The 57671-nt window shown below is 42.2% G+C and carries 52 protein-coding genes (2 of these 52 cut by a window edge); 8 read left to right on the forward strand and 44 right to left on the reverse strand.

The genetic code is table 11. The features are described 5' to 3' along the window. The 3 genes from tgt to scfA all read right to left on the reverse strand — a co-directional run. A protein-coding gene (gene tgt / locus FYJ39_RS09365; protein ID WP_154472203.1) for a tRNA guanosine(34) transglycosylase Tgt crosses the window boundary here: on the reverse strand, window positions 1-434 show its 5' end (the start). It extends 706 nt beyond the left edge of the window; only the first 434 of its 1140 coding nucleotides appear in the window; it begins with the start codon at window positions 432-434; its stop codon lies off the left edge, out of view. Between the two features lie 9 nt (window positions 435-443). Beyond that, entirely contained in the window at window positions 444-1844 is a 1401-nt protein-coding gene (scfB, locus tag FYJ39_RS09370; RefSeq protein ID WP_287848405.1) for a thioether cross-link-forming SCIFF peptide maturase, read from the reverse strand. 129 nt (window positions 1845-1973) lie between these two features. Continuing rightward, a complete protein-coding gene (scfA, locus tag FYJ39_RS09375; protein WP_154472204.1) occupies window positions 1974-2120 on the reverse strand; it encodes a six-cysteine ranthipeptide SCIFF in 147 nt (48 codons plus the stop codon). A gap of 174 nt (window positions 2121-2294) precedes the next feature. Here scfA and FYJ39_RS09380 point away from each other — a divergent pair, with 174 nt between their 5' ends. Next, window positions 2295-2654 carry a TIGR04086 family membrane protein gene (locus tag FYJ39_RS09380; RefSeq protein WP_154472205.1) on the forward strand — a complete coding sequence of 120 codons (360 nt, stop codon included), beginning with the start codon at window positions 2295-2297 and terminating at the stop codon, window positions 2652-2654. A 231-nt stretch (window positions 2655-2885) separates the two neighbouring features. On the opposite strand, the gene FYJ39_RS09385 is transcribed toward FYJ39_RS09380, so the two are convergent. Next, on the reverse strand, window positions 2886-3368 hold the full coding sequence (locus tag FYJ39_RS09385) for a signal peptidase II (protein WP_154472206.1): 483 nt from the start codon (window positions 3366-3368) through the stop codon (window positions 2886-2888). A 121-nt stretch (window positions 3369-3489) separates the two neighbouring features. Between FYJ39_RS09385 and FYJ39_RS09390 the strand changes: the two genes are divergently transcribed. Then, the gene (locus FYJ39_RS09390; protein ID WP_154472207.1) at window positions 3490-5241 is read left to right on the forward strand and encodes a S8 family peptidase; all 1752 of its coding nucleotides are present in this window, start codon (window positions 3490-3492) and stop codon (window positions 5239-5241) included. 8 nt (window positions 5242-5249) lie between these two features. Here the strand turns inward: FYJ39_RS09390 and clpX are convergent, their stop codons facing one another. The 11 genes from clpX to FYJ39_RS09445 form a co-directional block, all read right to left on the reverse strand. Next, window positions 5250-6677 (reverse strand): ATP-dependent Clp protease ATP-binding subunit ClpX, encoded by a 1428-nt coding sequence (gene clpX, locus FYJ39_RS09395; RefSeq protein ID WP_154472208.1) that lies wholly within the window; start codon window positions 6675-6677, stop codon window positions 5250-5252. Between the two features lie 127 nt (window positions 6678-6804). After that, complete coding sequence (locus FYJ39_RS09400; protein WP_154472209.1) at window positions 6805-8208, reverse strand: S1C family serine protease; 1404 nt, start codon at window positions 8206-8208, stop codon at window positions 6805-6807. A gap of 74 nt (window positions 8209-8282) precedes the next feature. Further along, complete coding sequence (locus FYJ39_RS09405; protein WP_154472210.1) at window positions 8283-10361, reverse strand: LCP family protein; 2079 nt, start codon at window positions 10359-10361, stop codon at window positions 8283-8285. A 39-nt stretch (window positions 10362-10400) separates the two neighbouring features. Beyond that, on the reverse strand, window positions 10401-11819 hold the full coding sequence (locus tag FYJ39_RS09410) for an undecaprenyl-phosphate glucose phosphotransferase (protein ID WP_154472211.1): 1419 nt from the start codon (window positions 11817-11819) through the stop codon (window positions 10401-10403). A gap of 109 nt (window positions 11820-11928) precedes the next feature. Continuing rightward, a complete protein-coding gene (locus FYJ39_RS09415) occupies window positions 11929-12915 on the reverse strand; it encodes a glycosyltransferase family 2 protein (RefSeq protein WP_235919787.1) in 987 nt (328 codons plus the stop codon). After that, window positions 12902-15136 (reverse strand): glycosyltransferase family 2 protein, encoded by a 2235-nt coding sequence (locus FYJ39_RS09420; RefSeq protein WP_154472213.1) that lies wholly within the window; start codon window positions 15134-15136, stop codon window positions 12902-12904. Before FYJ39_RS09420 ends, FYJ39_RS09415 begins: the two co-directional genes overlap by 14 nt. Beyond that, a complete protein-coding gene (locus FYJ39_RS09425; protein ID WP_154472214.1) occupies window positions 15133-16095 on the reverse strand; it encodes a glycosyltransferase family 2 protein in 963 nt (320 codons plus the stop codon). Before FYJ39_RS09425 ends, FYJ39_RS09420 begins: the two co-directional genes overlap by 4 nt. Then, on the reverse strand, window positions 16092-17030 hold the full coding sequence (locus tag FYJ39_RS09430) for an NAD-dependent epimerase/dehydratase family protein (protein WP_154472215.1): 939 nt from the start codon (window positions 17028-17030) through the stop codon (window positions 16092-16094). Before FYJ39_RS09430 ends, FYJ39_RS09425 begins: the two co-directional genes overlap by 4 nt. Before the next feature lie 31 nt (window positions 17031-17061). Next, window positions 17062-18195, reverse strand: coding sequence for a class I SAM-dependent methyltransferase (locus FYJ39_RS09435; protein WP_154472216.1), 1134 nt, complete (start codon window positions 18193-18195; stop codon window positions 17062-17064). Next, window positions 18192-19127, reverse strand: coding sequence for an NAD-dependent epimerase/dehydratase family protein (locus FYJ39_RS09440; protein WP_154472217.1), 936 nt, complete (start codon window positions 19125-19127; stop codon window positions 18192-18194). Before FYJ39_RS09440 ends, FYJ39_RS09435 begins: the two co-directional genes overlap by 4 nt. A 78-nt stretch (window positions 19128-19205) precedes the next feature. Next, window positions 19206-21212 (reverse strand): thiamine pyrophosphate-binding protein, encoded by a 2007-nt coding sequence (locus FYJ39_RS09445; RefSeq protein WP_154472218.1) that lies wholly within the window; start codon window positions 21210-21212, stop codon window positions 19206-19208. Between the two features lie 298 nt (window positions 21213-21510). Between FYJ39_RS09445 and FYJ39_RS09450 the strand changes: the two genes are divergently transcribed. The 3 genes from FYJ39_RS09450 to FYJ39_RS09460 all read left to right on the forward strand — a co-directional run bounded on the left by FYJ39_RS09450 (window position 21511) and on the right by FYJ39_RS09460 (window position 24221). Further along, window positions 21511-22857 (forward strand): cell wall-binding protein, encoded by a 1347-nt coding sequence (locus FYJ39_RS09450; RefSeq protein WP_154472219.1) that lies wholly within the window; start codon window positions 21511-21513, stop codon window positions 22855-22857. A gap of 219 nt (window positions 22858-23076) precedes the next feature. Continuing rightward, window positions 23077-23505, forward strand: a complete 429-nt coding sequence (locus tag FYJ39_RS09455; RefSeq protein WP_154472220.1) for a hypothetical protein — start codon at window positions 23077-23079, stop codon at window positions 23503-23505. 110 nt (window positions 23506-23615) lie between these two features. Beyond that, entirely contained in the window at window positions 23616-24221 is a 606-nt protein-coding gene (locus FYJ39_RS09460; RefSeq protein WP_154472221.1) for a cytidylate kinase-like family protein, read from the forward strand. A gap of 158 nt (window positions 24222-24379) precedes the next feature. On the opposite strand, the gene FYJ39_RS09465 is transcribed toward FYJ39_RS09460, so the two are convergent. From FYJ39_RS09465 to FYJ39_RS09475, 4 genes are all read right to left on the reverse strand, one after another. Further along, window positions 24380-24625 carry a spore coat protein gene (locus tag FYJ39_RS09465; protein ID WP_154472222.1) on the reverse strand — a complete coding sequence of 82 codons (246 nt, stop codon included), beginning with the start codon at window positions 24623-24625 and terminating at the stop codon, window positions 24380-24382. Window positions 24626-24639: 14 nt separating this feature from the next. After that, entirely contained in the window at window positions 24640-24813 is a 174-nt protein-coding gene (locus FYJ39_RS20480; protein WP_178257716.1) for a hypothetical protein, read from the reverse strand. Between the two features lie 129 nt (window positions 24814-24942). After that, window positions 24943-25566 carry an undecaprenyl diphosphate synthase family protein gene (locus FYJ39_RS09470; RefSeq protein ID WP_154472223.1) on the reverse strand — a complete coding sequence of 208 codons (624 nt, stop codon included), beginning with the start codon at window positions 25564-25566 and terminating at the stop codon, window positions 24943-24945. Between the two features lie 376 nt (window positions 25567-25942). Beyond that, window positions 25943-27316, reverse strand: a complete 1374-nt coding sequence (locus FYJ39_RS09475; protein ID WP_154472224.1) for a hypothetical protein — start codon at window positions 27314-27316, stop codon at window positions 25943-25945. Window positions 27317-27446: 130 nt separating this feature from the next. Between FYJ39_RS09475 and FYJ39_RS09480 the strand changes: the two genes are divergently transcribed. Next, window positions 27447-28250, forward strand: a complete 804-nt coding sequence (locus FYJ39_RS09480; protein WP_154472225.1) for a tyrosine-type recombinase/integrase — start codon at window positions 27447-27449, stop codon at window positions 28248-28250. Window positions 28251-28408: 158 nt separating this feature from the next. On the opposite strand, the gene FYJ39_RS09485 is transcribed toward FYJ39_RS09480, so the two are convergent. From FYJ39_RS09485 to FYJ39_RS09605, 25 genes are all read right to left on the reverse strand, one after another. Then, window positions 28409-29209 carry a glycosyltransferase family 2 protein gene (locus tag FYJ39_RS09485; protein ID WP_154472226.1) on the reverse strand — a complete coding sequence of 267 codons (801 nt, stop codon included), beginning with the start codon at window positions 29207-29209 and terminating at the stop codon, window positions 28409-28411. Further along, a complete protein-coding gene (locus FYJ39_RS09490; RefSeq protein WP_328597537.1) occupies window positions 29199-29993 on the reverse strand; it encodes a sugar phosphate isomerase/epimerase family protein in 795 nt (264 codons plus the stop codon). The genes FYJ39_RS09485 and FYJ39_RS09490 overlap by 11 nt, the downstream gene beginning before the upstream one ends. After that, the gene (locus FYJ39_RS09495) at window positions 29993-30934 is read right to left on the reverse strand and encodes an NAD(P)-dependent oxidoreductase (protein WP_154472227.1); all 942 of its coding nucleotides are present in this window, start codon (window positions 30932-30934) and stop codon (window positions 29993-29995) included. The genes FYJ39_RS09490 and FYJ39_RS09495 overlap by 1 nt, the downstream gene beginning before the upstream one ends. 46 nt (window positions 30935-30980) lie before the next feature. Beyond that, window positions 30981-31916, reverse strand: coding sequence for a glycosyltransferase (locus tag FYJ39_RS09500; protein WP_154472228.1), 936 nt, complete (start codon window positions 31914-31916; stop codon window positions 30981-30983). Next, window positions 31903-33063 (reverse strand): FAD-dependent oxidoreductase, encoded by a 1161-nt coding sequence (locus FYJ39_RS09505; RefSeq protein ID WP_154472229.1) that lies wholly within the window; start codon window positions 33061-33063, stop codon window positions 31903-31905. Before FYJ39_RS09505 ends, FYJ39_RS09500 begins: the two co-directional genes overlap by 14 nt. Before the next feature lie 13 nt (window positions 33064-33076). Continuing rightward, window positions 33077-34435 (reverse strand): hypothetical protein, encoded by a 1359-nt coding sequence (locus FYJ39_RS09510; protein WP_154472230.1) that lies wholly within the window; start codon window positions 34433-34435, stop codon window positions 33077-33079. A 12-nt stretch (window positions 34436-34447) separates the two neighbouring features. Continuing rightward, complete coding sequence (locus FYJ39_RS09515) at window positions 34448-35797, reverse strand: hypothetical protein (protein WP_207708697.1); 1350 nt, start codon at window positions 35795-35797, stop codon at window positions 34448-34450. Between the two features lie 187 nt (window positions 35798-35984). After that, on the reverse strand, window positions 35985-37019 hold the full coding sequence (locus FYJ39_RS09520; protein ID WP_154472232.1) for a GDP-mannose 4,6-dehydratase: 1035 nt from the start codon (window positions 37017-37019) through the stop codon (window positions 35985-35987). Between the two features lie 26 nt (window positions 37020-37045). Then, a complete protein-coding gene (locus FYJ39_RS09525; protein ID WP_195840408.1) occupies window positions 37046-37981 on the reverse strand; it encodes a GDP-L-fucose synthase family protein in 936 nt (311 codons plus the stop codon). After that, window positions 37974-38927 (reverse strand): GDP-L-fucose synthase family protein, encoded by a 954-nt coding sequence (locus FYJ39_RS09530; protein WP_154472234.1) that lies wholly within the window; start codon window positions 38925-38927, stop codon window positions 37974-37976. Before FYJ39_RS09530 ends, FYJ39_RS09525 begins: the two co-directional genes overlap by 8 nt. A 33-nt stretch (window positions 38928-38960) precedes the next feature. Continuing rightward, a complete protein-coding gene (locus FYJ39_RS09535) occupies window positions 38961-39716 on the reverse strand; it encodes a sugar nucleotide-binding protein (protein ID WP_154472235.1) in 756 nt (251 codons plus the stop codon). After that, on the reverse strand, window positions 39713-39862 hold the full coding sequence (locus FYJ39_RS21205; RefSeq protein WP_154472236.1) for a KR domain-containing protein: 150 nt from the start codon (window positions 39860-39862) through the stop codon (window positions 39713-39715). The genes FYJ39_RS09535 and FYJ39_RS21205 overlap by 4 nt, the downstream gene beginning before the upstream one ends. A gap of 19 nt (window positions 39863-39881) precedes the next feature. Continuing rightward, window positions 39882-41048, reverse strand: a complete 1167-nt coding sequence (locus tag FYJ39_RS09545; RefSeq protein WP_154472237.1) for a DegT/DnrJ/EryC1/StrS family aminotransferase — start codon at window positions 41046-41048, stop codon at window positions 39882-39884. Between the two features lie 27 nt (window positions 41049-41075). Further along, window positions 41076-42071 (reverse strand): GHMP family kinase ATP-binding protein, encoded by a 996-nt coding sequence (locus tag FYJ39_RS09550; protein ID WP_154472238.1) that lies wholly within the window; start codon window positions 42069-42071, stop codon window positions 41076-41078. Window positions 42072-42076: 5 nt separating this feature from the next. Then, window positions 42077-43600, reverse strand: a complete 1524-nt coding sequence (locus tag FYJ39_RS09555) for a lipopolysaccharide biosynthesis protein (protein ID WP_154472239.1) — start codon at window positions 43598-43600, stop codon at window positions 42077-42079. A 15-nt stretch (window positions 43601-43615) separates the two neighbouring features. Further along, window positions 43616-44662, reverse strand: coding sequence for a glycosyltransferase family 10 domain-containing protein (locus FYJ39_RS09560; protein WP_154472240.1), 1047 nt, complete (start codon window positions 44660-44662; stop codon window positions 43616-43618). A gap of 60 nt (window positions 44663-44722) precedes the next feature. Further along, window positions 44723-46183 (reverse strand): DUF362 domain-containing protein, encoded by a 1461-nt coding sequence (locus FYJ39_RS09565; protein ID WP_154472241.1) that lies wholly within the window; start codon window positions 46181-46183, stop codon window positions 44723-44725. Window positions 46184-46286: 103 nt separating this feature from the next. Continuing rightward, window positions 46287-47648, reverse strand: coding sequence for a phenylacetate--CoA ligase family protein (locus tag FYJ39_RS09570; RefSeq protein WP_154472242.1), 1362 nt, complete (start codon window positions 47646-47648; stop codon window positions 46287-46289). 112 nt (window positions 47649-47760) lie between these two features. Continuing rightward, window positions 47761-48738 carry an SDR family oxidoreductase gene (locus FYJ39_RS09575; protein WP_154472243.1) on the reverse strand — a complete coding sequence of 326 codons (978 nt, stop codon included), beginning with the start codon at window positions 48736-48738 and terminating at the stop codon, window positions 47761-47763. Window positions 48739-48760: 22 nt separating this feature from the next. Further along, window positions 48761-50077 carry a nucleotide sugar dehydrogenase gene (locus FYJ39_RS09580; RefSeq protein WP_154472244.1) on the reverse strand — a complete coding sequence of 439 codons (1317 nt, stop codon included), beginning with the start codon at window positions 50075-50077 and terminating at the stop codon, window positions 48761-48763. A gap of 2 nt (window positions 50078-50079) precedes the next feature. Beyond that, a complete protein-coding gene (locus FYJ39_RS09585; protein WP_154472245.1) occupies window positions 50080-51180 on the reverse strand; it encodes a glycosyltransferase family 4 protein in 1101 nt (366 codons plus the stop codon). Between the two features lie 30 nt (window positions 51181-51210). Continuing rightward, window positions 51211-52278: an EpsG family protein gene (locus tag FYJ39_RS09590; RefSeq protein WP_154472246.1), complete on the reverse strand. Its 1068-nt coding sequence runs from the start codon at window positions 52276-52278 to the stop codon at window positions 51211-51213. Beyond that, window positions 52272-53399 (reverse strand): glycosyltransferase, encoded by a 1128-nt coding sequence (locus tag FYJ39_RS09595; RefSeq protein ID WP_154472247.1) that lies wholly within the window; start codon window positions 53397-53399, stop codon window positions 52272-52274. The genes FYJ39_RS09590 and FYJ39_RS09595 overlap by 7 nt, the downstream gene beginning before the upstream one ends. 12 nt (window positions 53400-53411) lie before the next feature. Beyond that, complete coding sequence (locus FYJ39_RS09600) at window positions 53412-54251, reverse strand: glycosyltransferase (protein ID WP_154472248.1); 840 nt, start codon at window positions 54249-54251, stop codon at window positions 53412-53414. A gap of 5 nt (window positions 54252-54256) precedes the next feature. Further along, window positions 54257-55759: a sugar transferase gene (locus tag FYJ39_RS09605; protein WP_328597538.1), complete on the reverse strand. Its 1503-nt coding sequence runs from the start codon at window positions 55757-55759 to the stop codon at window positions 54257-54259. Between the two features lie 303 nt (window positions 55760-56062). On the opposite strand from FYJ39_RS09605, the gene FYJ39_RS09610 reads away from it, so the two are divergent. Next, entirely contained in the window at window positions 56063-57442 is a 1380-nt protein-coding gene (locus FYJ39_RS09610) for a sugar transferase (RefSeq protein ID WP_154472249.1), read from the forward strand. 3 nt (window positions 57443-57445) lie between these two features. Then, window positions 57446-57671, forward strand: the 5' end (the start) of a protein-coding gene (locus FYJ39_RS09615; RefSeq protein ID WP_154472250.1) for a glycosyltransferase. It continues 599 nt past the right edge of the window; only the first 226 of its 825 coding nucleotides appear in the window; the start codon lies at window positions 57446-57448; its stop codon lies off the right edge, out of view.

Raw genomic sequence — 57671 nt, forward strand, 5'->3', positions numbered from 1 at the left:
TCATCAAAGGCCATCGCAATCGTGGAGCCCAGATTGGACTGAATCTGCATGCTTTCCTCCGGCCCCATAAATATCTTGTGGCCATCTATATGGGAGTTAAAATGAACGCCTTCCTCTCTGATCCTTCTCAGCTTAGCCAGGGAAAATACCTGAAAGCCGCCGGAATCCGTAAGAATAGGCCTGTCCCAGTTCATAAATTTATGCAGACCGCCAAACTGCTTAATCAGCCTGTCACCTGTACGCACATGAAGATGATAGGTATTGGACAGCTCTACCTGAGTTCCGATTTCCCGCAGATCATCGGTGGATACGGCCCCCTTAATCGCCCCCACGGTTCCCACATTCATAAACACCGGAGTTTCAATGATTCCGTGAACTGTCTCCATCCTGGCGCTCTTAGCCCTTCCATCCTTTGTCAACACCTCATATTTCATATCCCAAACTCAGACCTCGTCATCTGCCAAAGCAGCCTTAATCATGATAGCGCACTCAATCCGTTTTTTTTGCATCTCACAGCCGATTTCATATGCGCCGTTAATAGAACCGCTGAAATTGTAGGAATTGGCGGAACATCCGCCGCTGCAGTAGAATCTGGCAAAGCAGTCCCTGCAGGCTTCCTTCGCATATACATTACAGGTTTTAAACTCATCCCGTATGCCCGTGTTCACAATTCCTGTATCTACATTTCCCAGGAGGAACGCTTCATTGCCAACAAACTGATGGCAGGGATATAAGTCGCCCCAGGGAGTAACAGCCAGATACTCTGTGCCGGAGCCACAGCCTGCCATACGCTTCGCAACACAGGGGCCCGCGTTTAAATCCAGCATAAAATGAAAAAAATTAAAGCCTCTTCCTTCCTTCTTCCGCTTAATAAATTCCAGAGCCAGCTTATCGTATTCCTTCAGAATCGCAGGAATATCCTCCTTGCGGATTGCATATGGTTCATTCGGATCAGCCACTACAGGCTCCATAGACATCTGCTTAAATCCCAAATCCGCATAGTGGATAACATCATCCGCAAAGTCCAGATTATTCCTGGTGAAGGTTCCCCGGACATAGTAATTCGTCTGATTCCGGCTCTCTGCAAATTTTTGGAATTTCGGTACAATCAGGCTGTAGCTTCCGCTGCCATTTCTAAAAGGACGCATCTTGTCGTTGATATCCTTTCGTCCATCCAGGCTCAAGACTACGTTGCTCATCTCCCGGTTACAGAACTCCATAATTTCATCGTTTAGGAGAACTCCGTTGGTCGTCAGGGTAAAGCGGAACCGTTTGTGGAACGCTTCCTCCTTGGAGCGGCCATACTCCACCAGCCCCTTAACTACCTCCCAGTTTAAAAGAGGCTCGCCTCCAAAAAAATCCACCTCCAGATGCTCTCTGCTTCCGGAGTTGGCGATGAGAAAATCCAGAGCTTTCCGTCCCACTTCATAGCTCATCAGAGCACGGCGGCCATGATACTCCCCCTCCTCCGCAAAGCAATAGCGGCATGCCAGATTACAGTCGTGAGCAATGTGAAGGCACAGAGCCTTAACAACCGTCTTTCTCTTTTTAAAGTCCACTACAAAATCACGGTAAATATCCTTTGTAAGAAGCTGTTCTGCATTAATAAGGGTCTGAATATCCTCCAGTCCTTCCTCCAGCTCCTTGTGGCTGTAGCGGTCCTGAAGGGCAGAAAATACCTCCGTCTTAATGTCTTGAGGCAGCTCTTCGGGCTGCTCCATTTCGGGAAGCTTTCTTGAAATAATCTCAGCCTCATCATACACGACCGGAGCCACTACATGGACGGAGCCACTATTCACATCCAGTATAATATGATACCCATTATTGATAAATTGATGAATCACAGATTTACACTCACTTTCTACGAGGCAAAAATCCCCGGCTCTTTTACAGAATGCCACATGACAAAGCCCCTATAATCCCATCGACCATAGGGGCTTTCATTACCATTCCTGCTGTTTTATGCTGTCAGATTAATGCCTTGAATTCTCACAGCTCTGATTACCAACGGTGCAGGACGTCTTACAGGCTGACTGGCAGGAAGTCTGGCACTCGCCGCATCCGCCCTTCTTCATAGTATCTTTTAAGGTATTAATATTCAATGTTTTAACGTGCTTCATATTACGGCACCTCCTGTTAATTTAGTTTTACAGTCCTATATGTAATTCGTAAGAATTATAACACAGGTTCATGCCCCTTGCAACGGGAAATTCGCCTGATTGGTTGTCATATTTTCCGGTATGGAGCGAATATACTGCTACAAAGTTTCTTAAATATAAAAGGAGAACTACCTTATGGAAAATGGAATTGTAAAACCCATGATCCGATCCCTGCTTATCTCCTATGTGTTGTCCGGAATCCTTCTGGCCGCTCTGGCATTTGCCCTCTATAAACTGCGCCTGAAAGAGGGACAGGTGAACCTGATGGTATTTGCCGTCTACTTTATCACCTGTCTGGCAGGAGGCCTTCTTGCCGGAAAACGGATTCGCCAGCGTCGTTTCTTCTGGGGACTGCTGTCCGGCCTCCTTTATTTTCTGGTCCTTTTTGCAGTTTCCTGGGCAATGAACATAGGAACCCCTATGGACATGGAACGCTCCGTCATTGTTATGGGGCTATGTGCCCTTGGAGGTACCATCGGAGGTATGATGAGCTAAAGACATCACCCCCATCTCCTAAGGAGAGAGCCGAACACACACTCAAAAACGGGCTGAACACCGGAGCCAGGAACAAGCTAACAGGCAGAGCTGAAAACAAGTGCGCAAAGACGGCGCTAGAAGCGCTTAAAGTCAAAGCCAGGTCAATGCCTCTAAAGCCAAGAGGGTATCCCAAACGTAGAACTTTGAGTATAAAGTGACGTTTGAGCCACCCTCTTTTCAGACTTCCCGTCAAATGTTTTTCTTCTCCCCCATCACCTTCAGACTTCCCACTGCCTGAGAAATGATAAAGACAGCGCTCCCAAGAAACACAAACATATCCCCCAGATTGAATACAACCTTTTTAAGCCTCTTCCATTCAATCGAAAAATAGTCCACCACATACCCCCGGACCAGACGGTCATAGAGATTGCTTACAGCGCCGCCCAGAGCGATGGATAGACCCAGCTTTTCCAATGTCCGGCCTTTTTCCGTCATAAAAGCTCCCAGCGCCCCTGCCATAGCCGATATGACCATCAGAGGAATCGCCTTTACCAACTCCGGCTTCTCCCTCAGAAAGCCAAAGGGAAAACCATGATTGTGGTTTTTATGAAGCTGAATCATACCCCTGGCGGCAATTAACTCCCTTGGAAATGTATCAGCATCTTGTTTCTCTATTAAGCTTTTTATTCCTAAATCCAGGCCAGCCAGACCGCCTATAATCCATCCATACATTTTACTCGCTCATCCTTTCCTAGCTTTTCTTACATTCTACTATGTTCTCCCACTGAATGTCCAGTGAAAGGTTTCTTAAGTTCTGCATATACTATTACAAATGTCCTTTATGAGGTATGCTATGGCAGCCTGTCCCTTCAACCCAGCCTCTGAAACCATCGCAGACTTTATCTTCCGTAACGGAAGTCAGCAGCAGATTAGGGGGAATCCGGAAAATATTCCATGCTTGGATTATATCAGCTATGACTTCTCAGTCATTTATATACCTCTGGAGACCGTGGAACCCATCTCTTTGAGAAGCTATTCCTATTACAGTATACCCGGTCTCTACACCCTCTTAGACAGCTCCAATATGGAGGCCTCCGGCATTATCTCCACCTTTAACTCCCCCGCCTTAAGCAACAAGGGACGCGGAACTCTGATTGGATTTATTGATACTGGCATTGACTACACGAATCCTCTGTTCCGTTATCCTGACGGTTCCACCAGAATCGCTTCCATCTGGGATCAAAGCCTTCCTGAGGATACGGATATAATGCCTCCGGGCGTTCCCGACTACTACAGAGCCAGCGGAGCCAGCTACGGAACAGAATATACAAGAGAAGATATTGATCAGGCGCTCCGTTCGGATGATCCTCTTTCTTTTGTCCCCTCCACCGATACCAACGGACATGGCACCTTTCTGGCAGGGATTGCGGCAGGGGGCTCACTGCCGGAACAGGACTTTACCGGGGCTGCGCCTGAATGCGAGCTTCTGGTTGTAAAGCTAAAGCCCGCAAAGCAGTATCTCCGGGATTTCTATCTCATACCATCGGAGGCTCCTGCTTTTCAGGAAAATGACATAATGATGGGAATAAAATACTTGCGGACGATAGCTTACCGCCTTGGACGCCCTCTGGTCATTCTCCTTGGTCTGGGCTCTAATCTGGGAAGCCACGAGGGAACTTCTCCATTAAGTATAATGCTCCAAGATATCAGCCGTACCTTAGGCACTGCCACCATCATCGCTGCAGGCAATGAGACTGGAAGAGGCCATCACTATCTGGGAAATATTCCTTCCGGTCAGGAGCGGGATGATGTGGAAATCCGGGTAGGGGAGGAGGAATCCAGAAGAGGCTTCTCGGTAGAGCTCTGGTCCTCCACAGCCGATACCGTCTCTGTAGGCTTCGTATCACCCAGCGGCGAAACCATCAGCCGTATTCCTATTATAGCCAATAATGAAACCTCTATCCCTTTCCTTCTGGAATCCACGGTTATAACCGTGAATTATCAGTTAATTGAAGTCGGCTCCGGAAGACAGCTGATATTTATGCGTTTCAAAACTCCCACTGTAGGCATTTGGACCATCCGGGTGTATAATACCCAGTTTCTTACAGGACAGTTCCACATGTGGCTTCCTGTTGTAAACTTTATCTCTGACGAAACGGTATTTCTCCGGCCCAATCCCTATACCACCATCACTCAACCTGGCAATACCAATTCGCCCATTACAGTGGCAGCCTACAATCACTTGAACAATGGTATTTATATCCACTCTAGCCGCGGCTTCACAATAATCGGCTATGTAAAACCTGATTTGACAGCTCCTGGCGTAGATATTACAGGCCCGGCCGTGGGAAGAAGAAATGGCGCTGCCGTCCCTATGACCACTCGTTCCGGCACCTCCGTGGCTGCCGCCCACGTTGCTGGCGCTGCCGCCAATTTGCTGAGCTGGGGCATTGTGGAAGGTAACGACACCATTATGAGCGAAGCGGCTATCAAGGCCTATTTAATTCGGGGGGCGCAAAGAAATCCAGCACTCAGCTATCCCAACAGAGAATGGGGGTACGGAGTGATGGATTTATATCAGACATTTTTACATCTAAGGGAATAGAGAAGGGCTCAGCCTCTCATCTGTACCAGAGGCCCGCCGTTTTTTTCCAGATAGGGACGTGTCACTACAACGGAGCCGATATTGGAATCCTTTGGTATCTCATACATGATATCCAGCATAAATTCCTCCAGTATAGCTCTCAAAGCCCTGGCTCCAGTTCCACGCTTGATTGCTTCTCGTGCTATCCATCTGAGAGCGTCCTCCTCAAATACCAGCCTTACCTCGTCCATAGCCAGCAGCTTCTCATACTGCTTCGTGATGGCATTTTTCGGCTCTCTTAGAATCCGGATCATCATATCCTCCGTAAGCCCCTGGAGGCTCACTGTCACAGGCAGTCTTCCCAGAAACTCAGGGATCATGCCAAAGGCCCGAAGATCCTCATTGGTCACATAGTTTAGAATATCTGGCTCATTGTCAAAAGCATCTTTGAGGACAGAGCCAAAGCCAATGGAGGCCTTTTTCTTAAGACGCTCCTTGATAATCTCATCCAAATCAGGGAATGCTCCTCCGCAGATAAACAGTATATTATCAGTGTTCACCGTAGCCATAGGCGTCATTGCATTTTTCTGGTTGGAGCCTACCGGCACCTCCACCGTACTTCCCTCCAACAGCTTTAAAAGCTCCTGCTGTACCGACTCACCACTGACGTCCCTGGTGTTGGTTTGCTTTTTCTTGGCAATCTTATCAATTTCATCAATAAAGATAATGCCCCGCTCCGCCCGCTCCACATCATTTCCAGCGGCTGCTAAAAGCTTGGAAACCACGCTTTCAATATCATCTCCTATGTAGCCTGCCTCTGTAAGAGAGGTAGCGTCGGCAATGGCCAGAGGTACATCCAAAAGCTTAGCTAGTGTTTTTACAAGATAGGTTTTGCCGCAGCCCGTAGGCCCAAGCATCAAAATATTGGACTTCTCGATCACAATATCCTCCTCTCCTGAGCCAGACTGCCGGGTCTCTGAGCTCAGTCCGAGAAACGCCCGTTTGTAGTGGTTATACACAGCGACGGAAACTACCTTCTTAGCCTTCTCCTGTCCCACAATATATTCATCCAGCTTTTCCTTAATCACATGGGGAGCAGGAATATCCTTCATAGTCAAAAACGGCTGCTCCCGGGACTTCTTTTTAAGCTTCTGCTTCTTCGGAATCTCCGCGGCAGGAGGCGTCAGATCCAGATCCCTGATATTCATATTCATATAGGGCATATTGGACAGCTTTGAAAAATCCATGCCTCCCTTTGTAACCGAATCAAAAGCCTTCTGCATACAGTCATGACACAGGTTCATGCCTCCCGGCATAGATATCATAGGGCCTGTCTTTCCCTCCGGCCTGCGGCACATATAGCAGACCTTCTCATAGCTGTCCTCCTCTTTTTCCTCTGTATGGTTATCGGAGGTATCCGGGCTCTTTGTATCTTTTCTATAATCTTTGTCGTCCAAGTTAGTTCTCCTCCCTTTCAACAGGGCTGGGATACAATGACTGCCAGCCCGGATCTAAGTATATAACAAAATGCTTCCCCAAACAAGAGGAAGCATTTTCATTTATTATTCTTTTGAAAAATTTAAGCTATCGAGCCTGGGATTTCCTTCCATTTTGAGCTTTCTCCTGGGGCATCGCCTTTAAGGTTATGGTGACAGTTTGCTCCGCATACTGCCCGCCCTCCTGACGCTGAACTGTAAGCTCTATCTGCTCACCCTTCTCGTAGCCGCTTATAATCTCCTGAAGCTGGGTCATATCCTTTACTGTCTGAGCATCCACCTTTGTAATAATATCCTTTTCTTTCAAGCCGCTTCCTGCCGCAGCCCCGTCCTCAAGTATCTTATATACATAAGCTCCCTTAGGCATTCCAAAGCTTCTGGAGGTATTATCATCCACGCTGATTCCCTGAATCCCCAGATAGCCTCTTTTCTCCTCCGCCACAGACTTCCTGGTTCTGCGGTTCATCAGCTGGTTTAAAATCTCATCTACCTTTGACACAGGAATGGCATATCCCATTCCCTCTACCTCTGTGGAGGAATATTTAGCAACATTGATACCAATTACCTCGCCCCTCATGTTGAGCAGAGCGCCGCCGCTGTTGCCAGGATTAATGGCAGCATCTGTCTGAAGAAGGGTTCTTGTGGCTGTATTGGACACCTGAACCTCTCTATTCAGAGCGCTGACATATCCCACTGTAACAGATTGTCCGTACCCAAGGGCATTGCCGATGGCAACCACGCCCTGCCCCACCTTCAGCTCATCGGAGCTTCCAAGCTTTGCCACCCTAATTCTGCTTCTGGTATCTGCTGTAATTACCTCAAGGGGTATGGCAATCACAGCCAGATCGGATTCAGAGTCCGTCCCTTTGATGGCTGCGTCCACCACCTGATCATCAATAAATGCTACCCTTAAGGAGGAGGCGTCTTCCACTACATGGTTATTAGTTACAATCAGCAGCTCCTTATCATTTTCACCGATGATAATGCCGGAGCCGCTGTTAGGTACTTCATAGGTCTGCGGAACTCCCCCTCCGAAGAACCACCCATAGCCATAATTGCCACTTTGATACACGGTAGTGCTTGTGATAGCCACAACGGAGGGCATGGCTGCCTCCACAATATCGGATACATCGGACATCGGTGCATTTTCTATGTTTGACATTGGCTGTACTCCCGGCTCCGTTCTCTCGCCGCCGTCTGTAAAGGTTCTGTTCTCCACCCGCTTATCCTCCGGCACAGACGAAGCTGCGGCAGGCCCCAGATACCTGGGGGCGGCTATATGAATACCTGCCATAACGCCTCCGGCTACCGTTCCAAACCAAACAGAGCCTGCCGTTATCAACGCAGCCTTCTTTAAAATCCGTCCTTTTTTCTTAGGAGGCCTGGAGCTGTCAAAGGGCTGTCCCGCCGGAGGAGCCTGATGATAGAGCTGATTTCTGTATGGCTGATTATTGTATGCTTTCCATTGGTACGGTTCTTTCTCATCGTACATGATATCTACTCCTTTCCCACAGGCTTATGTCATCACCATTTCTCCATAAGCTTAGCAAGGAAATGTGAAAATCCTTATTGTCCGGGACCTATGATAACAGAGCCGGGTCCGCTGCTGCCACCGGGATAGGCGGCGCCGCCAGGATATGTCTCAGCAGGCATCGTAGGAGTAACCGGTCTTGTAGGCGCCGCCCCCGGACCTGTAACCTGATCACTGGCAGAAGTGGTTCCTCCCGGCATGACAATGCCTGAGCCAGGCCGGCTGCTTCCAGGATAATTGCCACTGCTCTCGGAAGGTAAGGTCTGTCCCGGCCGAGTCCCTGTACCTGGGCGGCCGCCAGGATACCCATAATCCCAATTCTCCGGCGGATCTAATGGATTGCCATATTCATCGGTTTCCATCTCCAGTCCCCATTCATACTCACCATCAATGATGCTCTCCTCTGTCTCAGATGCTCTGCTTTGATCCGTTTCCTTTTCAGTTTCCTTCTCTGTGGCTTCTGTTACCTGGGGCGCTTCCGTAGTCTTCGGAATATATCCTCCGTCGGTTCCCACCTTGTCGATAGGCTTTCCTTCGTTATACATACCCGTATCGGCAGAAATCTTGGCGCTGATCTTTTTCACCATATCACTTGGCTGATAATCCTCCTCCCCATAGAGGAACTGATGGAGACGGATTACATTGCTCTCCAGAGTCTGAGGAATTACACAGTCCCCCTTCTTTCCCATATTGGCGTCACTTCTGGCCCAGGGAAAGCCTGCTGTATCCGCAATGGTATACCGGGTCAGGTTCTTGGCAGCTGGAATTACATCACCCAGCGTAATACTGGAAAGAATCTGTGGAAATACTACCTCCATCACGTTATTTACTACGGAAAAATCCGACTGCTTCAGCTTCTGGAAGCTTAAATCAATAATCTTGCGCTGCCGCTCCGTTCTGGCAAAGTCCGTATCCATCTTGCGAAGTCTTGCATAAGCCACTGCCTGAACACCGTCCAGATGGTTCATTCCCGCTTTCTTTAAGTGAACGGAGGCAACTCCCGTGGCCTTAACCGTCTCTGTAATAAAGGCGTTGATATAATGAAATTCCGCTTTACTCAGCTCCACATCCACACCGCCCAGAATATTAATGGCGTCTGCCACTGCCTTCCAATTAAAGGTAGCAAAATCGTCTATCTGCAAATCCAGGTTCCGGTTCAAGGCTTTAACAGCCTGATCAGGCCCTCCTGTAAAATAAGCCTGGTTAATTTTATTATATTTTCCGTTCTCGTCCACATTCAGATAGGAATCCCTGAAAATGCTGACCAGCTTAATCTCGCCATTATCCTGGTTGATGCTGCAAATTATAATAACATCCGCATTATTTCCTTTTCCAACAGCATCATCACGGCTGTCTACGCCAAAGAGCGCTACCGTCCAATAGCCCTTCATGCTCTCGATCTTCTGGGCGCTCAGGTTTTCATTGCGCACTTTCCCAATATCAAAATTTGTGGGACGCTGAATCATGTTGTACTTTTTAATTATATTGCGGGCTGTCCATATACCGCAGAGCAGTACTACCTCCAGGATGATCATGACCAGAAGCCATCTGCGGCGCTTTCTGTTCTTAACTCCTGCCAGATCTGCGGCTGCTGTCTCCAGGCCTGCCTTACGGCTGGCTGTACCAGCTCCTGCGCTTCTGCGAAATGCCGTATCCCTGGGCTGGCCTCCTCTGACGTCACCTGCTTTTGATTCAGAAGGCGGATGTACCCTTCCTCCTGCATTCCTAGCCGGCTGGCTGTTCAGAGTAGCCCTGGGACTTCCCGCTGCGGCACGGCTGGCTCCCACGGCTCTGGTTCCATTCCCTTCTGCTGCTATGCGCCGGCTTGCCGCTGCTCCCGCTGTGTTATCTCCAAGATTCCCACTTCTGCCCCCGTATCCTTTGGCTGACGCCCGGCTGCTGACTGACGGCCTGGCAGAACTGCCCTGGACAGCTCTTTGGCTTCCTCTCTCTGCCCTCAGACCTGAGCGCTCTGCTCTGGGAGCTCTGGGCTGCCTGGGAGGAGCCACATCCGAATCAGACCGGAAGCCGCCGGCTGCTGGGTAACGCCGCCTGCTGCGGCTTCTGAATCTTTCCTCATCCTGTCCAAACTCATTCTCATAATCACGGCTCATTCGTTCATCCTCATTCCCATTTCTATAGGATATACATACTTAATATGCGTTTTTATTAATAAATCCTTTAAACACAGTTAAAAACATAATTTTAAAATCAAAACCAATGCTCCAGTTTTCAATATAGTAAAGGTCGTGCTCTATCCTCTTTGTGATAGAAGTATCGCCCCGATAGCCATTAACCTGAGCCCAGCCTGTAAGCCCCGGACGAACCTGATGCTTGATCATATAGCGTGGAATCTCTTCCTTAAATTTCTCAACAAACAGAGGGCGCTCCGGTCTTGGTCCCACCAGGCTCATGTCACCCATAAGAATATTGAAAAACTGTGGCATCTCGTCAATACTGGTCTTGCGAATAAAACGTCCCACAGGCGTAACTCTGGGATCATGGGGCGTTGTCCACTGTTTTTGCTCCTTTTGGGGGTCCTGAACTTCCATGGAGCGGAATTTATACATTTTAAAGGGGCGATTATGCCGTCCAATGCGCTCCTGACCGAACAATACAGGCCCCTTAGACGTTGTCTTTACTAATAATGCTGTTACGAGCATAACCGGTGAAAACACAATTAGACCAAACAGGGCGCCCACAATATCCACCGCCCGTTTCAGCGTTGCATTAAACACGCCCGTTAAGGGTACATGGCGGATATGGATAACCGGAAGTCCCTGAAGGTCTTCCATATAAGGTATAGTTGGTATCATATTATTATAATCTGGAATAAACTTTGTATGCACACCGGATTTCTCACAGGCTGCTACTATTTGTTCCAGATGAGAGTATTCCTCAAGGCTTAGAGTAACCTCAATTTCATCCAGAGTGTTGGATGCCAGAAAGGTTTCCAGATGATCCGTATGGCCCAAAACCTGTATTCCCCGATATTCCAAGCCAGCCGGCTGACTGTCGTCCAAAATTCCATGTATATGGTAGCCCCATTCAGGATTGGCAGCTACCCGGTCAATAAAGCCTTCCGCCGCACGGCTGTAGCCGATTAGCAGCACATGCTTCTGATTATAGCCATAGGTTCGAAGAGAGCGCAGAAACAGCCGTATGGTCATCCGTTCCGCTTCCAGCAGCAGAATGTTAATGGCAAAAAAAGCCAGAAGCATTTTTGTGGAGAAAAACTCATTATGCATGATATACCTTCTGGCTCCGAAAAGCACGAAGGTAAAGAGCATCAGGCCTATGATATTAGCCTTGCATATATTGGCAAACTCCGAACGCCTCCCCTGCACCCGTTTAGGCACATACAGGTGAAAGCTGGCATAAAGAATCAGATAAACTGGTAAAATAAAGACAAGAGCCAGAAAGTATATCCGGGGCTTAAGCACACCCCCATCCAGAGGTATCACATTTCCGCTGATGACGATAAACCACGCCAGAGCATAGGCTGCTGCCGTTACAATCACATCCAGCAGAACATGAAGGCGGTTCAGCCGTTTCTGGTTATCCTTAATCATGTTAATCACCTTGTTTTCTCAGGACTTCCCTTTTTTCCTCAAATATCTTTGTTATTATACATGATATAGCTCCATTATTCTATAGCATTTCTTTATTTTTAAAAAATCTTCACAATTTGGTAATTTGTCTGGCAGCAAATTCGTATATATACAAAAGAGCGCCTATAAACAGCTCCCACTCAATCTCCAGGTAATTCTTTAAATGGCTATGACTGTAAGGCACTTTCCTGCACGCTCTGGCAGTGGTAATTCCCTCCTTAAGCCCTTCCAGATATTCCTTCCCAAAGCCCAGCTTCCGAAAAAACAGAAATTTCAGACCAATCCCCGCAAGAATTGGCAGAAGATTGACTGCAAGCTGTAGGGCAGGCATATTCTTATAATTCATGTACACATTATTCCTGGCTGCCAGCCTTACCTTAAAGGAATTATACCTAGAGCCGCTGGTGCCGCTGCCTACATGGTAAACCACAGCCGTCGGGCAATAAATATTGTCATATCCAGCTATCCTGGCCCGGTAGCCTACATCCATATCCTCCAGATAGGCAAAATGCATCTCATCAAAATACCCGATTTCCTCAAAAACCGATTTTCGGTAGATGGCAGCTCCTCCACAGGCAGAAAAGACGCGGCATGGACGGCTGTACAACCTGGAGGGCCTGCCCACACCCCTCTGATAGGCCCAGCCCATAAGACTGTACATATCCCCTGCGTCATCCATTTTATCCTTACTGTACATCTGAATCATCTTGCTGCTGACAGAAAATATGTTAGGAGAACGCTCTATGGCCTTCAGCATTTCCCCTACATAATGACAATCCGGCTCCGTATCATTATTCAGCAAGATAACATAGGGCGTCTTTGCAGTCTGAATTCCGGTATTCACCGCGCCTGAAAAGCCTGTATTGGACTTGAGAAACACACAGGGAACCCTCTGCTCTTTCAGCCACTCCACGCTTCCGTCTGTGGAACCGTTGTCCACCACCAGCACCTCAAAATTTCTGCAAATCTGGAGATCCAAAGCCCGAAAGCATGGCTCCATAAACCTGAGCCCATTATAATTAGGTATCACAATAGTCACTTTTTTACTGCTTTTCATCTGTTTTTTCCTCATCCTCCGGGATAAACTGCTCATAAATCTTCAAATCGTAGGGTTCGCCGATTTTCTCCTTCAGCAAATCCCTCAGCGCAAAGTTGGATTTGCGCAGAGTCAGGTTTGGATTATAGTAGGGGTCGCCGTTTTTTATGATGTCCGGCCACTTTTTAATAAAAATAGCTACCTCCCGGTTAAACCGGGCCACCTTCTCTGGCGTATTCTCTAATCCCCTGGATTTGGATTCATAATGGTAAAGGCATGCATAGGGAGCATATACTACCAGTTTCCCCAAGGCCCGGACTTTCATGCAGAAATCAATGTCATTAAAGGCCACTGCCAGCTCCTCGCTTAAGCCGCCCACACGCTCAAAAACAGATTTTTTCGTCATGAGACAGGCTGCCGTAACCGCGCTGTAATCCTGGGCGCACATAGCCCGGTGGAAATAACTATTCTCAGCCTTATGCAGTCCGATAAAGGTATGGCCGGCAATTCCCCCGAAGCCGATCACGACTCCCGCATGCTGAATGGTATCGTCCTCGTAAAGCAGTCTGGCTCCCACAATTCCCACATCCTCCCGCTGGCAGAAGCCCAGCATCTCCCTTATGGAATCCGGCTCGATCAACTCCGTATCGTTATTCAGAAGCAGAAGATACTCACCCTTGGCAAAGGAAGCTCCGTAATTGTTGATGGCTGAGTAATTAAAGCCCTTATCCCAAGTAACCACACGGACATTTTCATATTCCTCCTGCATTTTCCTGTAACAGGAAAATGTCTCAGGCTCAGTGCTGTTGTTCTCTACAATCACAAACTCCAGATTCTGGTAGGAGGAACGCTCCATTAGGGATCTGACGCACAGCTCCAGATCCTGGCTGTGATCCTTGTTGGGGATGATAACCGATACAAGGGGCTCCCCCTGAAGCTGAAAGACTGTGTGGTAAATGCCATAATCTACACCCTTTTCCACCCTCTCTGCCCGGATCCCCATCCGCTCATAATGGGCGATAATAGCCCTGGAACCGGCCTCAAAGGCATAGAGCTTGCTCTCCGGGTTGCTGGCTGTGGAATTCTGATGGCAGCGCCAGTGATATAACACCTTTGGTATATGATAGACTTTTCTGGCCCCTTCCGTACATCGGAAGATAAAGTCATAGTCCTGCGCTCCGTCAAACGCCTGGCAAAAGCCGCCCACACGTTCTAAAAGCTCCCGCCTGACCACAAACAGATGACAGATATAGTTAACGCTGGTCAGCAAATCCGGGTTAAAATCTGGCTTGAAATGCGGATCAAACAAAGCCTTCCCATCCATATCCAGCTTGTCCTCATCGGAATAAACCACATCGCAGTCAGGCTGCTCATTGATCGTTTTCACCACCTCGTAAAAGGCATTGGGCGTCAGAGTATCATCGTGGTCAGCTAGTATGATAAAATCACCCCTCGCCATCTCCAGAGCAGCATTGGTATTGCCGGAGATACCCTTGTTTTCCCCCAATATCTCATAGCGGAACCTTCTGTCCCTGTCCGCATATTTCTTGAGCGCCCGCTCCATCCCTTCTCCTCTGGGACTTCCGTCTGCAATACACACCTCCCAGTTAGTATAGGTCTGAGCCAAAATCGAATCCAGCAGCTCCCGCAAATACCGCTCCGGTGTTTTGAAAGCGGGAATCACTACAGACAGCTTAGGCTCAAACTCAAAGGTCACGGCTCTCTGGGCTTCCAGCTCCTGATCAGTGGGCTTTGTAAGCTCATACCATTCGCCATAATCGTAATCGTTATCAATTCCCTGAAGCTTATGCCTGGACTTTACTACCAAAGCCCTCAAACCATGCTCCTTCCAGAAATTAAGGGCCACATTCACCGTCTCCATATTCATCAGATCCTTAAGCTTTTCCATCCGCTTGTAGGCCACGCTGGCTCTCTTTGCGATCAGCGCCTCATTCAGCTTAATTTTGGCTTGCTTTCCCTCACAGCGGATGAACAGGCAGTAGCTTTTTCCCCGCTCATAAGGGAACCGGATGTCAAAGCCCAGCTCCTGCCGGCTTTCCTCCTTAAAGTAGATCAGGCTTACATCATCCCTTCGGGTGGCTACATGCTTAAATTTCACCGGCATCTTTTTTTCATCCTCCACCCGGAAGGAAGCTTTGCTTTCCGGCGATTTTCCTACGACCCAGCCGTTTAAGGTAATGCTATTCTCCCGTATACGCACCACGTCTATCTTGTATTTCATGCTTCTATACCGCCCTTTTCTTCCTCACTAAAATTAATCCGCTCCTCCTCAACTACAAGAGGGCGCTTCATAACCCGCTGGTTAATGCTCATAATATACTCCCCTAAAAAACCAATAAAGAACAGCTGTACAGAGCCTAAAAACAGCATTCCGATCAGCATGGGCGCCATGCCTGCCGGGAAGCGATCCCACCAGATCAGCTTCATTACAAGATATACCAAAGCTACAAGCATGCTTATCACTGCACAGATACTGCCGAAAATAGTAGCCAGCCGCAGCCCCGCCTTTGTATAGGAGGTCACGCTCAGCATAGCGGCGTCATAGAGGCGATAAAAATTATTATGGGTTTTACCCGCTCTGCGCTTGGGCTGCTCATAAGGAATTTCCTTCCGTTTATAGCCCAGCTCCGCCACAATTCCCCGCAGAAAGGGGGTAGGGTCATCCAGATTTCTGAGAACCTCGATAAATTCCCTGTCATAAAGGCCCGATCCTGTAAAATGTTCAATCTGTTCCACATCCGACAGCTTCTTAATAGTCTTGTAGTAGCAGCTTCTAAGCCAGTACATAAGCCGGTTTTCCTTGCTGCTGGTCTTGATGCCGATAACAATTTTATACCCCTTCTCCCACTCCCTGACATACTTAGGAATCATCTCCACCGGATCCTGAAAATCCGCTACCATCTCGATGCAGCAGTCTCCTGTAACCTGGAGCATCCCATAATAGGGGGAATTGAATTGGCCAAAATTCCGAGCATTGAAAATTGCCTTAATCCTGGGATTGGAAGCACAGAGGCTCCGCAAAATATCCCTGGTGCCATCTCTGGAATCATTATCGATAAATACCAGCTCATAGTCGTACTGAGGCAGCTCCCGATCCAGAATCTCCGTGACAGCCTGACTGATAGGCGCGGCATTCTCCGCTTCATTATAGCAGGGAATCAATACACTGATTTTCTTCATGTCTCTTTCGCTTCTTCCTTTTTGATCATTTCTTCAATCCCCCGCCGGAAAGTAACCTTCTCCTGCCAGCGGCCTCCTGTAAGCTGCCTCAGCTTGGTAATATCCGGACGGACGGACAACGCTCCCTCCTTGGCCTGAACAAAGGTACCGTACTCCAGATTCCCCCTGTAGCCTGCAATCTCGTGAATCTCCTCCACAAAGGATCGGAGAGGACGTGTGTCAGAGCCTGCGATATTAACAATCCCATTCTTCACCTCCCCTGCCTCACAGCCGGATCTGTATAATTCATATACTGCCTGCACTGCATCAGCAATATGCATAAAATTCCATTGGTGCCTGCATGGGCTTAAGGATACCGTCCTTCCCCGTGGCAAATCCCGGGTCAGGGTGGAAATAACCGACCATGGGTGATCGCCCCATCCGTAGACACTGAAAAAACGCAGGTGGTAATAGCTGATGCCAAATGCTTCACAGAGAGGCACCGCCTTCTGATAAAACTCCAGTTTTGCTTTTCCGTACTGATTTACCGGCCTGCAGGGGGCGCTCTCCTCCATGATTCCCTCCAGCCGGCCGTACTCTACCCTTGAGCCTGCGTCCATAAATACTCTGCACTGAAGCAGGTGCGCTGCTCTAACACAATCCAGAGAGCCTGCTACATTTCTGGCCTGAATCTCCTGTGAATCAATCTCGTCACGGTTTACACCACCCCAGGCCAGATGGAGAAATCCCTCTGCCTGCCGGATGGAGGCAACACAGTCCAGTACGTGATCAAGATCCCCTTCTATGATTCTGAGGTTTTCGTGTACAGGCAGGATGCTGCGGCTTTGGGATTCCGGGCGTACCAAAGCGAAAACCTCATACCCCTGTCTCAGATATAAGCTGGCCAGGTTACTGCCGATAAAGCCGGTGGCCCCCGTTATTACAATTCGCGTCATTTTGACAGCTCCTTTATCAAATCGTTGCTTTTTATATCAATTCCAGATGATTGGAGCGCATAGCTCTCACCTCTATCTCCTTGCCGAATTTCTCACGGATGCATAGAGCTATCTCCTCTGTATAACCGGGAGCCGTAATAATAATCGCCTCTACCGGATGCTCAAAAAAATACTCCGGGGCTACGATAGGCAGATGGGAGGCAGGGGAAAATTTCCCCTGTTTAAAAGGCGCAGAATCAATGATGTATCCGGCCTTTTTCCCCAGCTTAGTGGTAGCTGCCAGGGTGAATCCCTGGTGGCTGGCTCCCCAGATTGCCACCCTCTTGCCCCAGGCATCCAGGTATTTCAGATAGGTTTCCATCTCCTTTTTCAGATTCACGCAGCAGTCCAGCAGATTCCCCGCCTCCATCCGGGAGCGCTTCTTTACAATTACCGACAGAGTATCCCGATTAATGACCTCACATTCCTCCGCCTGGAATCCATTGCGCTCCAAAAGAGGCAGAAGGGTATCAAATGTATAGTAGGCAATGTGATCTCGGATCAACTCATAGTAGCTGCTGTGATCCATAATATATTCAAAGCTTGGCACTGTAATAAGTCCTATTCCATCATTCTTAAGATTCCGGTATATGGCCTGAAGCATACCGTTAGGGTCCGGCTGATGCTCTAAAAAATTAAAGGACAAAAACACATCATAAGGCCCTCCCGGAAAGCAGGTTTTCTCACTCTCTGCAAACCCTTCTCTGACATCCAGTCCCTGGGCTCTGGCCAGCTCTGCCAGTCGGGGGTTATGTTCGATTCCATGAGCCTCCACCGGGAATTCCTCCAGTATTTTAAGAAATTCTCCCTGTCCGCAGCCTACTTCCAGGAACCGCTTGCCCTCCAAATGATAGTCCTCAATCAGGTGCTTATACTGATACCGCCGCAGCTCTACCATTGTTTTGGAATAGCCTCCAGCGCGTATCACATCCCGGTAATAATCTACCGGCTGGCAATCAAACTGTACCAGGCCGCAGCCCATGCACTGGCACAGATTCAGCGTCATTCCCCGCTCCTCCCCTAATTGAGAGGCATCGGGCATGTGCTGGGCCGATGCGGGCATATTATTTAATGTAAGCAGCGGCGTCTCCCAAAGCGGAGCGCCGCAGGCAATGCATCGTTTCATGTGTCTGTCTCCTTTTTCGCAGCTTTTCTGACATTTATCATATAGCGGATTCCCATTTTAAAAGATGTCTCCTGACAGAATCCAACCGTTTTCTGCAGCTTCTTAATATCCGGCCTGAGGGACACTGCCCCCTCCGCATTAGGAGGACGTTTTCCGTATTGGCAGACACCCCTTCCTCCACAAAGCCTGTGCAGCTCCTCAATATAGGTTTTTAGAGGACGGCTTTCTTCCCCTGCCACATTATACACGCCGCCGGGGGCTTTGGCAAGCAGAAGGCTCACCAGAGCCTTTGCACAATCCCTGACATACAGAAAATTCCACATCTGGGTGCAGTCTCCCAACGCTATGCTGCCTCCCTTTAAAAAGGTATCCATGCAGGTAGAAATCAGGGACCATGGATGGTCTCCCGGCCCGTAGACGCTGAAGATTCTTGCATGGAGATAGGTGACGCCAAGCTGCTGTGCCTCCCTGGTACACAGCTCTAAGACCTTCAGCTTGTCCTTTCCATACTCTGACACAGGACAGCATTCCCGATCCTCTCTCATATCCCCCTCCAGGATGCCGTATTCTGCCTGAGAACCACTGAAGAGGAAGCGGCTGCAGCCCAGAGCCGCCGCTGCTTTAAGCGCTTCCAGAGCATAGCCTATGTTTCTGGCCTGAACCTCCGGGTTCTGGCGGTTGGCGCTTCCGGCTCCCTCCCACCCAAGATGGAGCCAGCCTTTTACCCCCTCCTTAAGCAGAGGCTCATCTAGAAGGCCGCCTATCTCACCCAGGCTGTACCAGAGAACCGTCAAGTTCTTATTCTCCGGCAGCTCACGGCTGCCGGAAGAATCAGGACGCACCACCGCAAACACCTGATGCCCCTCCTCTAAAAGCGCTTCTGTGACTGCTCTTCCAATAAAGCTAGTGGCTCCCGTTACCACTACCCGCATACGCTCTACTTCCTTTCCTGCCCCACAGCCTGTACCCTGTTCCGAAGCAGACGCTGCCAGGGTCTAACTGAATAGGCTCTAGTCCTTAATCCGTGGAATTATCATGTTGGCATCCATCTCATCCTCAGGAAGGAAGGGAGCCAAATCCTCCAAAGGAGGTGAAACCATCGTTCCATCCGGCAGCCGCTTTGCTGAGGCCTTGGGCTCAAACTTCTGCTCCAAATCTACAAATACCTCGCATATAACCGGCCCCTCCGTAGCCAAAGCCCTTTCCACTGCCTCTGCCAGTTGGCTATTATGGTAAGCGGCCACATAAGGATAGCCGTAGGCAGCCGCCAGCTTTTCCAGATCAGGGAAGCTTAAGTCCCCGCTGTCCACACCGATTCCCACCAAAGGCTCTCCGAAGAAATTCCTCTGGGTCTGACGGATGGAGTGATACCCGCCGTTATTAATCACAAATATCTTAATTCCCATCCTGTGATGGATAATGGTCTGTAATTCCTGAAGGTTCATTTGGAGGCTTCCATCTCCGGTCAAAAGAATCAGATCCTCCCCGCTTCTGTCCGCCCCCTGGCTATAACATTCCTTTACCCGCGAGGATGCCCAGATACCGATGGCAGCCGGCAGATCATAACCCATAGCCGCGACTGCCGAATTCGTGATGAACCTCTGTCCCTTTTTCAGAATGTATGCATGTCCTCCTACCACACAGGCGGAACCGTTGCCCACCACCGTTATCTGACCTTCCTTTAATCGGCTGCTAAGCTCCTTTACAAAGGCATATACATTAGCCGGCTCCTCATCTGTGCGGTCCAGATGATGCTCCATAATAACCGGATACTCTCTTTTCCACATGGCGCAGGTATGGCTCCAGCTCCTATCCCTAAGCCCCAGGCCTCCGTCAAATAGCTGCTTCTTTCCCGGACAGCTTACGCTGTCAGGCAGAGCGCTTCCTTCCTTCTCAATCATTTCATCTAAAAGGGAGTCCATCTGCTCCAGCAAGTCCTTCGCATCTGCATGCACCCTCATATCGCAGTGTACAGAAGGCTTCTTAAGCTCCTCTTCATCTATATCGTTGACAATCACATACGCCATTCTGGCCCAGGTCTCGTAATTATATCCCACCTGCCGTATACTCAGGCGGCTACCTACGGAAAATACCAGATCGCTGTTTTGAACGGCAAAGTTCCCCGGCCTGTCGCCCATATTTCCGGCCCGGCCTACATAAAGGGGATGAGCATCATAGATACAGTCCTCGCTGTCCCAGCCTGTTACCACAGGGATGCCCAACTTCTCCGCTACGCTCATAAATACGTCATGAGCGCCGGCGAGCCTGATTCCGTTGCCCGCATTAAGCACAGGCCGCTTCGCTCCCCGTATTTTCTTTATAATCTCAAGGGCAACGGCCGGCTTTACCTTCTCAGGAAGCGACTGACGGCGCTCTCCCTGTCCAGCCTCATCTTCTGCTGTCTGTAAGCCTTCGCCTTTGCCGGCCCAACCATTCCCTCCTGCCTCATAATCAGCGGCGTCAAAGCCCACCAGCTCCTCAGTCTCAATCCAGGCCGCCTGGACATTTAAGGGGATATCCAGCCAGCACGGTCCGGGACGTCCTGACCTTGCCAGATACAAAGCCTTCTCCACACAGTAGCGGATACGCCTGGGCTCAATTACCATCTCCGAATACTTGGTCATGCACTCAATCGCCTTACATATATCAAACTCCTGGTCCCCCATAGCGCGGATGCCCAAGCCGGACCAGCGCGCAGTGGTATCATAGCGAACCTGACCTGACAGTACAAGCATAGGAATGGAATCCAGCCAGCCTCCTACCACCCCGGTAATGGCATTGGTTCCCCCGGGGCCTGTGGTAACGCAGAGGGCCGCTATACGGTTGTGAATTCTGGCATATGCCTCCGCAGCAATGGCGCTGGCCTGCTCATGATGGTTATAGATGCAGTGAAGCCCTTCCTGATGTCCCAGGGCGTCGTTCAAATGCATGGCTCCTCCGCCGGTCACGGTAAATACCTGGCGAATCCCCTCTTCAACCAGTCTGGACGCTACATAGTTCGAAAGCTTCATTCTCATAAAACCAGTATCCCTCCTCATTTCATTGCCCATATAAAACATTACGCTAGAGTGAGTATATCATAAAATATAGCAAAAGAATACTATATTTTATCTTACAAATTACCTCTGATCGTTTGCTTACAGGCCCTGCGCCTTCTTTTCAAGGGGTTCCCCCCTCACCCCCAACAGCTTCCAGAACTTCCATTAACACGCACTATCTTTCTGTCTGAAGCTCGGCTATAATGATCCACGTAATGCAACGACGGATGTTCGGCCACAGACAAACACATATACCAAAAAGGAGAGATTCAATATTATGAAAAAACAGACAAAAGTTCTGGCTGTATTATCCACTGCAATGTTTATGGCGGCCACAGCCCCTGGCTTTTTTAACAATGCCTCAACTGCCTTTGCTAAAAGCGCCGGCTGGACAGAAGAAAACGGAAACTGGCATTATCTGGATTCCTACGGAGAGCCCGTAACCGATACCTGGAAGAAAAACGGTGATGACTGGTATTACCTGGATTCTGACGGCATTCCTGCCACAAATATGCAGATTGATGAGTATTACGTAGGAGAAGACGGAAAGCGAGTAACCTTCAAATGGGTTTCCGTAGAGAATGAGGACTTCTGGAGCGAGGAAGACGCTCCAGAGCAGCTGCACTACTACTATGGCAGAGACGGTAAGGCCATCACTTCCAAATGGGCCTCTATCGGCGGACAGTGGTATTACTTTAACGAGAACAGCCACATGGAGACTGGCTCCATCAATGTAGACGGCTATAACTACTATCTGGGAGAGGATGGCAGCAGAAAAACCGGCTGGCTCCTTCTGGCAGATGAAAATGACGACTCTGAATATACAGAATCCTGGTACTATTATGACAACGGCGGAAAGCGCATTGAACATGCCATCGACCAGAAGATAGACGGCGAGTATTACACCTTCGTAGACGGACGCATGCAGACAGGCTGGTTTAAGATGCCTGTGACTGCCGGAGATACAGAGGCAACCCCTTCCGAGGCTGCTTCAACCACCACAGAGCCTACAGTGGCAGGCTATCAGTATTATGATGAGGATGGAAAACGTGCTCAGGGCTGGAGAACCATAGAGGGCGCCGAGGGCATCAGCGAAGAGGCAGAGCTTTACACCTTCTATTTTAAGAAGGGACAGCCTTACTATGCAGAGAAAGGCCTGGAGCTGTTCACCGTTGATTCCAAGAAATATGCCTTCAATACAAAAGGTGAAATGCAGACCGGCAAGCAGGTTGTAAACCTGGAGGAGGGCGGTATTGCCAACTTCTACTTTGGAGATGACGGCATTATGAAGACCGGCAAGCAGGCAATCTTTGACGAGGATTTAGGAGAGACCCAGAACTGGTACTTCCATACAGAAGGTTCCAGAAAAGGACAGGGCTTCCACGGCGTAAAGGACAATGTGCTTTATATCTACGGACTGCGCCAGGAAGCAGATACAGATCTCCGGTTTGCGCCAGTAGAGCTGGATGGCAAGCAGTATCTCATTAACACCAATGGCGCAGTTCAGAAGGCAGGCTCCAGCTCCAAATCCACTGCTAAACCAGAGCTTGGCAGCGGCTTTAAGGATTTTAAGGATGAAAATGGCACCGTATGGACTGTAAATACGGAAGGTGTTATCCAGTAAGCGCCAGCATAGGCTTCGCTTTCAAAGTAATTTAACAATCCCGCCTGATTTCTACGCATCCGTTCACTTTACAGGCGAGATTTCAACGGCAGACTGACTAATCCGTCTGCCGTTTTTTTGTATATTATGCTGATTTTTTAAAAAACCTCTCTAATCATGGTATATTTTGGCAAATCAAACGCTATCTATATTATTGAGTATTAATCAGGAGATGACATTATGAGAGAGCTAGCTGTTTTTTACTGCCCGAAATGCGGCCATTACGCCTACTACCAGACGTCGCGCCATCCCCAATGTCCCAAGTGCTGTATCCAGGAAACTATGACAATGGTGCGGATGCATTATACAGAATTTATGGACATGAGCTGTGAGGACAGGGACAAGTTCCTGGCCTGGGAGATCCTTAAAACCAACCCATCCCTTTTAAAAAGGATGACTGAACCCCACAAACAGTACAACAGCCGTGAAGTCATTGCCGAGATGAATAATGTCATTATGGCCCTGGATACAGAGAACAAAATATTAAGCGACACCGTAAAATGGATGCACGATACCATCTGGGAAATGATGCATGAAAACCGGATGCGCTCCCGCGGCGAAGCAGCCGCTACCAGCATTTCTCATAATGCAGAAATCAAAAAGGACTAATATTCCTACAATTTCTCCAATTTTTAATATCTTTTGCGAAAATAGTATGTTATAATAACACATATAGAAACCTGTTTTACATCAGATGCATCTGGGAAAGGAGTGGAACTATGAGCCATAAGATTATAACCATAGCCCGTCAATTCGGCAGCGGAGGCCATGAGGTGGCCCAGAAGCTGTCAGAGCTATTAGACATTCCCCTTTATGACAGAAGCCTGGTGGAAATGGCCGCAGAAAAAATGGGCCAATCTCCTATAAAAGTTGAGGAGGTGGATGAATCCGCCCTTACCACCTTTCTGGCATCCTATCAGATTTCCAAGGAGCCCAACTCCGTCACAGGATATGGGCTTTCTCTAAATGACAGCACCTATGTAACACAGACCATTATCATCGAAACACTGGCCAGGAAGGGCCCCTGCGTTATTGTAGGACGCTGCGGCGACTATGTGCTGCGCAGCTACCCTAACCTTATTGATGTGTTCCTGTGTGCCTCTATAGAGGACAGGACACGCCGTATTATGGAGCGGTACAGCTTCTCTAAAAAGGATGCTATAAACGCTATCAAGTCCACTGACCGCAGGCGAAAGACATACTATGAGAACTACACCCACCGTAAATGGGGCAGCATCGACTCCCACCAAATGCTTTTTAATTTGAGCCGTCTGGGGATGGATAAAACCGTAGATATTATAAAACGAATGTATGAACGCCCGTAGCCAAGGTTTTATTTAACCTCCAAAAGAAAATGTCCCAGAAGTCATCCTGATTTCAAACATTATACCGTATATAGATTTCACAACAGGTAAAAGTCTATATATGGCATAGCGTTGAGTCTAAAGTGACTTTTGGGACACCTTCTATGAGAATTACTTTCTTACATACCGGCAAATTGGTTCTTAACCTTCTGCAGCTTCTGTTGCTCAGCCTGCTCCGTCTGATACCAGCCTTTCGCTGACATTTGCTTATAAATCTCATCCTGCATGCACAAGCTATCACTCAATGCCTGATGAAAGGTCTGGTGCACATTGGCCGTAGAGGACTCAATGGTTCCGTGCATATACAGATCGCATACGCCTTTGGACGTCAGAAGAAGGCTCTCCATAATACACCTGTCATCCATAAACTGTTCCCTCCTTATACAAGATTGTAAAAATTATCAAAAATCTGCTGATGCTTTTGAAACATCTGCTGTACCTGATTTTTAAGAGCCGGATCCTGGAGATTCTGAATTGCCTCCTGACACTGTGCCTTCAAAAATTTCTCATGGCTTAAGGCATCCTCCACATAATTTAATTCCTTAGGACTCATATTGTATCACCTCCAGGATTAGTATGTTCTCTTGATTTACTGAATATTCGTAGCTTTAGAGCATATTATCCATATAATCTATTTTCCATCACACTGTTTCATCCACCAGCTATCTCCCTAAAGTAAGAATCATCCGCCAAGGGTAACATCCTGCCTGGAATACCACGCTAAAGCATCCGTTACATGCTGGCGTTTAAAATCCGGCCAGTAATCATCCACCACATAAAAATCCGAATAAACCGATTGAACCGGCAGAAAACCAGAAAGCCTTCTTCTGCCTCCCCATCGGATGACCAGATCAATCCTGGAAACCTCCCTAGACTTTAGCATTGGCCCAATATGTCCCTCTTTAAGCCCAAAATCCCACTCCCAGCTATAATTGACCAGGAAGTTTATCCTCATTCCTCCCTTGCCGAAATTATGCCTTTCAGTATAAGGCAGAAGTTCCTGAGGAAACATGGCTGACCGGGTATTTCCCAAAACCAGCAGACTTGCGTCCTCCTTAGCCAAGGTCTCCACCGCCTCCACACAAGCCTTCGTAAACGCCTGGCGCTGCTGGGAGGGACGCTTTGTATTATCTACGGTAAAACCATAAAAGGACATTTCCTCAATTCCCAGCTCCTTGCACATGTAAAACAAGCTCATACCCGGCGATATGCCATGCTCGTAGCCATCCGCCTTCCCCATTCCCTGGTTCACCGCCCATCTGCGGTTTCCATCGGGAATAATTCCTATATGTTTTGGTAATCTCATTTCCGCCTCCTCCATATCCGGCTGCTGTCTGTAAGCCGCTACTTTATGGAGAGTATGGGCCAAATAAGGCATCCTATGCCTTATTTGGCAAAAAACTTTATTCCTCAATATAAGTCCTATGATGCCGAATATCATGGGATCAGTCGATACCGCTCTATACTGCCGCTTCAAAGGCTGGCATGGTATTCTACGGAGTTTCCGCCCTGTTGCCCCAAAGGTTGTAAAATATAAAAGCATAGCTTGAAACAATTACCCTGGATTTCTTTGCAGTAAGATTAAAGGTAGTCACGAAAAGCTGACAGAAGCAATCTAAAACCTTGCTTTTGCCAGCCTTTAGCAAAAAATTCAACACCCCACCTATGATTAAACCTTCCCTTTATAAAACCACACATCCAATGATGGATTTATCCAGGCTTTTAATCACCTCAATTTGATTTTGAATCTCCCAGTTTTTAGAAACCCCTCTTTCTTCCACCAGAATAATCTGTCCTGCTTCTGGCAAAAGCCTCAAGGTTTCTGCTGAAATTCCTACATCCTGTCCTATATGAATTTCAGCTCCAGATACCCTCGTTTTCAATTCCTCTGCAATCGCAGCCATTTTCTCCATGGATACCGATCCTAAAATCATAATATCCTGGCCCTCTGTCATATAGTTTCTGACATTCACTGCCATAATCTCATACACCTCTGCCGGCTTTTTAGAAGACTTACCTTCCATTCTGTCCAGCCATCTGTCGACACGTGAAAATACTTTTTTCTTTGGCACTTGAGCAAAAACACCCAGAATCTTTAAACTGAAGCGGTTTTTAATCTCTCTTTCGGACTTCAATTTGTCACTCATAAGGAATACTATACAAATGCAGAATATGGATAAAAACGCGCCAATCCCTCCTCCCAACACCCCATATTTAACACTGCTCTTTAAGTTTACTGTAGTTGAAATAGCAGAAGGGGCAACAGGCTCCTTCATATTTTTTAACGCTTCCTTTTTATCATTAAATGACTTTTGCAATGTTGTCAACATATTCGAAGCCCTCTGCTGAAAATCGTATAAACCCGAATCAGTGATGACAGAAACAGTCTTATTTACAAAAGAAATTGTATGCTTTCCAAAATCCGTTTGCAGCTCAGCCTCCCTGTCCTGAAGTTTCTCCAGCAAAGCATCTCTGAGAGCCTTTGCTCCCTGTGCGTCCGTATAGGTTGTCTGAATCGTTAACATATTACCTTCATAATCTACAGCAGTTGTCACCAATTCTCTCAAATAAGCGCCCTCTGTATCGATACCTTCAATCTTTTCAAGAGCTGCACTGCTTATTAGGGATTCATACGCACGAAGAATAGAATCTGCCGGGTCAAATGTAAGCATCTGACCATCCTCCATAGCATCCTGCGGGATAGCTTTTACAAAAACATCTGCAGAAGCCACATTTTTGTGATAAGGGCTAAGCCGCATGATAATTGAATTAGATAGATAGTCTTCCTGGTTTTTAATCTGAGTTCTCAGAGTATCTAATTCTCTTTCATATAGAAGCAAAGTATATTTGTACGTTTCCAGACTATCATTATAATCCTCTTGGGCTTGCTGAACAGTTTCAGTATCCTCTTTGCTGGTTAAACCTACAGCCAGTTTATATCCCCCGAATAAAATGCCAAATATAACAGCTGTTAATATAATCCCACGCCATTTATGAAACACAGCAAACATCAATTCTTTTAAATCTATTTCCTGTTCATAATCTTGATTACCCATTGTCCATTTCTCCTTTTGTTGTCCTACTGCATTTTATCATAACATATCAAAACAAAAGAATCAACTAATCCCCCACCTTAAATTCATTGCCCGAATTGTGTTACAATCCTTTGGAAAGGGGGCATACGCCATGATAGATGAATTTGAAGAATATTTACAAAGCCATAATCTTTCTGAGAACACCATCACTTCATACTCATTTGCGCTTAAACAATATAAGAAAAACTATGGCAGCATTACACGTAAAAACCTTAAACAGTACAAGCTCTGGCTTATTGAAAATTATAAGCCAGAAACAGTCAACCTAAGAATCCGAGCAATAAATTGCTATTTAGAATGTATTAACAAAACAAACTTAAAAATCCCTTCTGTTAAAATGCAGCACAAAAATTTTTTGGAAAATGTTATCAGCGAAGCTGACTATATCTATTTTAAGAATTGCTTGAAAAGCAATAATGATATGCTATGGTATTTTGTTATTCGTTTTTTAGCCGCAACCAGAGCCAGAATAAGCGAGTTACTTCAGATTAAAGCAGAACATATTAATATCGGCTATCTAGATTTATATTCAAAAGGAGGAAAATTGAGAAGGCTGTATATCCCGGAATCCTTGCAAAATGAAGCAAAAGACTGGCTGAAGAAGCTTAATCGCACCAGCGGCTTTGTATTTTTAAACCGGCAGGGAAGGCTGATTACATCAAGGGGTGTTGCAATTCAGCTTAAAAGTTTGGCCGTTAAGTATAATATTAATCCTGCAGTGGTATATCCCCACTCCTTCCGGCATCTTTTTGCTAAAACCTTTTTGGCAAGATTTAATGATATTGCTTTGCTGGCAGATTTAATGGGACATGAAAATATTGAAACCACAAGAATCTATTTAAGAAAAACCAGTACAGAACAGCAATTAATCGTTAATAAAGTTATTGATTGGTGATTTATAATTTATTTTAATGTATAAGCCGGGTTAACAAACCTGGCTTTTATAATATACCACCTAAACGATTCCATTTTCTTATGCCGGCATATTCTCTTTCTTATTGTTTAAACCCCCGTAAGCATATAGAAGATTTGTTGTCCCAAATGAGACAACGATTAATCTTCCATCCTATTTGGCTTATATCTCCCCAGAAAATTTAAAATCAGAATTTTCATCAATTCCGTATTCCCGCGCAGCTTTGAAATCTTAGTCGGTATATTCCCAGATTCTGGATATGCACGGGTTACAGGAATTTCACAAACTTTCATCCCAATTTGGGAAGCACGAACCGAAAGATAAGCTAAAAGCTCGTAAGCCGCAAAAACATCTCGAAAGATCTGTACCCGGCTATCTTTTAGATAACGAGCAGAATAACCTCTGTAAGCATTTGTCGTATCTGTATACCAATGCCTGGCAGTCAGTGAAATGATGGGGGCATGAATCAATCGAACGGACCAGTACCGAACTAATGGAGTTCGTATAGCTCTTCCGCCAGGAATAAAGCGTGAACCTTGAATAAAGTCATACCCCTGCTCCAGCTTTTCAATGAAAGCCGGCACATTTTCAATGCTGTCTTTATCATTCCCATCCATGGTAATTACCCCTTGGTACCCTCTCTGCAGTGCAAACCAAAATCCCATTCTAAGTTGAGCCCCCTGGCGGCCGGAGCCAAGTTTAATTAACAATGTATTTACGCCCAGGCCTTCTAATTCGTCTATGCAGCCATCTGTAGAGCCTCCGTCGCAGATGATGATATCCGCCTTGTCAGAAACATTTGCTTTCATTGCCCTTTTTAACTGATTTTTTATCCTGTTCCCTTCATTAATAACCGGAATACAGATACAATAACTGGAAGTTCTCGGATAATACTCATTCGATTCAAAGTCCGGAATACCTGACAGGTTTTCATATTTCATAATACACCTCCTTCACTTCTTCCATGATACGAAAAATCGTGTTAACATCTGCACCTTTCTGCATCTCGATAGATACATAGCCAGAATATCCTAAATCTAAGAGAGCCTTCAGCTCCTGATGTATGTCCCGGCAGTTCACTCTCTTAAGATTTGGCTCACTAATATGTACATGATGAATCCAGGACAAATCTGCTGCATAATCCTCTAAACATTCCTGATTCTCAATCACAGTTCCTAAATCCAGATTTACCCGAATTCCATCAGTTCCTACCTCCTTTGCTAAGTTAATCGCTTCCTTAGTAGTATTTATGTAATTAGTCTGGTAAATAGGCGGGTTCGCTTCCAAAGACAAAATAACATTATGGTCTGCAGCATAACAACCTATTTCTTTAAAAAAGGAAATAGCCAGTTCTTCTGCCTCATCTATCTGGCGGTTTCGATTTTTAGGGGAACCAAACACCAGATTTCCACACCCAACAGCCACAGCGAACTTAATGGCTTGCTTAGTATAGTCTATTAAGATGTTTCGCTCAGCCTGGGTTCCAAAGAGCCGTTCAGCTCTTCCGAACCAAATAGACTGCATAGAGGAAATAGATAATCCATAAGTGTTTTTGAGATTATAAGCCCATTTTTTTGCCTCAGACAGCTTTTCATAGGGATACAGGGAAAATACCCGTGTGGGGGCAATTTCCAATCCTGTATACCCTATTTCCTTCATTCTTACGTACAAAAGATTATCATCAGCAGCTTCCCAAGCAATATTTGAAATAGACAATTTAACCACTACAATCCTCCCTCTTTTTTAAATTGGTTTTGAACAAACTTGCGGATTTCCTCTTTCATTTGTCTGGCAGAATACAGATATCCCTTCTGGCCTCCGAACTGTGTGGAATAGATGCTTTTAAAATCATAGTTTATTCCATGACCGCCAATATGATTTTCAAAGCTTCCTCCTGTAAGATATTGATAAAGCTCTCTAACAGTAATAGGCTCGGTAGCTAAATTTAATAAAGGAATCTCTAATTCTAACGCTCGTTTTATGTCCTTCCATAAATATTTCAAATGATAGAACTGATAAGAATTACGGCTGTCTGTAAAGTTTAAAGCTGTGAAACCAATTTTTTCAAAAGCCTGGGTCAGAGTTTGTTTCTGCTGTATATTTAAAGAGACGCATTTGTAAAATCCATTTTCCTGCTTAATATAATAGTAACTTAAGTCAGGAATTGCTTTGGACAGCTCCTCCATTTTAGATACATCCAGCAGAGACGGAATCCGGTGAATAAAATCATAAATAAAATTTTTCTTTAGATTTATACCAATAAGCGCGGGGAGCCGCAAAATCAGGGCTGATGGAAATAATTCTCTTACTTGACTTTCTAAATAGAAACGATTAAGCCCATATGCCTGCAATTCATTTGGTAAAATCTCTGATCGCTCATCTACATTTTGAGGATTGGGATAAACATCAACAGTAGATATCAAAACCAGCTTACCTGGAGCGATACGCTGTATTGTTTCTAAGGCTTGCTCCATAGAGCGCAAATCTTTTTTCGGATTAGCGTTTGCAAGAAATTTTTCAGCTCGTATTCCAGCATAGATTAAAAGTTCCGGCTTCGTTCCAAACGAATCTGTAATATTACTGCTATTATATAACCTGTCAAATGCATGGCTGTTTGATAAATTCGATCCCACAAAACCGGTATAACCAACAAGTGCGGTTTTCATATTATTTTATCTCCGATCCGCCGCTCTACAGCAGCACAAATATGATTTACTTTAATTTTTCAATGGATTCTATCACATAATTTTGACGACTAAAATTTAATTTCAAAATAAGTGATACATATTTAATCAGAACAGTTAATAATATAAATATTCCAGTAAAGCATACGGATAAGAAAAGCATGGTTGTCGTCCAGCCAGCCACTGGTTTCCCGCTGCAATAAATAATAATTGTATATAATCCACAGCCAAGAACGAGGCCCAACATTAGCATAGATACAAACACCGAACAGCGCCATGCCAAGTCTGAATACAGTACGAACGCATTAATAGCGGTTTCCTGCTGGCTGTATTTCATCTGTTTATTCAAAGGCAATTTTGTCTTTTTCCCATCAAAAAACAATACGTCGGTATTTAATCCACAGTTAGCGTAGACTGCTTTTCTATATGGTATAACCGCACTCATTGAATGAACCCTGTTAATAGCCCGGCGGGACAAAATACGGAAGCATTCTGTTCTGAGTATAGATTGAGTCCTGGACGCCCAGTTGAATATAGAGTAAAAAAGGGCAGCAGCCTGATGATCCTGTTCCTTTGGGGCAGCGGTGACAATATCATATCCGGTTAATGCATGGAAATAAATATCCTTAATCATAATTTGGGGAAAATCTATCACTGGAGAATCAAATTCAAATACAAAATCACCAATTGCCAGGTCAACACCGGCATTCATCGCCAATTCCAAACCCTGATAGTAACTCATATGTACAATTGAAACCATATCCTCTGCATATTCAGCCGCATGCGCCCTGATTGCCGCAATGCTGTTATCTGAGGAACCGTCATCTACACAGATTATTTCGTATTTTTCAAAGTTTTCTTTGAAGCACGCATTTAGCATTTTCAGGAATGAAGTTATTTCATGTTCATGATTACAGATATAAACAACGGCAGAAACAAAATTTTTTTCTTTATTTAAACACATCTTCTAACACCTCATCTAGATCGTATACTGTATTAATTTTACCAGACAACACGCTGATATAAGTCGGGTGAGACGAATATTTCCTTATAATGGTTGGTCTGGAATCATCGATCTCAGAAGCCTTTAAAATTGGCTTCATGGAGAACAAGGAGCTCTCATAAGAGAAATCATATTCTTCTTTCAGGTATTTTTTTGCCAAATTAGACATGTAGGCCCAAGCTGATTCAGGTTTAGCCGAACAATCATTGCAATTAGCCAACCTGTGGGGGGAGCATAATCCATGACTTTTGCTTTGGCATGGAAAGGTCGGTAACGTATCAAAACTAGCAGTATGAGGCGTAAAGGTCACGGATGTCAGGGAATGCAGTCCTGTTTTTCCAAAAGGCATAATCGAAAAAAAAGGGCCATCCATAACGGTGATTCCTACATTTTGCAGAGCTTTATTGGTCCTGCAAAGAATAATTTCACACAACTCATATTTGATTCTAAACGGCTCGAATCCCATCATAGCTGTTAATTGATTTGTCGATGCATAGGTAGCATTGAGAAGAAAATCCGTTTCATAGTAATCGCCATCCTCCATAAACAGCGAAAAATGTGTAGAACTTTTTTGAATTTTAGATATATGCCTATTATAAACAATTTCTACATTATGATACCGTTTCAACTGGTTTAAAAAATATTCCTTTAAAATACGAGCATCATAGGTATATTCTTCTGTTAAGAACGCTCCGTCACACATCCCTTTATTAAAATATTTATCTGGAGCGACATCATCACAGCGTATACCGGCAGTCTGGCAAAACTGGCGGAACTGTGCAGCATTGGTCCAAGAAAATTTGGATGAGGTAGCATATACCTGATCAAAATTTGTCAAAATACAAAAGGAATAATCTGCTATAAAGCGCTTGAAATAATGTGCAGACTTTATGGCAGTTGAAAAGGATCGAGGGTAATGATAACCATTATGAACCCGTGCTTGATTGATATAGGTTGCTCGTCTGAAAGGAGTAGGATCCGCTTCTAAAATTATAATTTTATCATCCCCCCCCCCCCGTTTTTTATCCAGGATCTGGATTAGCTGAAGCGCTGAATAGAGACCATATAAGCCTGCTCCCAGAATAATAGCGTCATAAGATTGTTTCATTTTCTTTCCTTCCTTAATTTTTATGCAAACATAATTTGCAAATAGTACCATGCATGAATACTCCAATGCTGCAATATGCAAACGGGAGAACATAAACAGAGCTTCTTATAAATTCGTCATATGTACCAATGTAAATAAATAGAAGATTAATTAACAGCAGTATGGAAATGCCAAAATGGATCCAGGGGATTTTTCTGAATTTAACACTATAATAAATACAGTATGCTGCTTCTGCAGCACCAATTCCCCACAAGTATATGCTTCTCATGAAGTTAAACACGTATCTGGCTGGAATTAACATATATTTAATTGTGCTATTTTTATACTTAATAGAATCCCAGTTATCCCAAAACTTCCATCCGCTATTCAAGATAATTTTCTTAGCAATATATTTTACATATCCTTCAAAATCATTTTTAATACATACCTTTCCAAACTCAAGGGCATTGGAATTTTGGCTGTAGCTATTATCTCCAAACATATCCAGAACCGCCCAGGCAGCAGCATACAATCCTCTTTCTTCATTTTCTTTTAAATAAATATCTTCAATTTTGTTAACCAATTCTTTATCTGGATACGCCTTATATAAATCTGAAATTAGCAAATCAGTAATCAAATGCCTGGGCGCTTGGTTCGTAATATTAAAAACACCATTTTTTACTTTATAAAGTCCGCAGTATATACCGATTAGGCATAATGTACCGATACATGCAACGATTGTTTTTTTAAGAATCACACGTTCATATTTATATATAATAAATCTCAGCACAAAGAAAGCCAATAGGAAAATGTTCCATATCAGAAAAGCTGGTTTTAAAAAGGTCATAATGAAAGTAATAGCTACCGTACTTACACCTGTTGTTACTTTCGGATTATAAATATAGCAAACGATAAAATAAAGCCATATAGTAGCCACTGATACAGAAAAAGACTCTGTTAAAATATATTGATCCCATCTTATAATTCCTAAATCATTTCCAAAGGCAAATATAATAAATAAAGCAATCCAGTCATTCCTTGTTATTATCTTGATTGTCCTATTTAAAAAATAAATTGAAATGACGGAGACCACATTTTGCAGTATAACAACAACCGTTAGATAATGATCCTCAAATATAATTTTACAAATACGTAAAATAAAAGGGTAAACTGGGGTACGATGGCTAAAATTTAATTTTAAAAGCTCACTAAAGCTATAATTTACATAGGTAGAAGTATCACCAGCCCAAACAGGATCCGGATTCTGCATGTACCATGCAATACGCACGCCGATAATCCATATCCAAACCGCTGCTGCTGCAAATCTACAAAAATTTTGAGAAGCTTTTTCAGTCATATTCCTTAAGCCCTTTCTCCCTTGTTGTTGGTTCATTCCGCATATTTCTTACCCTAACCGGGAAATACCTCTCCATATATCAGGAATACCATCAATTAACAAGGACAAAGAAAGATAGAAGAATGGGAGCACATGAACCATTGTTCTAGCAAAAGAAGCGTTAGTTCCTGTAAATGTTGTTACTATAATTCCTGTTAACAATACTCCTATTCCCAGATAAACCCACAAAATTTTTTTATATTTGAACCACCCAATCAAAAACCCACCCAAATTAATCATTGTAATAATATATATGTGCCCTAATGTAACAAAACTAAATAGAGAGCCTAAAAACATGGCTACCTGCCCATATCCCCTCCTTTCCCATGTATCCAAGTATTCCCCTCGCCCATTTGTAAAAACCTGCATTCCTTCATTTAGGAGGGTTTTAATTAAGTAGTTTAGATAGGAAACCGGCTCTTTCAGAAAACATTTTATGGCAAATTCCTGAGACTCCTTTAAACCATATTTTTTAACAAGCTCTTCTATCTCCGTCAAACTGGGATAAGGCTTTTCATCACCTGACAATAAACAAGAGATATCGTTTATTAAGCTTTCATTTGATCCAGATTGATAAAATCCTTGCTCTGCACAAACATATAATAACTGTCTAGGCATAACTGATGTAATGCTGAATAACCCATATGCCTTATAATAAAAAGAGCTATATACCATCACGACCAAAATGCATGCTCCCGATACCAAAAGTGGAATATTAACAATATCTTTATTACGTTTTAAATAAAACCGATATACTACTAAAAATAAAAAGTAGCAAAATAAAAGTAATAAAAATGTAGGGCGATGAAATACCAGAATCAAACTGAAAACAGCCAAAAAACATCCGGTTTTAGCTAAAGGATCTTTTAAATACTTTATTATATTATAAATAAAAATAACTGTTCCTGATATTGCCAAAGACTCTGTTAATATTACTTTGTCCCAGGAAAAAATTTGTGGATTACATCCATATAAAAAGGTTAATAAAATCGCCAAACGTTTCCTTATTTCAATTAATCTTAACGATTTATACAGATAAACAACCGCGATAAAAGAAGCTGCCATCTGGAATAAAACAACGGCTTTTAAATAACCTTCTTGCTTTTTCATAACATACCAACAGCTGCGAATAATGGCAGGATAAACAGGAGTTCTTTCACTTGTAAAATTAAGTGAGAGAAGATCCCTAAAGGAAAAGTTTACGTATCCGTAAGAGTCCGGAGCCCAAATTATAGAAGGCATAATTGAATAATACAAAATTCTTACCAATAATACAGTACTTAGCATAATAAAAACAGCACAACAAGGGTACAGACTTCTAATATTAATTTGTCTCCTCCCTTTGGCTATGAGAATCATACTTCTAACCATCCTCCTCTCAATATTCTAGTTACGAACTCTTTTAAAGGCCTCCAGTTCCTCCGGCATCTTCCATGCATGAAACTTACTTTCGCATCTTTTTTACATAGAGCTTGCAGCGCTAAAATAGCAGGCTCCGATTTTCCGAAGAAAGCATGATACTTTCATGTATCATCTTTTTTCCTTATTACCTGCTGAGAAATAGTTCTCCTTTTTCGATACGCGCTCTCCAGTAATTTAACAGATCGCTCATCGTTTTTTCGTATTTAATTTCCGGCTCCCATCCCGTATGCTTCCTGAATTTAGAACAGTCAGGAACTTGCAAATCAGCATCAATCGGGCGCAAACGTTCTGGATCAACCTCCGTGGTAATCTGATTCTTCATTGGCGACATATTGATTAAGGTCTCCAGAGTATCCCTAACCGTGCAAGTATAGCTGCCGCCGATATTATAATATTCACCTGAAATTGGATTTATCGTTACCAGCATATAGTACGCCCTTACTGCATCCCTTACATCCGCATAGGTTCTAAGAGAATCTAAATTCCCTACGTGCACGACTGGTGGAATTAATCCTTTTTCTATCATTGCTATCTGCTTAGCAAATGTTGATTCATGGAACACATCTCCCCGCCTGGGACCGGTATGAGTAAACATCCTGGTGGTCATAACAGTCATCCCATAGGCTTCAGCATAGTATCTTCCCAGGAGATCCGTTCCCACCTTTGAAATTGCATAGGGACTTGCCGGATGGAATGGGCAGTCCTCATGAATTCCCGTGTCAGGCTTCTTCTCCGCGGGTATTTTTCCAAATACTTCCGAGGACGCGCACACATGAATGACAGGATGGTAGCCCGGTTCCCGTTCCATTTCAAGATGCACGGCCTCTAAAAGCCTGCATGTCCCTAATACATTTGTATTTAATGTTTCAATCGGAATTGTAAAGCTGGTAAGGGGGTAGCTCTGAGCAGCTAAGTGGAATATATAATCTGGCTTATATTTTTGAATTACCAGAAGCAGGGAAACCTGATCATTCAGATCCGCATACTCAAAGTAAACTCTCTCTTTTTTATTGGCCTTATCTAATAGATGCTCCACGTTCTCAATGGGACTTCTCCAGCGGCAAACACCATAAATATCCCAATCTGTATTTTCTAATAAATAGTCGGCCAAATGTGAGCCAACCATGCCTGTAATTCCTGTGATTAATGCTTTTTTCATATTCTCACCTTTTTCTAGCATATTTTTTACTCCAATAAATTAGTCTCTAACGCATACCTGTATAAATCCATAATACCGTTTCTCAAACTTACCTTAGGCTCCCACCCCAACAGCTTTAATCTTCCTGAATCCAGCTTTTGACGTGATGTACCCTTGGGCCGGGTTAAATCATTTAAAATTTTTCCTTTATAGCCGCAGATATCTGCGCATATGCTTGCTAATTCCTGAATACTGATCCATTCTCCACTGCCAACATTATACGTATCGTCTTCATGCTCCACATTCAACAGCAACTCAACTGCGCTTACCAAATCCTCCACATGCAAAAATTCTCTCCGGGCTTTTCCGTCACCCCAGATGCATACTTCTGATTTGTGGTGCTTCACAGCATCATGAAACCGTTTTATCATAGCCGGAAGAACCCCTGTTTGTTCTGGATCAAAGCTTACGTTCCTCCCATACAAATTAACTGGCAGCAGTGAGGTAAACTTTGTGCCAAACTGAGCATTGCATATCTGGCAGTATCTAATTCCCATGGCTTTGGCCCATGCATAGCCTTCAGTGCCTTTCTGCACCGGACCGCTGAAAAGCATATCTTCCCGGAAGGGTTCAAAAATAGATTCGGGATATACGCAGCTTGCGCTGATATTAATAATTTTTTTAACTCCAGCTAAAAGAGCTGCATGTATCAGATTAAAGTTAATCATCATATTGTCATATAAAAATTCTGCTGTATGAGATAAGTTGGCCTGAATTCCTCCATGGTTGGCTGCAACCATAATAACCCAGTCCGGTTTTTCTTTTACCAAAAAGTCCTCAACGCTTTTCTGGCAAACAAGATCCATCTCACTAGAGGTTCTTGTTAAAATATTTTTATAACCCTTCTGTAATAAGCGATGGGTTAGTGCAGTCCCTACTAATCCTCTATGTCCTGCAATATAAATTTTTTCATTTTTATTCATGTCCATTGCCTTGTTCTTCATAGATATTAGCCAAATACCAGTTATAGGTATGCCTGATCCCTTCTTCCAAAGATGTCTTTGGATAAATGCAATATTTTTTTGCCTTTTCACTATCCAGGAGTCTCTTAGGCATGCCATCTGGCTTTGCGTCGTCATATTTAATTTCTCCAGTATATCCCACAGTATCTCTAATAATTTCGGACAATTCCTGTATCGTATTTGTGTGTCCAATACCAATATTGACAGGCTGGCTTTCATTACAATATTCAAATAATTTCAAACATGCTTCAGCGGCATCATCAATAAATAAAAACTCTCGCTCTGCCCGTCCAGTTCCCCATATCGTCACCTCTGGAGCATTTTTCATCTTTGCTTCGTGAAATTTCATGATCAGAGCCGGAATTACATGGGCTTTCTCTAAATCAAAGCAATCATGGGGCCCATATACATTTGCAGGAATACAGCTTATGAAACAATCTCCATATTGTTTTTGATAATATTCACAAAGACGAATCCCAGCTATCTTCGCAATGGCATATCCTTCATTCGTAGGTTCACAGGAACCTGTCAGGATACTGTCCTCCAAAATTGGCTGTATACACTTTCGTGGATAAATGCAGGACGAGCCAAGATACAACAGTTTTTTCACACGGTATTTGTGAGACGCATTCATTACATTGCAAGTCATCAATAGATTTTCCATACAAAAATCTGCCATATAACGGCGGTTTGCGTCAATACCCCCCACAAGCGCCGCAGCCATTATCACATAATCAGGCCTTTCCGATTTGAAAAATAATTCTACCTGCTCCTGCCTCGTTAAATCCAGCTCATCATGTTTTCTCACAACAACGTTTTTATATCCTTTTTTCTTTGCAGCCTCATAAAGGGCATTTCCAAAAAGACCCGTATGACCGGCAATATACAGTTTGGCTGTTTTATTCATTTTCTCTCCATACCATGCAAAAGGATACTAGTTTTACAGCTTTGCTTTAATACTTTTCCTTGAAACAATCTTCTTCAGCATCGAATTATCCAGCAGTGTACAAGGAGCCCTTTTAGCCTTATAAATCTTTTTATCCTCCAATACACTTACAGGGACTATCAATTCTTTCGGCAGCATTAAACCTTCCGCTATCCTAATTCCAATATCGTACTTAGATAACTCCTCATCCCCAGACACGTTGAGAATAGGCGGAAGACAGTTCCTATGCTGTTCAACTAATTGGATTGTCAGTTCTGCCGCAGTTCCAAAGTCCAGAGTTGACCGCAGGGAATCATAGAACATTTCCGTTTTCTTCCCTGTCCTCAGGTTTTCTACGATTGTATCGTAAAAATGATTTTTCCCCTTTACAAGGCTGGGCCCAATGAGTAATGGATAGCGAAATGAATGGTACCCATAATGATTTACAATGGCTTCTCCAGCAGCCTTCTGGATTCCATACAAATTTACCGGATTCAGCCTGTCTGTTTCTTTAAAGTGATAACTATCATGGCTGTTGCCATAGACACTGTCTGTTGATGCAAAAATAAAAGTATTTAATTGCTTCAATCTGCTTAAAAGATATTCCAGGCTGATTACATTCATATTCCACGAAATCCATGGATTTTCCTCAACCAGATCCGGATGAAGGTATGCGGATAAATATATGATTTTGCATGGTTCTTCTATAAAATTTATTGATTGTATTAAATGATCCAAGTCCGATTGATTTAAAATATCACACCGAATCACCCCCCCCCCCCATCCCCACTGTCTTTTTTATCCTCATTCACTATCTGGTTTCTTGCTACAATAATTATCTTCTCGCTCGTCTGTCGTCGAATTTCTCTTGTTATATAAGAGCCAAGAAAGCCGGTTCCACCTATAACGACATACATGCCTGTTCTCCTTTAATCGTTAAATTTTGTTGATAATCCGGGTCAGTTCTAAAATTTTTCGTCTGTCCAACCCTGGATAATTGCCAGTATACATTCCATAAAAATGGATTTTCTCTGCATTCACATAGTCTGTGGGACATATATCAGGATATCGTTTTCTAACAAAGGGCTGTCTAAGCTGATTTCCTCCTCCGGCAGTTCCACGACGGAACTCCACGTTCTCCTCCCTTAATGTCTGAGTCAATTGTTTGAAAAATTCAGGATCCGCCTCCCTGAGCAGAAGCACAAACGCATAATTGCTGTTCCCTTCTGTATCAAATTCATTAAAATATTTTTTTCCGTCCAAATTTTCAATAAATAGGCGAAAATTCTCGCGGCGTTTTGCAATATTATCATCCAGGCGCTTTAATTGATTCAGTCCAATAACTGCGTTTAACTCTGTGCTACGCATATTAAACCCTGGTACCATAAATATAAATTCGGGGTTTAAATCAGGAAATTGATCTTCTATATTTTTCTTATATCCTTCGTTGGTAGTTTCCCTAACCATTCCATGGCTGCGGTACATCCTCATCATCTGATAAAACTCTTCGTCATCTGTACTGACCATTCCGCCTTCGATGGTGCTCATATGGTGTGCATAATAGAAGGAAAAATTAGATGCAAAACCAAGGGAACCTACCTTTTTGCCATTGAGAGTAGCTCCATGAGATTCACATACATCCTCAATAAGAAGAATATTTCTCTTTTTTAGTTCATTCAATAGAGATTCAGATAAGCCGTTAAATCCCAGCACATGTGTTAAAAATACGGCTTTCGTTCTATCCGTGATTTTTTCTAAAATATGGGCTTCACACATGGCCATGTTTTTTAAATCTACATCGACGAATACAGGAGTATGACCCGCTGCAATAACGCTGCTTATATCGCTCACCCATGTGATTGTGGGGACAATTACCTCTCCCATTCCGTATATTTGCGCAATTCCTGCCATTGTCATAAAATTAGCCGAAGCTCCCGAATTAACAAATACACTATATCTGGTTCCCAGCCATTCACTCCATGCCTGTTCAAATTCCCTTACTTTAGGTCCATTGGTAAAACGATCCGTTGTCTCAAGAAAACGGATTAAACACTGGGTATCCTCTTTTGTAATGTTGTTGCTCATCAGTGGTATGTTTAACATTAATCTCCCTCCAGATAATATCTATATTTAAGCGTCAAAATCCTCAGGCCTGTAGTATAAAACACGGCTTCCCTCATTTTCAAATGTAAACGGTATATGAAGTAATTCACCAAGCTCCTTTTTTAGGTTCTCCTGCTTGTCTTTCTCAATATAAAAGACAAAGAACCCTCCTCCTCCGGCTCCCAGAAGTTTGCCGCCTACAGCGCCGCTTTTTACTGCCCGCTCGTAGATCTGATCTAAGGCATGATTTGATATGCTCTTTGTAATTCCACGTTTTAAATGCCAGGTATAATCCAAAAGCTTTCCAAATTCATTTAAATCAGCTGTTTTAGTGGTAAGGATTGCTTCAGCAGAATCTACAAGCTGCTTCATCTCCGCTAATTCCCTCTGTTTATCTCTCATAGCACCTTTCTGCTCTTTGGCAATTTCACTAGAAAACCTTGCAAACCCCGTAAAAAAAAGCATAAGATTATCGTTCAATAATTGTTTCTTTTCTCTGGAAATAACAATGGGATTCACATTGATGCCATCGGCGCTGAAATTAATTCTGTTAAATCCCCCGAAGGAAGCTGCTACCTGATCCTGAACTCCTCCGTCTTCATTGCAAAGCACTCTTTCTAGATAGATAGCTTCTTTTGCCAACTTCATTTTATCTGCATATTGCCCTTTTAATGCGTGAAAGGCATTCAGTAAACCTACAGCAAAGGAACTGCTTGTTCCAAGCCCGGATTTTGCTGGAAGATCAGCGTCGTAGGTTATCTGCAGTTCCCTCATATTCAAATACTTCATAGCCTCCCTTACAGCCGGATGTTCTATCTCATCAATGCTATTCACCCGTTCAATTCGGGAATAAGATACTTGATTGGTATAATCAAAAAAACGAGGAAGATGCCTTACTGTAACATAACAGTATTTATCAAAGGTAGTGGATATAACACTCCCTCCATGTTCTTTGTAGTAGTCTGCATAATCAGTCCCTCCACCAAAAAAGGACATACGAAACGGCGTTTTTGTTATTATCATATCGCTCACCCCATCTTCTTTTTGATTGTGCCAATGGCTGCCTGTATATAAATCTGAGCAGTATTGTATTCATGCGATTTTATGAATATCAAACTATTACACAAATTTGGAACTGTGATACATATTAATAATCGTTTAAAAAAGCCTGCCAGCGAAACATCAATAGGCCTGCAAAGCTGGATAACGATAACGCCTTCTATTATACATATACACCAGAGGCCAACATTTTTTATAATATTAGAAATGACTGCTTCTTTTAAATATTTTTCTTTAAAAAACCTGATATTTCCATACCATATTACTAAATTTCCAATAAGTGTACCTAAAAGGATTCCTTCCAGTTTGTACCTGTAAGACAATATAATTGACAATATAATATTTAGTATGGAAGCCCAAACAACAAATCTACGATCTTTTTCATATTCACCATAAACAAATCTGAAGTAACTCTGCATCCCTCTTATGATTTCCACAAACATATTAGCAGCTAATAGAATTACAAATAGGTACGATAATACATAGCTATTGCCAAATACAACTGTAACAAACGTTTGAGCCAGTGCAGCAACAGAGATAGCAATAAATGATGCCATACAAAAGCTGAAAAGATTGACCATGTAATAAAGATTCTGCCTTTTTGAACAATCCTCACTGTAAACAAGATTTCCTATGGATGCCTGAAGCGGCTGAAACACTCGGGTTACGATACTCATAATCTGATTTTTTATCATAATATAATTACTAAAATATCCGACATATACGATGCCCAGTATTTTAGCAATTATTATATTATCTGTTCCACAAAAAACAGTACCTGCCAGTTGATGTCCAATAAAATTTTTAATATCCTTTAACAGACCTCTTTCTTTGATGTGAGATAGTTTGATTTTTGTGCTTTTTATATATTTATAGTCCCGTCTTATAATTTTAAACATATAAAGATCGGAACATATTCCTCCCAACAGTGTTAGAATAAGATAAATAATGTAGTCTCTGAAAAGAAAGATACTAAATATTTTTATAATATTGAATGAAACATTAAAAACTGTGTCAAATAGTACATGGACATTCTCTTTTTGATCCGCTGTATACAGCATCCTGGGGTAGGAAAGAAAATACGTCCTTAAAATGTTGGCAAGCTGAAGATAGTAAATAATTCTTAATAATAAAGCGTTAAGTGTATTTCCTGTAATAAACTGTTCTAAAAAAAAGCTGCATATAATACCTGCAATTAAAATAAATCCACCAATCAAAAAATAAATCCATTTATAAATATTATATAGATATATAATTTCCTTCTCATCTTTTTCAGAAAACGCCTTATAAAGATGATAGCTTATATTTTTGCTAACCCCCATTTCTGTAGTTGCCATAATAGTAAAAATATTGGCAAATAAACTTTCGTAGCCAAGATATTCAACACCCAAATAGTTCAGAAAACAACGGCGCAAAAATATGGTAATACAAAGCATTATTACATAGGCGAAGATAGCAGTCACAGCATTTTTTATAAACCGTTTTAATCTCATCCTATCGTTTCCTCTCTAAAATTTCCCATAAAAGACGAGCTTCCTATGTAAATGTGCATATAACTTCTTTAAGTGCAAAATGCTACACATATGCCTGACGATGCTGTCACAAATCAATCTTAGTGTCCTTACTTTGGCTCCAGAACAAGCTATACGCTCTGCCACATAGCCCCTGTACGTCCGGTTTCTTCTATATGCAGCTGTCAAATCCTGTTTAAATATATTTACAAGAAAAGCTTCTAAATTTTTATAGTATTGCTCCAGTGAAAAATCATTGTTAAACATTGGTTCACCCATCATTTGAAGGTATAAATCATCATTATTATCAATTTCCTTTACTCTCTCTACCACTTGCTCAAAGCTGCCATACTCATGTACATTGATAAAAGCCTTTGAATTAAATTCCTTTGTGATTTCTGGATCCCCCCAGTAAATGGGAATTGTACCAGAAGCAAATGCATCCACCAGTCTGTCTGAATCGTATCCATAAGTATTTTCAAAAACCAACGCAAATTTACATTCTGAAAAAAATTCTCTTTTATTATCAACAAAGTATCCAATATTATTTTTATATCTACCGCCGGAAGATACAGTTTTGTACTGTGAAAGCAATGCTTCCATTTTATTTCTTTCTGGTGCTATTGGGTTTGCATGAACAAAGCCGCAAAATTTATTTTTTTTAATTAAATCTTCCTTGCGAAAAGCTATTTTATTTTTTGCTTTATGGATGATATCCTCTGTCAGGTAGTAGGTGTAAGGAAGAACCCTAAAATATCTGTCCCCAAACTGCATATGATTAGAACCTATTGCATAATCGCATACATTAAAATCTGGAACTACATACTCCTGTTGCCAATGAATACGGACACAATCATATTTAAAAATTTTACTGGGATATCCGTAATCGGAATAAATAAGATAATCTGGATTGTCTGAAAATTCAATTTTAAAATGCTTTTTAATTATGTTAGTAATAATATTGTCATGGGCATCCAGTATAAAATTATTTGCATTATGTTGATCTAAACATACATATTTAATTTTGATCAGCTTTCTTTCCATGAATTAATATCTCCCTAGATCACATTTAACATCTGTAACTATTTTTCAAAATACGTTCTTCTACAATTCTATATGGTTCATCCATCCTTTGGAAGCTTTAAATCGGAAAGGATTCATAGTTTGCAAATCCTTTATCGCAATTTTGTTCCATTCATTCTTATTTGAATAAATCTCAAACTGAAAGTCACAAACTGTTAATTTTAAGCACTTTATAAAATATGCATTTCTAATTGATGGAATTTTTTTAAAATCAAACCCCATCAATGTAGCAGCTACCGTATCAAATATAACGGGATCTTTACTCCCTGCTATGATACCGATTGGCTTTTCTTCTGGAATCAACGGACCCTCTCCTTCTCCAGAAATCACCATATCACCTAATATTAAAAGCCTTCTTTGCTGTTTTCCCTCTGTGATTTGTCCCTGTTTATCTGCATAAAGCAAAATACGATTCAGATCTACAATCGTTCTCCAGATAGTATCATTTCCATACCAGCTCCCCTCATAAAAGGGATCCTTGGCAATCACTTTTGACAAAAAAGAAGAACCCTTTCTTAAGAAACGCATACACTGAACAGATAGCGTTTTATCCTTCTGGCTTTTTTTTATCATTATTTCATCAATATTACCTGCAATCTGCTTAAAGCAATTCTTATGATAGTATTCATCACCCCCCTCTTCTACAGAGCCTTTCGTATGGTGGGGAAGCCAGTCTTTATTTCCATTAATTCCAATCAAATTTTTAAGCGCTCCGGTCATACCTGCTTTGCGGTGTGTCTTAGGCTTAGGCAAATTGATAATTACATCTGCTTGTAAAATATAATTCGATATTAGGTACTCGTGCCGTTCCTCATTATGATGACTTTGCATATGCGCTGGGTCATACTTTGTAACACGGTAGCGCTTACTCACTGCATTTTTTTCGCAGTGCGCTGAATAAGCGCCTAAGTTAACCGGATGACATCCTCTATTCGTCTCGTCATAATAAATTGTTTTCACTTGTCCCCATACTGTCTTTGATTTAACAAGTCTAAAATCGGCAAGCGTAAATTCAACATTTCTTTGTTTATAAAATTGCTGAATGACGTTATATCCCTGCTCCTCAACTAATGTTTCAAAATCACAGGTTTGAAGCGGAGCGTCTCCTACAATGATTTTTCCTGTTCCCTTTAAAGCTATAAGGACATAATCCAGAACAGCCCTGACAATCGAGGGATGAGTAATCAAGCAATCAGTTCCAAAGCTTTTAACATGATTCTGATGCATTACCATATTGGGTTTTAATAAAACAGTATCACCAAGCTGGATTATCTCTCCTAATGGATTCCATTCAGCAGTGCCGTAATGCTCTAAATCCATTTTCATACCCACAAACACTTGACGAACCATGTCATATATAGGATTTTCTATTTTTGATATACTATCTTGTCCCCATAAATATTCAGGATATAAAACTGAAGGAGAAAAAAAATCACTTTTTGACGGATATTTATATACATCTCTTTTCTCTATATATATCATAATAGTTCAAATCTCCAATCACTTCTTTTATGTCAGATTCAGCCTAGTAATCTATATTAGCAACTTTATTGTTTTTAAATCATAGCCCAGCTCTGGGCATCAGTCATGAATTCAATTTTGAAATTGTATATAAGTACTTTCCTGATGATGTAGGTAAAAGCTCCTTTACCTGTTCATACTCAATCATACAGTCATTGCCCATTACCAGCCTGACTTTCTGGTTAATATTTGTTTTAAACGTTTCCTCAATTTCTTTATTATCCTTTGTTTTAATTTTTATAATTATTTTGTCAAAAGCAATTTGTATTACCTGAAATTTTTCTATCCAGTCGTTAAAATAAAATAAATGTGTAAAGTATTCACCATCAATTTTTTTATTATCTTTTGTAACAAAAATATTAACGCTCCGTCCTTTTACATGCGTCAGTTTCGGAAAACCCCTTCCACATTTGCAGGGAACGCTTGAGATTGCTCCAATATCGCCTATACGATAGCGTATCAACGGCATTTTGTGATTCACCAAATTTGTTATAATAATATTACCGTCTACATTTTCCGGAACGTCTTCTCCAAAATCATTTAATATTTCGACGTATTGTGTAAACACATTGACATGCATCCCGTTCTTTTCCCGGCATTCCATTCCAATCCCTGAAACTTCCCTGGAGCCATATCGGTTATATACCGGAGCATGAAATGTATCTTCAATATAATCTCTCCAGTCCGGAAACAAAGTCCCCGCGCTTACAATAATTCCTCTTGGAGAATATACCTGAAGTTGATTACTGCGAATAAACTTTGCTAAATCAAACACCGACTGTACATAACAAATCATATATGAAGGCTTATACTGGTTAATCCTTCTTACAGCATGAAACATATCTTCCTGAGACATCATAAATGTATTTATAAAGGCTGTTCTATGAATAAATTTATTTGAAAGGCTATTTTTAATTGATTTTCTCCCTAGAAATATATCCCTTTCCGATCCCCATAAGGAAATCAGCTTATCACCTATGTCACAACCTACCATGGAGTGGAAAAACGCTGTGGAGTCGCATATATTCCTGTTAAAATCTTGAAGAATGGTAATCGGTTCCCCTGTCGAACCTCCAGATGAATTTACAATAAAATTATGTATATGGGGGTTCTCCAACCGTTTTCCTTCGCTTCTTATAATATCTTTGGTCAAAATAGGAAATTTTTTAATATCCTGAAATATTGTCTTTGCCGAATAATTAATGTTCTTTTGTCTAACAAGCTCTCTATAATAAGGAACATTGCGGCAAGCATCATCAATAAAGCGAAAAAGAATTTCTCCCTGCAGCTTTCTATTTTCATCAATGGAATTATATTGATTTTTATAAAGATATTCATTAAATTTCTGCCTGCCGGTATAGTGTTTTAATTTCAGCCATATGGGATAACTGAAATTTTTTATTAAAAATTGAGCGATATCCTTCATAAAACCTCTCACGTATTCTTCCCTAAACAGCTTCTCTGTAACCTCAGCTTACATAGGCTCTGTCTCACGTCTTGAAAATCCTTTCACTTATAGCAGCTGTTTTTAACATTTATTATTTTAGTACTTCCCTGTACCATGCGATCGCTTCCTGTATTCCTTTATCAAAACTCCACTCAGGCTCGTAACCCAACAGCCTTCGTGACTTTGAAATGTCTGCATTGCTATGTTTAATATCCCCTTGGCGCTCCGGACCAAATATTGGCTGAATATTTTTCCCCAACGATTTTGTCAGCAGATAGTAGATATCAATCAGATACTCCCTGCCTCCATATGCAATATTAAACGCCTGTCCAGCTGCGTCTGAGGATGCCTTGCATGCCTTTAAATTTGCTTCAATTACATTCTCAATGTATGTAAAATCTCTGCTCTGTTTACCATCTCCATTGATAGTAGGAGCTTCATCATGAAGCAGCAACCTCAAAAATTTTGGAATTACTGCTGCATAATCCCCATCCGGATCCTGCCTACGTCCAAAAACATTAAAATAACGCAGTCCATAAGTATCCAGTCCATATAACGTTTTGTACAGTTTCCCATAAGCTTCGTTCACTTTTTTTGTTAATGCGTAAGGAGAAAGGACATTTCCCTCCTGCCCTTCCTTTTTGGGAAGATCAGGGTGATCCCCGTAGACCGACGAGCTTGATGCATATACAAACTTTTTTACATGATTCTGCCTGGCGGCCTCCATCATATTTAAAGTTCCTTTTATATTAACCTCCTCATAATATAAAGGCATTTCAATACTTCGTGGAACGCTCCCCCAGGCAGCTTGGTGAAGCACATAATCTGCACCATCACATGCTTTCATACATGTTTCCTGATCTGTAATATCGCCTTGTATAAATTCATAGTCAGGTTGATTTAAAAAAAGTTCCACATTTTCTCGTTTACCTATAGAAAGGTTGTCAAGGCATCGAACCTTGTACCCCATATCCAGAATTGCCTCACATAAATTAGACCCGATAAAACCCGCGCCTCCTGTAACTAAAAATAATGTATCTTTATCAAATTGCAGCTGTTTATACCCCATGCTTGTCACCTGCTTCTTTCAGTTATAATCTCCAATAGATATACTCCGGTTCCGTATAAGCTCTTTTATTCAGCAACCCTTTTATATCCAGTAATATCTTCTTTTTGTTTGATAAGTTGTATAACCCATCTAGCGTGTCTTTTGTTAAATTTTTAAATTCATTGTGAGCTACCGCCAATATTACAGCATCTATGTCTGACGTTTTCTCTAATGCGTAAAAATCAATCCCATATTCTCTTTTCGCCTCCATGATGTCAGCCACTGGATCGATCACTACAGGCGCTATTTCATACTCGGATAATTCCTTAATAATATCAATAATTTTTGTATTTCTTGTATCAGGGCAATTCTCCTTAAAAGTAAATCCCAAAATCGCAACTTTCGCATGGCGGATAGGAATTTCAGCTTTTATCAAGCATTTCACCAGATTCTCAGCGACATATTTCCCCATGTCATCATTAATTCTTCGTCCTGATAAGATAATCTGGCTGTGATAGCCCAAAGTCTCCGCTTTATAAGTCAAATAATATGGATCAACACCTATGCAGTGTCCTCCAACCAGTCCAGGCTCAAATTGCAGAAAATTCCACTTTGTTCCTGCTGCTTTTAATACAGCTTTCGTATCGATTCCCATTTTATTAAAAATGATGGAAAGTTCATTCATAAAAGCGATATTTATATCCCTTTGACTGTTTTCAATCACTTTTGCAGCTTCCGCAACCTTAATGCTTTCAGCCCTGTGCACCCCAGCTTCAACCACTATTTCATATACACTGGCAACTGTATTCAATGTTTCCTCATCCATTCCTGAAACAATTTTAGTGATTGTCTCCAGCCGATGCACCTTGTCTCCTGGATTAATTCGTTCAGGTGAATAACCTATCTTAAAATCAACACCGCATTTAAGCCCTGATTCTTTCTCAAGAATTGGCACGCAAATGTCCTCCGTTACTCCTGGATATACAGTAGATTCATATACCACTACGGAGCCTTTTGTTAAATTCTTCCCTAATACGCGACTGGCACTTTCCACTGGCTCTAAATCAGGTGTATGATCAAATTTGACCGGAGTGGGTACCGCCACAATGTGAAATTTAGCTTCCCTCAGCCTTCTCTCATCACTAGTAAACTCTACTGCACAATTTCTAATAACCTCATCTCCAACTTCTTTCGTAGGATCACAGCCGGATTTATATAATTCAATCTTTTCACTATTAATATCAAATCCAATTACTTTGATTTTTTTAGAAAAAGCAACAGCAATTGGCATTCCAACATAGCCTAGCCCAATGAGGGACAGTTTTTCTTTTCCTGCTATAATATCTTCATACAAATTCATTACTAAATTCTCCTTTGACCTTTTGTACAGGATAAAATCGTTTCAAGATATCTTTCCCATCTATCTCCGATAATGTCAATCGACAAAGTATCCCCTATTTTTCTTGCCTCTTTCCCTAATCCTTCCGCTAATTCAGGACTAGACAAAACCCTTTTTATCTCATTTGCCATCTCATCAATATCATCATTAACTAAAAGTCCATTCTGTCCATTTTGAATGAGATATTCTGCCGCACCACCTGTAAATTTTGTAGAAATAACAGGCAATCCTAAAGTCATTGCTTCTAGCAGGGCATTTGGCATACCTTCATATCGTGATGAAAATGCAAATAGTGCAGCGTCACAAATCTGAGCCTCCAGATTATCACAAATACCAGGCAAATGAACACGGTCTTCTATTTTTAATTCCTTAATTAAATCTTCTAAATATGGCCGTTGGCTTCCCTCTCCATAAATTATAAGCTGATATTCTTTGAAAATAGGCTCTTCCCAGACTTTATACATAGCCCGAATGAGCAATTCAAAGTTTTTCATTTTTTCCAGACGTCCAACAGAAACTACTTGTTTTTTTCTAGTATGTTTACTTATATTTTTTAAATCCATGTTAACCGGATTAGGGATCACAACTGACTTTTCCTGTAAGCATTTCGGAAAATATGCCCTAGCTTCTTGGGTCTGAAATACAATTCCATCTGCTCTTGGAAATAAAAGCTCCATGCAATATCGGTGTATTGCTTTTTTCCCTAACTGCTTCGGATTGCTTCTCACCGATACAACAATTGCAGCTCGAAACCACCTTTTTAATACCAAAAGGATATAACTGGTCACAGGCAAAAATGCTACATAGATGTCCTCATCTGCCTTTTTAAACCATCTAATTAATCGGATGAACCGGCACATGTTTCTTATAATAAAAGCTCTCGATTTTTGCCCTCCATCCAAAGAACTCCATCGAACACGCTCATCCAGCGGATAGGCGCTTGTCTTGTTGCTTAATGTCAAAATTGTTACATTGTGTTTTGAGGCAAGATAATTACTTAGGTTTACAACAACCCTCTCTGCTCCTCCCTTTTGTAATCCTCCTATCAAAAAAACAATATTCATGAAAACATGCTTCCTCCTGCACCTTTTCCGTCACATAAATACATATGGCACTACCCCCTGCATATCCGCCTTAAGCAAGAAAATGAAATAATAAATAAATGTAAGTGAACAGACTGCCAGTAAACCCATGTATCGAGATTGTCGATTTTTTACGGTTGCCAAAAGATTGGGCAGCAATATAATTAAAGATATATGAAAATACAGCATAATTCTGCCAATCAGCCCTAGGCTCAGTGAAGCAATATTTAACAAAACCGCTATCATAAATAGTGAAAGATATAAATCTGCATTCCCATCTGATCTTCTATATTTCCTTATATAGACAAGAATCAAAAAAACAAAGCCTAAAAACATAACCAGCATACCATCTCCACTGCCCTGTCCAAGGTATTTCAAATATCCACGATATTTCGTTCGTTCTATCACAAAACGCAATATGTTAGGTGCATACATCAATAGTACAACTGAGCAAAAACCTATAACAGGCCAATATAGCCCCTTTGCTTTTATCTTGGGCAGCCAGTAAACAGGAAGAAACACAAGAGCTGATTTATGTATAAAGGAGGCAATGCACACAACAACAATAAATTTGACCAGTTTTCTTCTTTCAACATACTTAAATCCATATAGTAATATAACAATCGCCAAATACTGCCTCAAAGCGCTGAAGCTTTGGGTGTAATATCCCAGAGTAATAAAAAGATAAAAACTCAGCCATTTTATTTTGGAATATTTTAAAATAAACCAACACATGCCTCCAACAAAAACAAAACTGGTAAAGATAATGACAATGCGGAAATTGGGATATACTATGCTCAAAAACTTGTTCAGCCAATTCCAGCCTGTTTCCATACCCTCATAGCCCGATACATACTTTAGCTGATACATCTGCTGAATTGGTGTACTTCGAATCCGATTAAACCATTCATTATACCCTGGCAAATCCTGCCCCACCGACAAGGAACGAAAAGCAGAGATTATCATTAACTGGACCGCTACAATACAACAGTATACTTTTTCTTTTACATATCCACTTCTTTTATACAGAACAAATGGCCATGTTACGATCAAAAGCAAATTAATGGCATAAACTAGCATCCTTCTGCTCTCATTCTTTCATATAATTTTTGGTACTTTCTGCTCATGGAGACTCCGCTAAACGATTCACTTATATATTGAGAAAGGCTGAAATTGATGGCGGCAGGAGACAGTTCTTGTTCTTTTTCAATTATATGCTTTAACTGTTTTTTCTGATTTAATTCAAAATAAGAAACTGCCTTTTCGTCATTCTGGAACATTTCCTTGTGCTGGGGAATATCTGACAAAATAAGGCTTGTTCCGCTGGCTGCAGCTTCAAGTACAGAGTTAGGAAACCCCTCGGTACGTGAAGCAGAAATATAAACATCAGCGGCCCTAAGGTATTTGTCCACTAATTCTGTTTGTCCCAAAAATAAGATATTATCTCCAGCAGCCGCTTTACATTCGTCCAGCAAATTTCCTTTTCCTAAAAAAATTAATAGGGAATTTGTTTTATACCTGGATTCATTGAATGCCTGCACAATTAAAAGAGGATTTTTCCATTCCGCCAGTTCCCCGACAACCACAAAAATTTTTTTATTACAATCAAGCTTTAGCTCTGATTTTATTTCGTTTTTCTCCTCCTGGCTTCTGCATGGGAAATACCGCTTTGCATCAACGCCATTGTGAATCACCTCACAGGCTCTGCATTTCACGGTTTTAAATTTGAGTTTCAGGCTTTCGGAGCAAAATACTGAATACGTAATTTTCTTAAGAGCCATTACATGCTTTTTATACATTATCATCCCAAGAAAATAACCATAGCGCCCCAAATAATCTTCTTTAAAACAGCAGCGAATCGTTGCGCAATGAGGCACCCCCATATTCAGTTGTGACACAAACACATCTCCTCTGATACCAGAAGTATGTATCACATCGGGCTCATATTTTTTTATTACTGCTTTTAGCTGTCGCCTTTGCTGAAATTCATATTGAAATCGCCTAAGGCGCATACTTACTAAGTGAATCGGTAAAGCTTCAAAATCTTTATGCCTGTCAGGAGCTTCCAGCTCAGATAAGACGACTAATATAGCAACATATTTAGTGAAATCTAAATTCCTTATGATTTCATATAATTGATTAGTTGGTCCGCATTTTTTTAATGAGGATACGATGTACATAATCCTGCTCTTTGGTTTCATAATTATATATCCTTATTCTATTATGTTATGGTTTTTTCTTAATTTATGTTTGTATACACTTCCTCTTACATTAGATGGGAGTAGGGCAGCAGTGCTTCTCAAAAGAATATTAAATATAAATTCATGAAAAGAAATAAACTTAAGCTCTAACATTTTTTTTTGCACTAATATCATTTTTCCTACATATTGCAATCCGCCTCTGCGTTGGTACATCCCGTTACCGGTTCTTACATAAACTAAAACCTGAGCAATGTTCTTGAATTTTTTGTTTTCACACAGCATACGTACCCACAAATAGTAATCTTCCGCCAGGTTTAACTCAATATAATTTCCAGCTTCAATAACATCTGCTTTCTTAAACATTACTGTCATGTGATTCACCGGATTTCTTGCCTTAGCAAATTTTCTTATTTTTAATTCCGAACAGGGAACCGCTCTGATACCTGTTATCTGATCAATATCTTTTTCAAATTCAGCTATCTGCCCTCCGCATACAGACAGCTTTGGATCATCCGAAAACTCCTTTAGCTGCAGCTCAATTCGATTCGGCTCAGAGAAATCATCACTATCCATTCTAGCGATTAGTTCATTGGAGCAGGCTAGAACTCCTTCTCTCAGGGCATTACCCAAGCCCTGATGTTTCTTCAGACGAATCACATGAAATATTTCAGGAAATTTATCAGTGTAACTGTCTATAGCAGCATTTAATTCATCTGACAGTTCCCCGTCACATACTAATACAAAATCATTTGTTTTTATGGTCTGATTCAGCATACTGTCAACGGCGTATTTAAAAAAATCCACATTATCTTTGTAGTACACTGCCATTAAAACAGAATAATATTTCCCCATACTCTTTAACCTTCAACCTTTTCATGTGCTTTCTCATTTGACCTAATCAACTTAGCGGTTGACTGTTCCTTGGCAATTCCTTCTGTGCTTTCTTTCATAAATAAAATTTTCACAGTTAAAATAATCAACTTCACATCCAACATCAATGAATAATTCTGAATATAATTTAAATCCAGCTTCAGCTTATCATAAGGTGTGGTATTGTATTTGCCATATATCTGCGCGTATCCGGTCAAACCTGCCTTCATTTTCAATCTATAATCAAATTCCGGCATTTCATCCTTATATCGAAGCGCAATTTCCGGTCGTTCTGGCCTCGGTCCAACAATAGACATATCTCCCTTTAAAATATTAATCAGCTGTGGAAGCTCATCGATCCGCACTTTACGGATAAACGCCCCCACGGGAGTGATCCGGCAGTCTCCTTCCTGAGCTAACCGGGCTACGCCATCCTTCTCCGCATCAATATACATACTTCGAAACTTATAGATATCAAATTTCTTCCCATTTGCTGTCAAGCGTTTCTGTTTATAAATGACAGGGCCATTATCGCAATATTTAATCGCAATAGCCGTTATCAGCATAATCGGCGCCGTTACAGCAAGCGCAAGCATGGAAAGGATTATATCCATCAGCCTTTTTAAAAAACACTGCTCAATGTTCATTGTTCCATTTCGAATCAGAAGCAACGGCGTATCAAAAAGATTTATCTCTTCTGCGCTGCGGGTTAAAATGTCCGATATTTTGGGAGTCAGATATACCCGGATTGATTTGCTATAGCAATATTTTAAAATTGTATTACGAACAGGGGACGGTACATCGCAAATAATGACACCTTCATACTGCACGATTTTTTTTTGCAGTTCATCAAAACCAATATCAATATGTATTACCTCACAAATTTCATACCTATCTTTTCGTACACTCATCTTATCCATAAGTGTTAAAGACGGACGGTTGCCATAAATTAGAAGCATCCTTCTAGGAGGAAATAATTTTTGAAACATATAATTGGCCAATAACGTCCAAATACAAATCGCAACGATATCGCATACATATAAAAGCAGAAATGAATTTAAGCTTAAAAATCGCTTTGCTAATAAAGCAATTTGCAGATAGGTAATGGTATTAACAAACGTAACCGACAGTATTTGCGAATACATTACATTCCCTTTTTCTAAATAACCAATACGCAGCCCGCCATACATTTTTGAAAAAAACAGTAACAGAATCCCATACACTGCAATCATGAGCCAATCGCCCTTTTTGAAGAATGGAGAGCCTGCCTCATGTGACAAATAATAAATCCAAGCCCACGAATACATACTGATTTCCAGCGCTAAAATAGATACTGCCGCTAAAAGGCGTATGAATCGTTTATATTGATCGTAGCTTTTCATAAAATGCGACCTCGAGTTCTTTACAGTGCTTATGCTTCCTATAATGATTCTTATGCCAAGTAAAACAACTACTTTCTGCCGTACTTTGCCAAGAACGACAAATTTCATTATACATCCCAATATTATAATAGCACTTGTTCCGAAAAAAGCAATAACAATATGTGGAAGAAAGGGAAGGAAACGACACGTTCTCCCACTTTCCTATATATAGCCTTTTCAAACTTTTGTATAGTATAACATCAACAGCACTTTAAAGCAACTCTTGGGATACTTTTAAATATTAAAAAAAGGTTAATTCTTTTTTAACAGCTCTATTATCTGTTATCTTCTTCGTATAAGAATCATTGTAAGAAGTTGACTCTTAACCATAAAATAATCCTGGTAGGGAAATACAATTTGGAGTGTTTGCAAATGAGAAATTATGAACAATACAAAAGAATAATTCGCTTCTTAACCTCAATTGCAATATTGATCGTAGAAATCGGTATCTATTGGTTTGCATGGAACAGGTACTTTTCACAGGTTGCCGGTACTCCTTTTTTTCGTAAAGGCGACTGGTTAATGGCCATGGTTTATGGACTACTGCTACTCTTTTTTTCAAGAATGTATGGCGGACTGAAAATAGGGTATTTGGAACGAGGGAACGTTTTTTACTCTCAAATTCTTTCCCTCATACTAACTAGTATGTTTACATATCTCCAGATTGCATTATTAGCAAAACACTTCCTTAATATAATACCATTCCTGGTAATGTTTGTTTTACAGGTGATTGCTGTATGTATTTGGATCTTCCTGGCAAATTTTTTATTTCAAAAATTATTTCCACCCAGGCAAATGCTTTTAATATACGGCAATAGACCTTCCTTAACGCTCATGGATAAAATGAATAGCCGAAGCGATCGCTATCAAATAAAAAATGTGATTCACATTGATGCCGGGTTGATGAAAATCGAACAAATGATTTCATCCTATGATGCCATTGTTATTTGTGACGTCCCCTCTTCCATAAGGAATCAGCTATTGAAATATTGCTATGGAGAGGGAATACGCGTATATATGACCCCCAAGCTCTCAGACATTTTAGTTCGGAGCGCTGAGGATATAACTTTATTTGACACTCCCCTGATTATGGCACGTAATGGACACATATCCGTTGAACAGGCCTTTTTCAAACGGACAATGGATATCATAATTGCCGGAACCGCCTGCATTCTCGCCTCTCCTTTTATGCTGATAACAGCAATCGCCATAAAGTTTCAAGACGGAGGCCCTGTTATCTATAAACAAAAGCGCCTGACCTTTGGAGGCCGCGAATTCTACGTATATAAATTTCGCAGCATGACAATGGATGCTGAACAGGATGGGATTGCCCGTTTGGCATGTGTTAATGATAATCGCATAACTCCCGTAGGTGCTTTTATACGAAAGATACGCTTAGATGAAACGCCACAGCTGTGTAATATTCTTAAGGGCGATATGAGCATTGTCGGTCCCCGGCCGGAACGTCCGGAGATTGCCCGGCAATATGAAGAAGAAATGCCAGAATTTCGTTACCGTCTTCGAGTCAAAGCCGGCTTAACTGGCTATGCTCAGATTTTTGGAAAATACAATACTACACCTTATGACAAACTAAAACTGGACTTACATTATATTCAAAACTATTCATTAATGATGGATGTAAAGCTCATGATTCAGACATTAAAAATTCTATTTATGAGAGAAAGCACAAAAGGAATTGCAGAAAACCAGACAACCGCTCGGCTTTTACCGGATACAAACGAAAAGGAGTAATTTATGTATCCTAATTATTCAGTATTAATGTCGGTTTATGATAAAGAAAATCCCCACTATTTGAAAACAGCCATTGAGAGCATGCTTATGCAGACAATTCCAACAAACGATTTTGTATTAGTATGTGATGGCCCTCTAACTCCTGAACTAGATTCCGTAATAGATGACCTGACAAGCAAGCATGAGAATCTTTTTCAAATTATTCGGCTAAAAACAAATTCCGGGGCGG

Source organism: Clostridium porci (assembly GCF_009696375.1).
GTDB lineage: Bacteria > Bacillota > Clostridia > Lachnospirales > Lachnospiraceae > Enterocloster > Enterocloster porci.

Excerpts from the sequence above, each read along its gene's own strand:
- scfA (WP_154472204.1), bottom strand. The coding sequence starts at position 2,120 with ATGAAGCACGTTAAAACATTGAATATTAATACCTTAAAAGATACTATG.
- FYJ39_RS09380 (WP_154472205.1), top strand. The coding sequence starts at position 2,295 with ATGGAAAATGGAATTGTAAAACCCATGATCCGATCCCTGCTTATCTCC.
- FYJ39_RS09385 (WP_154472206.1), bottom strand. The coding sequence starts at position 3,368 with ATGTATGGATGGATTATAGGCGGTCTGGCTGGCCTGGATTTAGGAATA.
- FYJ39_RS09390 (WP_154472207.1), top strand. The coding sequence starts at position 3,490 with ATGGCAGCCTGTCCCTTCAACCCAGCCTCTGAAACCATCGCAGACTTT.
- FYJ39_RS09400 (WP_154472209.1), bottom strand. The coding sequence starts at position 8,208 with ATGTACGATGAGAAAGAACCGTACCAATGGAAAGCATACAATAATCAG.
- FYJ39_RS09405 (WP_154472210.1), bottom strand. The coding sequence starts at position 10,361 with ATGAGCCGTGATTATGAGAATGAGTTTGGACAGGATGAGGAAAGATTC.
- FYJ39_RS09410 (WP_154472211.1), bottom strand. The coding sequence starts at position 11,819 with ATGATTAAGGATAACCAGAAACGGCTGAACCGCCTTCATGTTCTGCTG.
- FYJ39_RS09415 (WP_235919787.1), bottom strand. The coding sequence starts at position 12,915 with ATGAAAAGCAGTAAAAAAGTGACTATTGTGATACCTAATTATAATGGG.
- FYJ39_RS09420 (WP_154472213.1), bottom strand. The coding sequence starts at position 15,136 with ATGAAATACAAGATAGACGTGGTGCGTATACGGGAGAATAGCATTACC.
- FYJ39_RS09425 (WP_154472214.1), bottom strand. The coding sequence starts at position 16,095 with ATGAAGAAAATCAGTGTATTGATTCCCTGCTATAATGAAGCGGAGAAT.
- FYJ39_RS09430 (WP_154472215.1), bottom strand. The coding sequence starts at position 17,030 with ATGACGCGAATTGTAATAACGGGGGCCACCGGCTTTATCGGCAGTAAC.
- FYJ39_RS09435 (WP_154472216.1), bottom strand. The coding sequence starts at position 18,195 with ATGAAACGATGCATTGCCTGCGGCGCTCCGCTTTGGGAGACGCCGCTG.
- FYJ39_RS09440 (WP_154472217.1), bottom strand. The coding sequence starts at position 19,127 with ATGCGGGTAGTGGTAACGGGAGCCACTAGCTTTATTGGAAGAGCAGTC.
- FYJ39_RS09445 (WP_154472218.1), bottom strand. The coding sequence starts at position 21,212 with ATGAGAATGAAGCTTTCGAACTATGTAGCGTCCAGACTGGTTGAAGAG.
- FYJ39_RS09450 (WP_154472219.1), top strand. The coding sequence starts at position 21,511 with ATGAAAAAACAGACAAAAGTTCTGGCTGTATTATCCACTGCAATGTTT.
- FYJ39_RS09455 (WP_154472220.1), top strand. The coding sequence starts at position 23,077 with ATGAGAGAGCTAGCTGTTTTTTACTGCCCGAAATGCGGCCATTACGCC.
- FYJ39_RS09460 (WP_154472221.1), top strand. The coding sequence starts at position 23,616 with ATGAGCCATAAGATTATAACCATAGCCCGTCAATTCGGCAGCGGAGGC.
- FYJ39_RS09465 (WP_154472222.1), bottom strand. The coding sequence starts at position 24,625 with ATGGATGACAGGTGTATTATGGAGAGCCTTCTTCTGACGTCCAAAGGC.
- FYJ39_RS20480 (WP_178257716.1), bottom strand. The coding sequence starts at position 24,813 with ATGAGTCCTAAGGAATTAAATTATGTGGAGGATGCCTTAAGCCATGAG.
- FYJ39_RS09470 (WP_154472223.1), bottom strand. The coding sequence starts at position 25,566 with ATGAGATTACCAAAACATATAGGAATTATTCCCGATGGAAACCGCAGA.
- FYJ39_RS09475 (WP_154472224.1), bottom strand. The coding sequence starts at position 27,316 with ATGGGTAATCAAGATTATGAACAGGAAATAGATTTAAAAGAATTGATG.
- FYJ39_RS09480 (WP_154472225.1), top strand. The coding sequence starts at position 27,447 with ATGATAGATGAATTTGAAGAATATTTACAAAGCCATAATCTTTCTGAG.
- FYJ39_RS09485 (WP_154472226.1), bottom strand. The coding sequence starts at position 29,209 with ATGAAATATGAAAACCTGTCAGGTATTCCGGACTTTGAATCGAATGAG.
- FYJ39_RS09495 (WP_154472227.1), bottom strand. The coding sequence starts at position 30,934 with ATGAAAACCGCACTTGTTGGTTATACCGGTTTTGTGGGATCGAATTTA.
- FYJ39_RS09500 (WP_154472228.1), bottom strand. The coding sequence starts at position 31,916 with ATGTGTTTAAATAAAGAAAAAAATTTTGTTTCTGCCGTTGTTTATATC.
- FYJ39_RS09505 (WP_154472229.1), bottom strand. The coding sequence starts at position 33,063 with ATGAAACAATCTTATGACGCTATTATTCTGGGAGCAGGCTTATATGGT.
- FYJ39_RS09510 (WP_154472230.1), bottom strand. The coding sequence starts at position 34,435 with ATGAACCAACAACAAGGGAGAAAGGGCTTAAGGAATATGACTGAAAAA.
- FYJ39_RS09515 (WP_207708697.1), bottom strand. The coding sequence starts at position 35,797 with ATGATTCTCATAGCCAAAGGGAGGAGACAAATTAATATTAGAAGTCTG.
- FYJ39_RS09520 (WP_154472232.1), bottom strand. The coding sequence starts at position 37,019 with ATGAAAAAAGCATTAATCACAGGAATTACAGGCATGGTTGGCTCACAT.
- FYJ39_RS09525 (WP_195840408.1), bottom strand. The coding sequence starts at position 37,981 with ATGAATAAAAATGAAAAAATTTATATTGCAGGACATAGAGGATTAGTA.
- FYJ39_RS09530 (WP_154472234.1), bottom strand. The coding sequence starts at position 38,927 with ATGAATAAAACAGCCAAACTGTATATTGCCGGTCATACGGGTCTTTTT.
- FYJ39_RS21205 (WP_154472236.1), bottom strand. The coding sequence starts at position 39,862 with ATGTATGTCGTTATAGGTGGAACCGGCTTTCTTGGCTCTTATATAACA.
- FYJ39_RS09545 (WP_154472237.1), bottom strand. The coding sequence starts at position 41,048 with ATGTTAAACATACCACTGATGAGCAACAACATTACAAAAGAGGATACC.
- FYJ39_RS09550 (WP_154472238.1), bottom strand. The coding sequence starts at position 42,071 with ATGATAATAACAAAAACGCCGTTTCGTATGTCCTTTTTTGGTGGAGGG.
- FYJ39_RS09555 (WP_154472239.1), bottom strand. The coding sequence starts at position 43,600 with ATGAGATTAAAACGGTTTATAAAAAATGCTGTGACTGCTATCTTCGCC.
- FYJ39_RS09560 (WP_154472240.1), bottom strand. The coding sequence starts at position 44,662 with ATGGAAAGAAAGCTGATCAAAATTAAATATGTATGTTTAGATCAACAT.
- FYJ39_RS09565 (WP_154472241.1), bottom strand. The coding sequence starts at position 46,183 with ATGATATATATAGAGAAAAGAGATGTATATAAATATCCGTCAAAAAGT.
- FYJ39_RS09570 (WP_154472242.1), bottom strand. The coding sequence starts at position 47,648 with ATGAAGGATATCGCTCAATTTTTAATAAAAAATTTCAGTTATCCCATA.
- FYJ39_RS09575 (WP_154472243.1), bottom strand. The coding sequence starts at position 48,738 with ATGGGGTATAAACAGCTGCAATTTGATAAAGATACATTATTTTTAGTT.
- FYJ39_RS09580 (WP_154472244.1), bottom strand. The coding sequence starts at position 50,077 with ATGAATTTGTATGAAGATATTATAGCAGGAAAAGAAAAACTGTCCCTC.
- FYJ39_RS09585 (WP_154472245.1), bottom strand. The coding sequence starts at position 51,180 with ATGAATATTGTTTTTTTGATAGGAGGATTACAAAAGGGAGGAGCAGAG.
- FYJ39_RS09590 (WP_154472246.1), bottom strand. The coding sequence starts at position 52,278 with ATGCTAGTTTATGCCATTAATTTGCTTTTGATCGTAACATGGCCATTT.
- FYJ39_RS09595 (WP_154472247.1), bottom strand. The coding sequence starts at position 53,399 with ATGAAACCAAAGAGCAGGATTATGTACATCGTATCCTCATTAAAAAAA.
- FYJ39_RS09600 (WP_154472248.1), bottom strand. The coding sequence starts at position 54,251 with ATGGGGAAATATTATTCTGTTTTAATGGCAGTGTACTACAAAGATAAT.
- FYJ39_RS09605 (WP_328597538.1), bottom strand. The coding sequence starts at position 55,759 with ATGAAATTTGTCGTTCTTGGCAAAGTACGGCAGAAAGTAGTTGTTTTA.
- FYJ39_RS09610 (WP_154472249.1), top strand. The coding sequence starts at position 56,063 with ATGAGAAATTATGAACAATACAAAAGAATAATTCGCTTCTTAACCTCA.